Origin of the sequence: Mesorhizobium sp. M0751 (assembly GCF_040320265.1) — a bacterium.
In the GTDB taxonomy this organism is placed as follows: domain Bacteria; phylum Pseudomonadota; class Alphaproteobacteria; order Rhizobiales; family Rhizobiaceae; genus Mesorhizobium.
Map to the genome: position 1 here is coordinate 343,717 of NZ_JAMYPH010000001.1, position 57,671 is coordinate 401,387.

Sequence of the window (57,671 nt, forward strand, 5' to 3'; positions counted from 1 at the left end):
TCCATCCGGTCGCTGCCGCACACCTGCGACGACGCATGGGGCGGCGACATTATCGCAGCCGCGTGCGTACATCTTGCTTCTACGGTTGAGCCACGTCGCTTTGAAGGCACCTGGATCGCGCAAGAATATATCGATGGGCACTACGACAATACGAACCCCGTTGTCATAGAAAATGGTCATATTGCCGTGCCGCAGGGAGCGGGCCTCGGAGTGAAGCCCGAAGCCGGCGCCTTTGGCGCCCCGGTAGCGAGCTATGGTTGATGATGAATGCTCCGGCCCGCGTCCCCGAAGTCAGCAGCCCCGTCCGCCTTGAAGCTGCGTTTCAGGTGCCGGGCAAGGCGCATGACATTGCCGTGCTCGTGCTGCCAGGATTTTCGCATCTGGCGCTTCACGCCTATATCGAGCCCTTGCGTATAGCCAACGCAGTTTCCCGGCTTCCACTGTTCCGCTGGCGGATTGCGGGGACCGACGGCCAAGCGGTCGTGGGCGCCAATGGACTTTCGATTCCAGTGGACGTGACAGTCGAGGAATTGGCCGCGGACGGGTCCTACGATTGCAGGCTGAACCAGTTCGTCGTCGTAGCGGGCGAACCTGTTGAAAAGCAGATGACGCCTCACCTGAACGCGTTCCTGCGGCTACTGGCGAGGCGCGGGATACCGATATCGGCGGTGGGCACGGCGACGTGGCTTCTCGCCCAGACGGGCCTTCTCGCGGAGAGCCGTTGCACTATCCATTGGTCACGGCTCGCGGCTTTCTCCGAGGTTTTTCACAAGCCGCGCATCCGTGATTCCCTGTTCGTCAGGGATGGCCAATATTCAACCTGCGCCGGTGAATTGGCGGCGTTCGATCTCGCGGTGGATCTTGTTGCGGGTCACGCGGGCGCCTACGTCGCTCAGGAAGTCTGTCGTCATGCCACGGTAGAGGGCCAACGCTCCGGTTCGAACCGCCAGACGGGTCCATCAGGTCTGGCGTTTGCGGGTGTCAGCGACAAGCTGGCGATGGCCATGCGCATTATGGAAGAGAATGTGGAGACTGCGCTGTCGATGGGTGACGTTGCGGGCCGGGTTGGGATCTCCCGCCGGCAGCTTGAACGCCTGTTCGCGATCCACATAGGTCAGCCGCCGGCCCGTCACTACCTCAGGGTCAGGGTCGACCAAGCCAAGCGCCTGCTCGAAGGCACGCGTATGCCCATCATAGATATTGCTGTAGCCTGCGGGTTTATCTCAGCATCGCATTTTGCCAAATGCTTTCGTATCATCAACGGTCTTTCGCCACAGCAGTGCCGGACAATGGTGCCGGCATGGGTCGGCCCAGGCTTGGGATAGTTCAGTCTAGACCCTGATGGTTGAACTCATCGGCGTGGAGCTCTAGCAAAGAAGACGGCGGCGCCCCTGTTTACGCAGAGCCACACTTAAGCCAGCGCGCGAGGCTGCTGATCAACCTAATCGCCCCAAGTCATAATAGGCTCGCCGAGAACAGCGTGATCCACTTCGATTCCGAGCCCGGGGAGATCCGGCGGGATGACCCCTCCGTCGCCAAAGTGAGCGTTGAACTTGGCTGTTTTTGCCGTGACCATATCGTCGCTTTTCAACACGCAGCGCAAGAGTCGCGTGGGTACGGTTGCGCCAAGGTGAACGATTGCAGCAAAGGCGATGGTAGAGCCAGCGGTTTCCTGAACACTCATGGTGAGGCCTGCGGCACGACAGATGTCGCGATGGCGCCGGCCGTGAGTCAGGCCACCGGCTTTCGAGATCTTTAGTCCGATGCCATCGGCCAAATCGTTGGCTATGATGAAGGCAATATCTTCATCGAGCTGAGCGAGTTCGTCGAGCACGATGGGGTAGGGGCAGCGCTTACGCAGCGACATGGTTTCACGGATGGTCGCGCACGGAGCCTCCAGGACGAAGTCCATACCTTGCGGGAGCAGCTGCAGCATCCTCAGGGCAGTTTCTGGAAGGAGACCGCCATTGGCATCAACAATGAAAAACTCGCCTGGTTTCTTGTCGGCCAGGCATGCTGCGATACGTTCGGCATCAAGCGCCGGTCCTCCCTCGCTGTCCAAGGCTCCGATCTTGACAGAGTGTCCAAGGTATCCCCTCGCACGGTGGTCCGCCGTGCGGCGACGCATCTCTTCGGGATCGCCGGCATAGATCGATGAAATCATCGGTAGGGGCTTTCCTGTTCCCCCTCCTAGGAGTTCGCAAACTGGCAGCCCGACCGATTTGCCAAAAATATCCCAGCACGCGACGTCGAGTGCCGTTTTGGCATGGTTGTGGCCTATCAAAGCGAAATCCATCGCGTCATTGATACGGTCGACCTGACGAGGATCGCGGCCCAGCAATGAAGGCGCGATCTCGGCGATTCCTGCTCGGGTGCCAAGAGCATGGGATGCAATATAGGTTGCACCGAACGGGGTGCTTTCGCCCCATCCCTCTATCCCGGGGTTCGTGATCACACGGACGATCGTCGCATCGAAGGTACGGTACTCTCGACCACCCGAAAGGAGGTAGACGCCGCCAGAATAAGGGAGGTCGACTTGGAAGACGTCGATTTTCTGAATCTTGAGGTCGTGCATTTTCGCCGCTTTCACTCGGGTATGACGAGGACCAGCTTGCCGCTGATTGTCTTGGACAGGAAATCCTCCTGCGCCTGGACGATCTCTTCCAAGGAATAGGTCTTGCCGATGTGCGGCTTTATTTCGCCGCCCTCGATGTAAGACACGAGGTTTTCGAAGACGATGTCCTCCTGGAACGTACAGCCAAAGAAGCTCAGATCCTTGAGATAGAGCGTGCGCACATCAAGCTCGACAATCGGTCCGGCAATGGCACCGGCAACGGCATATCGTCCGCCACGTCGCAATGCGTCCAGCAGCTGCGGAAATTGCGGACCTGCCGCGACGTCGATGACAACATCGATCGAGTCCTTTCCTATGGCGTCGACGAGGCTCTCTTCACGCGACACCACGCGATCAGCACGCAATTGGCGTACCGTGGCGGCCTTTCTCTGGCCTGCAACCGCGATGACGATGGCCCCTCGCCGTTTTGCCAATTGGACGGCAGCGGACCCGACGCCGCCGGATGCACCGGTGATAAGCACAGTCTCGCCGGCCTTCACGTCTGCCCGATGCAACATGCCTTCGGCGGTCGAATAGGCACAGGGCACAGTAGCCAATTCGACCTCGCTCCAGCCGCAGTCGACCTTGAACGTCTCACGCGATGGCGCTTTCGCGAATTGCGCGAATGCGCCGTCGCATTCGGATCCAAATGTCCAGCATTCCCAAGGTCGGTAGTCCACATAGGTGCGAAGCAAATTCCGCACGATGACGCGTTCGCCGATCCGCCCTTCATCGACACCCGCTCCAACAGATACGATGTGGCCACAGCAATCAGCGCCCTGTATGCGCGGGAAGGACAATGCCATCCCCGTCCAACTCGCGTCGTCATCCTCCGACGACTCAAATCCGGAGGAGCCGCCTTCGGAAGTGCCGCTCCTCACTCCCTTGGAATACCAGCCGATCCGGGTATTGATGTCGGTGTTGTTGATCGCAGCCGCAGCCACCTTTATGAGAACCTCGCCCGTTCCCGGTTGTGGAACCGGGAGGTCGGTTTTGAATTGCAGCTTGTCGAAGCCGCCATGTCCGGTCAGCACCACGCCGGACATGGTTATTGGAATGCGGGTTGAAGGGGACATTTCGCGGCCTCTCTGTTCATGCCTGTTGTCGTTAAGCGGTTAAAATCCTGCAGAGGGCGGCGGGCGCGAGTTCGGGCCGGGTGACTGTCTATTGTGGTAGACTAAGCTTCGCCATTCGACCGCCGTCGATGGTCCAGACCTGACCAGTCACGAACGACGATTCGTCCGATGCCAACCAAGCCACCAGACTGGCGACCTCTTCGGGCTTACCGGTGCGTCCCACTGGATGAATTTTGCCGATATCGCGGCGGAACCCTGCCGGATCGGGCATGCTTTCGATGAACTCAACGTTCAGATCGGTGTCGATCCACCCTGGTGCAACGGCATTGCATCGCACACCTTCGGCACTGTGGTCGATCGCAACCGCGCGGGTCAGACCGTGAATTCCAGCCTTGGAAGCGCAATAGGCAGCGTGTCTCGGGTTGGAGCCGAGCCCCTCGATCGAGCCGATGTTGACGATCGTCCCGCCAACCGCTCGCAGATGCGGAAGTGCTGCCTTGATCATCGCAAATGGTGTTGTCAGATTTACAGTTATCGACCGCTGCCAGTCCTCGAGGCTCATGTCCTCCACGAGTGCTTCCTGCATCATGCCCGCGTTGTTTATCAGGATGTCGAGCCGTCCGGCATTGCCGGCAACTGACTGCACAGCGCCGGACGCGGCAAATGGGTCTGTGAAATCAACGGCTATCCCTTCGAACTCCCGGTCCTCGCTACGTTGTGCCGTGAATACGCGCGCGCCCTCGTCTCGCAACCTACGTGCAATGGCCAGACCGATGCCGGTGCGACCGCCCGTGACGAGGGCGACTTTGCCTGCGAACCTGTTCATCCCACCGGCTTTCCACCATTGACCTCAACCAGCGAGCCGCACATGTAGCGGGCGGAGTCAGAGGCAAGAAACAGGACTACCGCGGCGATATCCTCCGGCTCCGCAATCCGGCCAATCGGAACGGTCTTTCCCAATTCGGCAACCGCCGTGTCCGGATCGAAGCCGCGTTTGATAAAGCCAGTTCGAAGCATAGGCGTGTTGACCTCGTTGGGGCACACGGCATTGACCCGAATGTTCTGATGCGCGTGGTCCATGCCCATGCACTGGGTCAAAGAGGCAATGGCAGCCTTCGTCATGCAGTATACGGCGTGGTTCGGACCCGGCCGAACGCCCCAGCATGACGACACGTTGACGATCGCGCCGCCACCCCGATCCGCCATGATAGGAATGGCGCCCCGGCACACACGAAACGGGGCCTCTACATTCACGCCGAGCGACAGGGCCCAGTCGGCGTCCGTTGTGTTGGCTACCGAGCCCCGCGTGATCACGCCCGCGTTGTTGACCAAAATGTCCAGGCCGCCCAGCGCCGCAAATGCGGCCGCGGCCAAACTGTCCGCATAGCTTGCATCAAGCAGGTCGCCCGGCAGATGTGCCTCAGCGTCCACGCCCGCCACGTCGCGATCTGCGACGGCGACCCTGGCGCCTTCAGCTCGCAGCTGTTTGACGATCGCCGCTCCGATGCCGCCGGCGGCACCTGTCACCAGGGCGGTCTTTCCCCTGAAACAACTCATCGGTTCATTCCTGCTCAGTTTCAATTGGGTTAGTCTTGGCCGCCGGGCGTGTTGCCGAAATGCTCTCGATAAGGGCCTTTGAACAATGCGATGTCCCGCATGCCGGAGTGACCTATTGGTCCTGCAAGCCCGATAATCGCTCCAACCGCCTGGAAGACATTCCAGGCCGGTGAACGTGCGCCGGATCGCAACCCCGCGCTCGATGTGCCCTTCCATGACGTGGCGGCGTCGAGCGGCTGTTGCGTTGCTGCGGCGAGATCGTGCCCATGGCCGCAGGCGAAGGGGCAGAAAATGGGTTGCGGGGCGCTGCCTGGAGCGCCCCGCAGTGGATAATCATTTCACCGTTTCGCGGGCCGCTTTGAGCCAGCCGTCGTAGGCATCGCGGTGGGCCGCGATCCAGGTGTCGACATGCTTGTCGATGTCGGCGGAATTCTTTTCGCCGTCGGCGATCAATTTGTTCTCAGCCGAGATGTCTTTGATGTCGATCTTGGCGAGTTCAAACAGCTTAGCCGCCGCCGGGTTGGCCTTGAGGAAATCGTTGCGAGCAACAATCCGCAGGCTGTCCACCGCGAAGCCGAGATTCTTGCCATCGAACTCGGTGTTCGCTTTGGCACCATCCGGCAGGGAGGTGTAAGGCACGCTAAGCCATTCCACGTCCTTGCCTGGAACCAGCGCGCCCGAGACCCAGTAGGGTGTCCAGGTGTAGTAGAGGACGGGCTTGCCATTCTTGGCACGTGCGATCGTATCAGCGATGATCGCGTTGTATTCGCCCTGGTTGTGCGTGACCGTGTCACGCAGCTTGTACTCGGTCAATTGATGCTCGATCACGCGTTCGCATCCCCAGCCGGGCACGCAGCCGGCGAGATCGGCCTTGCCATCGCCATCCTCGTCGAACATCGCAGCGATCTTGGGGTCTTTGAGGTCGCCCAGGTTCTTGACCCCGGCGTCGTAGCTCTTCTTGTCGACCAGATAGCCTTGGAGGGCGCCTTCGACCAAGGTGCCCACTTTGCTTATCTTCTCCGGTCCACCCGCTTCTTTGAAGAACGCTTCATGCAGCTGATCCCAACTATCGGTGAAGAAATCGGCGTCACCCGTGCCAACCGCCAGATGCGCGGTCTGGGCGATGACCTCCTGCGGTTCGGCAACGGTGTAGCCGAGGTCCTGGAGCGCACGGAAGACGATCCGAGCTTGGAACATTTCCTCGATCGCGGGCTGTATCACAGGTCGTACGGTAACGCCTTCGCCTGGCTTGTCCTTGGCAAAGAGCGGACTTGCGGTAAGCGATAGGACGATCGCTGTAGTCACAGATACGAGTTTCATGCGCTTTCTCCCTTGTTGCATGTGAAATTGGTTCTCGTCAGGCATGCTTGTGGAACAGGTTGGCGATCAGCCCGACAGGCCCGCTCTGCCACCAGTGGCGATGGCCTCTCTCGCGCCTCGACTGATTCAGACCCTGGGTTATGCGGTCGAGGACTATCGCCAGGATCACGATCCCAAGCCCGCCGACGATGGCTTTTCCGGCATCGAGTCGTCCCATGGCGCGCAGCACTTCGTTGCCAAGGCCGCGGACCGAGATCATCGACGCGATGACCACCATCGACAGCGACAGCATGATGGTCTGATTGAGGCCCGCGAAAATGGTCGGCGTGGCCATCGGCAGCTCGACCTTGAACATGATCTGTGACGGTGAGGCACCGAACGCGCGGGCGGCTTCGACGACGCTTGGATTGACCGTGCGGATGCCGAGCGAAGTGAGCCTTATCAACGGAGCGAGCGCGAATATGACCGTGACCAGGACGCCCGAGACATTGCCAATTCCGATAAGCATGACGACGGGAACCAGGTAGACGAACGCTGGAATGGTCTGCATCGTGTCCAGGAGAGGCCGAAGGACAGCTTCGAAACGATTGCTCTTGCCGGCAAGGATTCCCAGAGGAAGCCCGATGATCACGCAGAGGATCACCGCACCCATCACAATGGCCAGCGTCGTCATCGCCAGTGACCATGCTTCGGGCGAGAGAAACCCCAGGACAGTCAGGGCGACCGCGACGTAGATGGCGGTCCGGCGGCCCGCGGCCTGCCAGGCGATCAACACGATGATAGCGAGCATGACGAGCGGCGGGACCGCCAGAAAAGCTCGTTCGATGCTTTGAATCACGCCATCGAGGAAGATTTTGAAGGGCTGTATTGCTTCGCGGTTGTCGATCGCCCACTGCTTTATGCCGTCGGAGTGATCAGCGATTTTCAGATCGACGCTCTCGAACGGATTTAGCCAGTTGAAGGTCTTTTCGTCGGCCATCAATTGATCTCCCGTTTAGCCGGGCCGGAGTGGTCCCGGCCTTGAATGCCCCGCAACAAAGCGTCCTTGGTCACGACGCCGGCAACGACGTCGCCGTCTCTCACCAGGATGGGATGGGCAGTTCCGATAGACAGATTTACCAACGTATTGAGCTTGTCGTCGGGCCGGGCGACTGGCCAGTTCGTGGTATCGGCCGAGCCGTTCGTGTGTCGGTACTGCTCAAGTGGCAGCATCACCTTGGCGGCGGTGACAAGATCGAGTTTGGAGATGCCGCCGACGAATTGCGCGACGTATTCGTCCACCGGGTTTGTGACGATTTCCTCCGGCGTTCCTATCTGCACCAGAACGCCGTCCTTCATGATGGCGATGCGGTCGCCGATGCGGATCGCCTCGGCCAGATCATGCGTGATAAACACGGTGGTCTTATGGAGGTCGGCGGAGAGCTCCATGAAGGTGCCCTGCAACTGGTGGCGGATAAGCGGATCGAGCGCGGAAAACGGTTCGTCCATCAGCAGGATCGACGGGTTGGCCGCTATGGCGCGCGCCAAGCCCACGCGCTGCTGCATGCCGCCAGAGAGCTCGTCAGGGTATTTGAGGTCCCATCCGGTGAGCTCCACCGCCTCGATAGCCTGCCGGGCAACCTGACGGCGCTTGTCTTCAGCGATGCCTCTCACCTCCAAAGCGAACGCTACGTTGTCCCGGACGTTGCGGTGGGGCATCAAGGCCATGTTCTGGAAAACCATGCCGATGGTTTCGGCGCGGATCTGACGCAGTTCCTTCGCGCTCATGGCACTGACGTTTCGGCCCTCGATATAAATCGCACCGTCGGTAGGCTCAATCAGTCGGTTGATGTGTCGGATCAGAGTCGACTTCCCTGACCCCGACAGCCCCATGATGCAGAATATTTCACCGCGGCCGACGCTGAAGGTGGCGTCACTGACCCCAACGACGCAGTCGAGCTTGTCGCGGATTTGAGCTTTGTTCAGCTCTCCAGCCTTCACGGCGCGGATCGCCTCCTTGGCCTTGGAACCGAATACCTTCCAGACGCCATCGCATCGAATGACGGGCTCTTCACCCTGGGTACCCATTCGCTGTTCCCTTATGTCGTTTTTTTTCTTACAACACAAATTTTCTGAATAGACAATATGTATTATGACGCGCTACAAAGATTGTGATGCTAGATCGCAGGACGAAACCCCTTGTGAGGATCATCCATGTCCGGTGAGGCTAAACGAAACAAAAGCAATTGCTTGGAGGACTTGCGCCGCCGGATTCTGACGGAGAATCTGGAGCCAGGGAGCTATCTCGACGAGACCGAGATCGCCGAGTCGTATGGCATGTCTCGTCCTCCGGTGCGCGAAATGCTCCGGCAACTTGCCGGAGAAGGCTACGTTGTTCTCCACGAGAATCGCGGCGCCCAGGTCGTCCCGATGACTCACAAGACGCTACGGAACTTTTTCATCGCGGCGCCGATGGTCTATGCGGCAATCGGCCGGCTGGCTGCCCAAAATGCGACCCAGCCACAGATCATGCGGCTGAAGGACACGCAGCTTCTGTTTCGCGCCGCCATCCGGGATGGTGACACCGAGCAACGCGCGCTGACCAATGAGCGCTTCCACTCGATCATGGGTGAGATGGCGGACAACGAGTTTCTGATGCCCAGCCTGAAGCGATTGCTAATCGATCATACGCGCATCGGGATGACCTTCTACAGCCCGCGAAACGCCGACCTGGCCGCCCAACGGGCGACCGCCGCTCAGCAGCACGATCAGTTCATTGAGCTTATCGACGCGGGAGATGCAGAAGGCTGCGCCGAGCTATCGATAGCGCATTGGGAGTTGTCCCGCGCTCAGATCGAAAGCTTCGTTTCGCCGGCAAGTTTTTTCGTTCCGCTGGGACGGGTGCCTGACAGTATAGGTTAAGGAGAATTTGATGAAATTCGAAGGGATATACACTCCCGTCATCACGCCACATCGTGCCGACGGTTCAATCGATCGCGAGGCGTTCGTCAAAATTGTCGAGCACCTGATAGCGTCAGGTGTGCACGGCATCATCATCGGCGGGTCGACGGGCGAATACTATGCGCAGTCGATGGACGAACGCGTCGAAATGACGAAGTTCGCCAAAGAAGTCATTGGCGATCGCGTGTCTCTCACCATAGGCACAGTCGCTATCCGTCTGCCGGACTCGATCCTGATGGCCGAGACGGCGGCCAAGATCGGCGCTTCGGCCATTCTCGTCGGATCGCCGCCCTATTCTGTGCCCACGGAGCGCGAAAACGCCCTGAATGCCTTGGCGATCGACCGGGCGGCGGACCTCCCGATCATGCTCTACAACTACCCGGGCCGCATGGGGATCAACATGGGCGAGGATTTCCTCAACCGCGTCGCCCGTAGCCGCAATTTCTGCGCCATCAAGGAGAGTTCCGGCGACATCAACCGGGTGCATCTGCTCGCCCGCGATTACCCGCACATCCAGATGTCCTGCGGAATGGACGACCAGGCCCTGGAGTTCTTTGCATGGGGAGCGCGCAGCTGGGTTTGCGGAGGCTCAAACTTCCTGCCGAAGGAACATCTCGCGCTTTACCGCGCATGCGCGGTCGAGGGCAATTTCACCAAGGGGCGTCGTATCATGTCTGCCCTGATGCCTTTGATGCGCGTGCTGGAGCAGGGGGGGAAATTCATTCAATGCATCAAGCACGGCTGCGAAATGGGCGGGTTCCATGCCGGCCCCCCACGGCCACCGCTTAAGGGATTGAACAAGGACGATATGCGCCAACTGGAACAGGTTGTGCGGGTTCTGAAGTGCACGATTGCGGACATTGAAGCGGAGGCATGAGCATGGGCAATCTTCTGACACACGAGGAATATGTGGCGATTGCCGCCAAGTTGGAGTTTCCGACACAGGCCTTCATCGACGGGAGCTTCAGACCGGCAATCTCGGGCAAAACGTTCGAAACGACCAATCCGGCCACGGGCAAGGTGCTGGCAAAGGTTGCCTCCTGTGGTCCAGGCGACGTCGACTTTGCCGTACAAAAGGCGCGTGACGCATTCGAGGACGGTCGGTGGTCGCGCCTTCATCCGTCGGCGCGTAAGGACGTGCTTATTCGTCTCACCAGGCTCATGAAGCGCAACGCTCACGAACTGGCGGTTCTGGAAAGCCTCGACAGCGGCAAGACAATCTATGACTGCGAGAACGTCGACGTTCCTGAAACCATCCACTGCCTCGCCTGGCATGCGGAACTGATCGACAAGGTCTACGATCAGGTGGCGCCTGCCTCCGACAACCACATTGCAATGATCGTGCGCGAACCGGTCGGTGTCGTGGGCTTGGTCCTGCCCTGGAATTTCCCGCTGCTGATGCTGGCCTGGAAGATCGGACCGGCACTCGCCGCGGGCAACTCGATCATCGTCAAGCCGGCCAAGGAAACGACCTTGACCGCGCTGCGTGTCGCCGAGCTGGCTATGGAGGCGGGCATCCCCTCCGGCGTCTTCAACGTGCTGCCGGGCGGTGGCTCCGAAGTCGGGGAGCCGCTTGGGCGACACATGGACGTGGATATGGTGTCGTTCACGGGGTCGACGGAGACTGGAAGGCGCTTTCCGCGCTACTCAGCGGATTCGAACCTCAAGGAAGTGACGCTGGAGATGGGCGGGAAGAACCCGGCCGTCGTGCTGGACGACGCGGAGAATATCGACCGCGTTGCCGCCCACATCGTCAACGGCGCGTTCTGGAATATGGGGCAAAACTGCTCTGCCTCGTCGCGGCTCATCGTTCAACGCGGCATCAAGGACGAACTCCTCAAGCGGGTGATCGCGCATGCCCGGGAGTGGCCGATGGGCGATCCGCTCAATCCCGAGAACCGGGTGGGTGCGCTGGTTTCCAAGGCGCACTTCGAAAAAGTCTGCTCCTATCTCGAGAAGGGACAGAAGGTGCTTCTCGGCGGAAAGGCCAAGGGTGGGTTCGTGGAACCCACGATCCTAGACGTCAGCGACCGCGACGCGAAGGTCGTGCGGGAAGAAATCTTCGGACCGATCCTGACGGTGCTGACTGTCGAGAGCTTCGATGAAGCCATTACGCTCGCGAACGACACAGAGTACGGACTGTGTGCGTCGATCTACACAGCGAACGCGAAACGAGCCATAAGGGGAGCAAGAGCGATCCGGGCGGGTACCGTGACAGTCAACAGCTTCGGCGAGGGAGACATCACAACGCCTTTCGGAGGCTTCAAGTCTTCCGGCTTCGGCGGCCGCGACAACGGCATCCACGCCCACGACCAGTACACCAGAATCAAGACCATCTGGCTTGATCTCACCGATGACGCAGACGAGGCTGTCGCGTGACTATCCACAAGGCTGAAAGGCTGCCGGTCCAACAGGGGCCGGCAGCCTGGAACGCCATCCTCCCGGCCCAACCCTGTTCCGCGCCCCTTGAAGGCGCTCTCCGTGTCGATGTCGCCATAGTGGGCGGCGGCTTTGCTGGTCTTTCAGCCGCCAAACGCCTGCGCCAGCAAGACCCGAGCCTTCGTATCGCAGTTCTTGAGGCCAGCGGCCTCGCGGAAGGCGCTTCCGGCCGCAACTCAGGCTTCATGATCGACCTGCCTCACGACTTGCAGTCCGATGATTATGCCGGAAAGGGTGTCGAGGAGGACAAAAAAATGATCGCGCTGAATCGCGCGGCCATTTCTTTCGCCAAGGAGCGCGTCGAAGAATACGGAATCGACCCCGCCTATTTCGACCCAGCGGGCAAGATCAACGGAGCAGCTAGCGAGACCGCACGCAACCTCAACGCAAGCTACGCCCAACACCTCACCAACTTGGGCGAAGTCAGCGAGACGCTGGACGCCAAGGCGATGCAAGAGGTAACGGGAAGTCGCCACTACACGTCTGGCCTGTACACGCCCGGAACAGTGATGATCCAGCCGGCGGGCTATATCCGGTCGCTTGGTACAGGCCTTCGACGCGACGGCGTGTTCGTGTTCGAGAGATCGCCAGTCTCGAAGCTCGCGAGAGTGAACCAAGATTGGATACTTACAACGCCCAATGGCCATGTCACCGCGGCGAAGGTCATTCTTGCCAATAATGGGCATCTTGAGAGCTTCGGCTTCGCCCGCAAGCGCCTCATGCACGTTTTTCTCTACGCCTCAATGACTGCCGAACTCGACGCTGAGGTCCTTTCCAGGTTGGGAGGGCAGCCTCGGTGGGGCGTTACTCCTTCCGATCCGATGGGTACGACGATGAGGCGCATCGACGCCGCACAGGGCGGAAACCGTATCGTCACCCGGACCTGCGCCAGCTATCTGCCTGGGATGGTGCCAACAAAGTCAGCGGTCGCCCGAGCGGCAAAAGTCCATCGGCGAAAATTCGCCGACCGCTTTCCTGCCATCGCCGATGTTCCGATGGAATACAGTTGGGCCGGGCACCTGTGCCTGACTTGGAACGGCGTCTCTGTGATGCGCGAACTGGAGCCGGGTCTCTTCTCGGCCTGCTGCGACAACGGCCTGGGAACGGTGCGCAGTACGCTAACCGGGATCGCCGCCGCCGACTTGTTGTTCAACCGGTCCTCGGAAATCGCCGCGCATTTCATGGCCGAACCAGAACCACCGAAGCTCGTGCCGTCGCCTTTCGCCGAGATCGGCGCGAACCTCTATTTCCGCTGGAAAGAGTGGAGAGCTCGTGAGGAATAGTGATACCGCAATCACTGACCTTGCTCGGCTGATCGCCTAACTCGACGTTCGCACGCTTGGCCTCGCGAAAAACATGCCCTGTGGGTTGGAACGAACATGAAAATCAAGGAAGTCCACGTCTTTGCGCATGATCTGCCAGTCAAGAACGGCCCCTACACAATGGGCGGCAGCAAGGTATACGCGCTTGATACGACGATCGTCAGGATTGTGACCGACAATGGCCTTATCGGTTGGGGCGAAACCTGCCCCGTAGGCCCAACCTATCAGCCGCATCATGCAAAAGGTGCACGCGCTGCACTGGATGAGATGGCCCAAGGACTGATTGGAGCAGACCCTCTCCAGCCAGTAGTCCTAAGGCGCAGGATGGACAGCCTCCTTAACGGACACCGATACGCGAAGGCCGCCGTGGATATGGCGGCATACGACATTTTGGGTAAGCAGTTCGGCATGCGCGTCGCCGACCTTCTTGGCGGCGCCGTGACCGAACGGGTTCCTTCGTATTACGCGTTGGGCATAGGCGAGCCCGATGAGCTTGCGCGTATTGCGGCGGAGCGTGTTGCGGAAGGATACCCGCGCCTCCAGATCAAGATCGGTGGCCGACCGGTCGAGATCGACATTGCCGTGGTGCGCAAGATCTGGGAGCGCGTCGGGGGAAGCGTCCGACTTGCGGCCGACGCCAACCGGTCCCTGACGACGCGCGACACGCTGCGGCTCAGTCGCGAATGCCTCGATGTTCCGTTCGTCCTGGAACAGCCTTGCAATACGTTCGAAGAGATCAAGGCCATCCGCAATCAACTACACCACGCTGTGTATCTCGACGAAAATTGGGGGTCTGCATGCAATGGCGACGGTACGTGATATTTGCGAGGCACGATCAATGCCGCACACCTGCGACGATGCGTGGGGCGGTGACATCCTCGCCGCCGCCTGTGTTCAAATCGGTGCGACCGTCAGTCCGCGCCTGAACGAGGGCGTCTGGATCGCGGCACCATACATCGAAGGCCATTATGACGAGAAGAACGGTGTGTCCGTCGAAGATGGACATATCAGGCTTCCGAACGGGCCAGGCCTGGGAGTTGTTCCGGAGGAATCATGTTTTGGCTCTCCGATGGCATCCTATGGTTGATCGGAAGAGACTGCGGAGCCTCCCGGTTCAGTGTCGGGCAGACCTTGCCTGCAAGAAAGATGCCTTCGCTTCGAATGGCGCGATGGCGCTGTTAGCCAACGATACATAGGCAGCCGGTCATGAAATCAGCACCAGAAGCGCTTGGGGTCGGCCGATTGAAGATTGGCTTTGTACTGGCTCGTTCCTTTACTCTTTCTGCGTTCGCGCTGTTCGTCGACACGCTCAGATTGGCCAGCGATGAGGCCGACAAATCCGGTAGGATTTTCGCGGATTGGCAGCTTCTAGCGAGCACCCGTAATCTGATCACCTCCAGTTGCGGTGTCCTGGTCGCACCGACATCGGATTTGGTGGACCCGACCGAGTTCAACTATATCGTGGTCGTGGGCGGGCTGCTGAACAGTGAATTTCCAGTCGATAGCGAGACGGTCAGCTACCTCAAAAGAGCCGCCGCCGCCAAAGTTCCACTGATCGGGGTCTGTACGGGGACGTTCATCCTGGCCGAGGCCGGCTTAATGAAGTTCCACCGAACCTGTGTAAGCTGGCTCCACTATCACGCTTTCCGCGAACGCTTCCCGGATCACGAGGTCAGGTCGGACCGTCTTTTCAATCTTGATCGCGCCAGGGGATCATGTGCCGGGGGCAGCAGCGCAGCGGACATGGCGGCGTCAATCGTTAGACGTCATATCGGTAGAGAGGCAGAGAGAAACGCCCTCGAAGTGTTGCAGATCGAGAGGGCGCGCGCGCCGTCCGACATCCAGCCGCACAGCCCGACCTTCATTGAATGCCAGGGTCCTCGGCTCAAGGCGGCGCTCATCATCATGGAGAACCATATCGAGAATACGATCTCCATTCCCAAGGTGGCTGCCTTGGTTGGACTGTCCCGAAGGCAACTCGAGCGCCTCTTCATGGAGAAGACAAAGAGTTCTCCGGCTGTTGTTTACACAAGGGTGCGTCTGGAGCGGGCGAAGCACCTCCTGATGCAGACCCGTGCTCCAATGATCGAGATCGCCGTCGAGGTCGGTTTTGAGAACGCATCGCATTTCTCGCGGCTCTTCCGTGAGACCTATGGCCAGCCGCCTACCAAATTCAGGTCAGCGATTTCAAGTTAGGTCACCACCTTTGTCCCGTTGTGACCTTCTCTGCTCGAACGAATTCTAAATGAGGTGGTCGGCGGCCACGATGTGTGAATGGGAAGTTTTGACCCGATTTCGCCACGATCCCGAGCCTAGAAAGCCGCATTAACCGCCTCCGGCCTCCCCGGCTCATGGCCGCAGCTCAACTCATCAACGCAGCGTCGAAAGGACACTTCGTAAGCTTCTCATAGCCGTCTTCTGTTATCAGGACCTGCTCTTCAAGTTTTACCCCTTCACGGCCTCCAACGGCACCAACGTAAGCCTCGACACACAAAGTCATGCCAGGCTCAAGAGCATAGTCAAACGCTCCTGGAATAAAGTCTTCAGGGTAGTAGATTGCAGGATATTCGTCGCACAGCCCGATGCCATGGATCATTATGCCGTATCGCTGATCAACGAATTCTTTCGGCAATTTATGGCCCCGCTGGGTGAGTTCAGTGAATGAGATGCCCGGCTGCAAGAGTTCCATGTTGGTCGTAATGTGCTCGAGAGCGATGGCGTGGAGTCTGCGTTGTTCATCGCTCGGGCGCCCATCACCGCAAAACCAGGTTCGCGAAAAGTCCGCGCACATACCGTATGGTCCCACCATATCGGTATCGAAGGCCACCAGATCTCCTGCTGCTATCCTTCGCGGTCCTGCTTCCTGCATCCAGGGATTTGTCCTCGGGCCAGAAGTGAGTATTCGTGTCTCGATCCATTCACCTCCGCGCGCAATGTTTTCAGCATGGAGAACTGACCACAATTCAGTTTCTGCAATACCTGGTCGCAAAAGCTGGCGCATTTTCGCAACCGCAATTTCGCACGTTGCCAGGGAGCAGCGCATGGCATTGATCTCGTCGATACCCTTTACAGCCCTTGCATGCTCCATGAGTTGCATACCGTTGCAGATTTCGATGCCGGCGGCGTCCAGCGCGCGCAAGCCGGGGATCTCGATCTTGTCGACCGCAAGTCGGCGGTTCTTGCCTCCATGGGTTCGTAACAGCTCATCAATTTGCCCTGCAAAATCCTTGGCAACGGCTTCCTCTTGATCGCCAGACACGAAATAGTAAAAGCCCGCACCGCCCGCGCGAATCTCGTTCACCAATGGCAGATGCTCCGAAAGGTGCCCGCAACGATGGAAGTCCCAAAGAACAACGTATCCATCGGCTGAAACAAAAACAGCACGTGATGGATTGTGCATGATCCAAAGATGCATGTTCGAGGAGTCAGTTGCATATCGGATGTTCAGTGGATCGAAGCACAGCACGCCGGCGTAATCCCGTTGGCGCAGTTGCTGCACGATACGGTCTAGACGGGTTTTCCTCATCCGTTCCAGGTTTGGAGGAGTGAGGCCTAGCGCTGCCCACTCGGCGAAAGCGACATCTGTCGGTCCGATCTCCACCCGATCGTTTTCGTCTATGGTTCCATCCGGCTTCAGCGCCGTCGCCCGGCGCGTCGGATCAATTTTGTTCTTCGCGACCGAAAACGAGGACATTCTTGATGATTCCTACTGCTGAAGATGTGTCGGTGTACTGCCGAGTTGACGGATTTCGCTCGGGACTCCGCGCTGCTGAAGGCGGAAAATATTGCCCGGCATACGGTCCATTCATCCTGGACTTGTACGCTATCAGCCTCGACAAGCACTTGGATTGAGGCCGAAGGCCTGGCGGAAGCATTTCGAAAAATGCGAGGCCGACGCGAAACCGCATGCGATTGCGATCTCGACAACGGGCAACTCTGTCTGTTCAATGAGACGCTTGGCGCGGCTAAGTCTCAAATGCAGATAGAATCGCATGGGAGACCACGTCGTTGACTGCTGGAAAAGCCGTTCGATCTGACGCTGGGAGCGGCCGACGCATTTTGCGATGTAGCGGAGCGGCAGTGGATCCTCAATATGCTCCTCCATGATTTGAATGACGTCTGCAAGCGACTTGCAGATGCCGGTTTCACCAGCATTGACGGTCGATTGTCTATCTGAAGCGGGACGCCAATGGCCGGCAGTCGTATGTCGGCAGACAGCCAACGCGATGTCTCTGCCAAGGCGCTCGCTGATCACCTCCATAACGAGGTCGAAGGACGCGAATTCTCCTGCGCAAGTCAGGAGGTGAGGATCGCGAACGAACAGTTGGTCGGTAACCTGGAGGCGGCCGAACTTTTCCGAGAGGGCGGCCCTCTGGTTCCAATGGATTGTGCAAGCGGTATCGTCGAGTAATCCGCTTTCCGCCAGCAGCCATGTGGCGGTACCCAACGCCGCGATTGGAACCCCTTGCCGCTTGCAAAGCCGAAGAATCTTCGTGAGGGAAGTCGACATCTGCTTTTGGACCGGCTCGCCCGCGCAGACGATGACCATGCTTAGTCCCCTGCCGGATTGAATGCATTCTCCAGTGCCGGCAAAATTACCGCCGACCGAAAGGATGAACCCGCTGGCGCATTCGACTGGCTGGCCATCCGGGCTCGCAATCGTCCACTCGAAGGCGGATCGTCCGGAGATCGAATTGGCAAGGCGAAGCGGATCCACGAAGGAAGAAAGGCCGAGCTGAGAAAATCCCGGAAGTGCAAGAATGACCAGTCGGTACACGTCGTGGGTGTCGATCACCTGCCGGCTGGGATCCCACCCCACGATCCTCGAACTGTCTCCTGCTGAAAATGGCGCATTCATAAGGTCATACATCCTCGTTGACGGTCATCAACATCGAGCGGGCGTTGGCACCAGCGTCTTGCAGGATGGATACCGCCGCCATCAGCCGCGGACGTTGTGCTTGCGCTTCATGAAGTCCTTGGCGGTTTCGACTGCCACGGCCGCATCGCGGCAATAGGCATCGGCGCCGACGGCCTTGCCGAATTCCTCGTTGAGCGGCGCGCCGCCAACCAGCACGACATAGTCGTCGCGAATGCCCTTTTCCTTCATCGTGTCGATGACGACCTTCATGTAGGGCATGGTCGTGGTCAGCAGTGCCGACATGCCGATGATGTCGGGCTGGTGCTCTTCAATCGCTGCCATGTATTTCTCGACCGCATTGTTGATGCCGAGGTCGATGACGTCAAAGCCGGCGCCTTCCATCATCATGCCGACCAGGTTCTTGCCGATGTCGTGGATGTCGCCCTTGACGGTGCCGATCACCATCTTGCCCTGCTTGGGCGCGCCGGTGGCGGCGAGCAGCGGACGCAGGATGAACATGCCGGCCTTCATGGCGTTGGCCGACAGCAGCACCTCGGGAACGAACAAGATGCCGTCGCGAAAATCCTCGCCGACGATACGCATGCCTTCGACCAGCGCCTCGGTCAGCACATTGTACGGCACCCAGCCACGCTTGATCAGGATGTTGGTGCCTTCCTCGATCTCTTCCTTCAACCCGTCATAGAGGTCGTCGTGCATCTGCTGCACCAACTCGTCGTCGGAAAGCTCGGAAAGGATGATCTCGTCGTCGGCCATGTCGGGTCGCCTCACGCATAGTTCAAAGGAGGTCGGTACCCCATGCTCGATGGGGCACCGACCAGGCTTCCGGTTGGAGCCTCGGGAGTCTGCTAGGCTGCCAGCCAGACTTTCTGCAAATCCATCTGGAAAGTCTGGTGGATTGCATAGTTCTGAACTTTTTTGTTCATGTGACCAAAGAGGCTTTGCCAGAACGGCTGTATGATGACCCCAGAATCCTGAAGCACATCTTCGATGTCCTTCATCAGTTCCTTCCGCTTGGCGGCGTCGCTGACCGAGAACGCCTTTTTGAGCTTGGCATCGAAGTCGGCGTTTGCGTAAGCAGTCTCATTCCAAGCCTCGCCAGTGCGATAAGCCAGCGCCAGGACCTGAACCCCGAGCGGCCGCATGTACCAGACGGTCAGCGAATAGGGATACTTCGCCCAGTCGTTCCAGAAAGTCGAACCCGGAAGCACCGTGCGCTTGACCTTGATGCCGGCCTCTCGAAGCTGCGCCGCAATGGCGTCACCGGTATTCTTCTGCCAGTCTTCGTCGATCGAAATCAGTTCATGCTCGAACTCGGCATGACCGGATTCAGCAATGAGTTTCTTCGCGCCATCGACGTCCCGGCTCTTCTTAGGCAATGCAAAATATTCCGGATGGATCGGGGCGACGTGGTGGTTTTCGCCGACCGTTCCGCGCCCTGCATAGCCGAGTTGAAGGATGGTTTTGTTGTCTACCGCCATCTGCAGCGCATTGCGGACCTTCTTGTCGTCATAGGGTTTGTTGGCCGTGTTGGTGCGGCACACCAGTGTCGTTGCGGTGGCGACCTCCGATTTGACCACGTCCATCTTGTCCAGGATGTCGATGAAGTCCGCCGGTGTCTCCATGTTCACATCGATCTCACCGGAGTCGAAGGCAGCCACCGTTGCCTGGAAGTCGGTGCCATAATCGATGAATTGCACTCCATCCAGCAGAGCTTCGCCGCCCCACCATTTGCCATTCTCCCGGCGTTTGACTTCAGCCTTGCTGCCGACCGCGTAGGATACCAGTTCGAAGGCGCCCGTTCCGATCGGCTTTGCGACCGGATCAGCGCCGCCGGCATCGAAACTGCGATGGACGATCAGTCCAGGGTAGTCGGTGAAATTCGCGATGATAGCGATGTCCGGGTCGCTCAGCTTGAGCTTGACGGTATGGTCATCGACCTTGACGATCGCTCCATCTCTCGCCTTGCCGGTCTTGGTATCGATCAGTCCCCCGACGCGCGCGGCCATCGAATTGCCGGAGACGCCCTTCTCGCACCAGCGGGTGATGTTGAGGACTACGTCATCGGCGTCGAAAGCGTCGCCATTGTTCCAGGTCACGCCCTTCCGGACATGGAAGACATATTCGGTGGCATCCTCATTGACCTCCCAGCTTTCCAGCAGGACAGGTTCAAATGTGAATTCATGTGTGTAGCGAACCAGCGGTTCGAGCCAGCACCGAGAAATGTTGGCAAGCTCAACCCAGTCATAGGTACGTGGGTCTTTCTGCGCCTTGACGGGCATGGACACGCGCAGAGTCCCGCCCTTCTTCGGCTCGGCCGCGCGTGCGGGCTGCGGCAATGCCACGCCAATCAAGCCGTAGGCCATCGCAGCCGAGGCGCCGAACGTGCTTGCAAGCGCGAGAAACTCGCGTCGGTCCATTTGTCCGGCTTTGACGTCGCTCGCCATTTTTTCGATGGCAGCCGGAACGTGATTCCCATTGCTTCTGAACAGTCCCATTTTCTTCTCCCTTGCTAGTGGTTCCCGGATATTGATCGCGTGGGTTATTGGGCGGATGCCTAGGCGAGGCTTGGCGAGATTTCCTCCTGGCGATGCGCCACGAATGCATCGAGTTCCTCGCGCACGGCTGGATCCATCTGCGGCTGCTCGTAGCTCGCGACGATCGATTTCGCCTTCTCACGGCAGCGCTGCGCCATGTCCTTTGAGCCTTTGACCTTCCACTGCTCATAGCTGAGGTAATCGAGGATCTCCGGCGCGAAGAATGCGTCCTTGAAGCGCTTGAGCGTGAAGGAATCTCCGAGATAGTGGCCGCCGGGACCGATGCGCCGCACTGCCTCGAGAGCGTCGTCGAAATGCTCGAACGAAATCCCCCGCGCGTATTTTTCGATCAGTAGGTTCTGTTCGGCATCGGCGACAAACTTCGCCATGCAGCATACGAGGCCGGCCTCATCCCAGCCGCCCGCGTGCATCATCAGGTTCGCGCCTGCGCTCGCCCCCGACATGTAAGCGATCGCCGACTCGTATCCGGACTGAGCATCAAAGGTCTTGGCGGACGACTGGGATGCAGTCGTGCGCCACGGCAAACCATACCGCCTTGCCATCTGGCCGATGACGGCGTTGATCAACGTGACTTCGGGCATGCCGGACATCGGGGCGCCGCTCCGCATCGACACCGAGACTGAATATTGCCCATAGATCATTTTGGCGCCGGGCCTGACCAACTGGGTGTAGGCGAGGGCTGCGAGTGCCTCGGCGTTCAACTGGGCGATTGTGGCCGGGATGTCAGCAGGGGTGTTTGCGGCGCCGAGCACAAAAGGCGACAGCAGGACGACTTGGTTTGCCTCGACGAAAGCGCGGAGCCCTTCCAGCATGGTCGAATCCCAGACCAGCGGCGAGTTTCCCGATACGTGACCGAGCATCACCGCATTCTGATCCATAAAGGCCTTGCCGTGGACGATCTGCCCCATGGCGATCGAGTCCTCGGCTCGCTGTTTCCCGGTCGTCAGACCGAAGAAGGGCATGTTCGTTTCCACAAGGCTCGAATGGTTGATGTGCAGATGGCGCCATGGAACAGCGATGTCGGTCGGCTCACAGGTGAACCCGCCGGCGATATGGAACCCCGGCAGCATCTGGGTCAGCCGGTTCATGTCCCGTAGATCCTCGATCGTGGATGCGCGTCGCACACCCTGAAGGTCCCGGACGTTTGGCGCGCCTTGCATGGCGCCGAAGGTCATTGTGTCTGGCGCGATCTCGAAACGCTGTGACGGATCGCGAGATGTCATCTCAAAACGGGATGGCGCCTTGGAGATGAGATGCATCAGCATCTCGCCATCGAGGCGCACACGTTGGCCTTGGACGTCGGCGCCCGCCTCTTTCCATTGCCGGATCGCTGTCTCATCGCGGAATTCGATTCCGATCTCGCGCAAGATCGCCAACGAAGCCTGGTGAAGGCGCTCAAGCTGCTCAGCAGTGACGGCCTCCACGGGTCGAATGCCGTACTTGATCGTCGAGACGCGAGGCCTCTTCTCTGCTTCCCGGGCGGCTACGACCGACGCGCGTCCTCCGCGGCGTCGGATTACGGGAGTATCAGTGTCCATCATCGCGTTTTCCCAGAGGGGCGCTAAGGTCCCCGTCAACAGAGCTTTCCTCGGTCCGCTTACGGAACGCGGCCCTGCTCATTGACGTTGACAATAGGGTTCTGTGAGCGCCCTGAGGACTCGTAAAAGGTTTCGCTGGCGTTAAACTCAGTTTATACCTGGATCGACTGCGCAGGCACTCGTTGCCTGGTTAGGACACCCGAAAGGCGAGGCGGCTGGGGTGGGTACGGGAACCTGGGCAGCGGTGCCGGTAGCCGTCTAAGGGCGCAATTCCTGCGACTGCGCGAGGAACCAGTCTACAAGTACCTTGCACCTCTTGTTTTTGCCTGCATCGCCATTAGACAACAGGAAGAAGGCGCGGTCGGTCTTGATCTCGGTCGCGATGGGCCGAACCAGCAGGCGGTTTTTGAGCAGGTGTTGGGCGGTCAGGGACCATCCCAGCGAGATTCCTTCGCCGGCAAGAGCTGCTTGAAGCGTCAGCTGATAGTCATTGAATACAATGTTCGGTTTCGTCTCGCTGGGATCTCCGCCTGCAAGCGCGACCCATTCGGGCCAGCTCATGCGCCGGCGAAAGGCATCGGACGAATGAATAAGCTGATGTCGAACCAGCTCATCGACGCTCTGGGGGGCGGGATGCGCCAGAAGATATGCGGGGGAGCAGACGGGAAAAATGATCTCGTCGCATACGAACCAACTGTTGGTTCTGTCAAAATCCCGTGGCCGCACCCATACGGTGACGTCCACTTCGTGATCGGGCTCGATATCCCGATCGGTGGCGACAACCTTGATCTTAACGTCGGGATGCTCTTCCTGGAAATGATAGAGCTGAGGCGCAAGCCAATGTGCTGCCAGAGAAGTCGACGCAGCAAAAGTGATGTACTTCGTTCCGCGATCTGAGATGGTCTCAAGTCGCTGTTCCAGACGGCGGAAACTCGTGCGCACCTCATCGTAGAGTTGCCTGCCTGCCTCCGTCAGCTCTACCCCTCGATTATCACGGGCAAAGAGCGCGGTCCCGCAATGCTTTTCGAACGACTTGATCGAGTGCGAGACGCTCGGTTGCGTCACGTTGAGCTCGCTGGCTGCGCTTTTGAAACTTAGGGTGCGGGCAGCCGCTTCGAAGACAAAAAGCGAATGCGTCGAGGGCACCATGCTACGAAGCTTTGACATGAAGCAGGTCTATATCAGACGCTATCTTTTCCGTCTACGAGACGCCAGCCAACTGATCTATTTGAACAGGAAACAACGCGACCGCGGATTGTTGCCAAGCCTTCGTCATCGGTCGCCTTAACTCAGCGAGTTGGCAGTGAATTCGTTCAACCAAACCATGACGAAAGAGCGCAAAGTCGTTCAGCCACCCCATCCCGAACCGACTGTGTCCGGCTGGTACACTGCTGCCGGACCGGAGTTGGCGCTGCTTCCACAGGAAGGCGATGTTGCTTGTGATTGCCTCGTGATTGGCGGCGGCTGGATGGGGCTGCACGCGGCCCGCCGATTTGCCGAACTCAACCCGCAGTCTTCGGTTGTCCTGGTAGACGCCGGCCGTATTGGGAACAATGCATCCGGACGGTGCATGGGTTTCGTCATCGATCTCGCGCACAATCCTCGGAAGCGCGATTTCGTCGAAGACATCAAGGGGAACAAGGAAGAGCTGTTCGTTAACCTGGACGGGATCGCCTATATCCGAAGCGCTGTCGAAGAGCATGGGGTCGATTGCGACTGGGACGCGCAGGGAAAATACCACAGTGCGGCCACCGCTCATGGTGTGGAGGATCTGCACCGCTTTTCGCAGGCACTGGATAAGCTTGGGCAGAACTACAGCTGGGTCGAGACCCCCGAAATCCAGGCGATCACAGGAAGCAAGCACTACATCAAAGCCCTGCATCATCCCGGCACCGTCTTGGTCCAGCCTGCGAAGTATCTCCAGAATGCGACAAGGCGCCTGCCCGCGAACGTCACCGTTCACGAAAACACCCCCATCGTGGCGGTGCAGTTCGGGGCGCCGAAGCACATCTGCGAGACGCCCGCCGGAACAATCAGGGCTTCGAAGGTCATCATCTGCGCGTCAGGCTATCTGACGAAGTTCGGTTTCTTCGACAACCGCGCCATACCGCTGTACACATTTGCGAGCATGACACGACAGCTCACCGAGAGCGAGCTTTCGCAGGTGGGGAACAAGAGAGCCTACGGACTAATCCCAGCCAACAGCTTCGGCACGACGGTTCGTCGCACGATCGACAACCGGCTGTTCCTTCGCAACGTCTATTCCTATGCGACGGACTTCAAGACCACCACGCAGGACGTGATGAAGGCTCGGGTGCAGCAGCAGATCGCGTTCGATCGGCGGTGGCCGGAGCTCTCCTCGATCGGCTTCGAGGCCAGTTGGGGTGGCCTTCTTACTCTCGCGCAAAATGGCGGAATGGTCTTCGGCGAGTTGGCGGAGAAGGTCTATGGCGCCGCATTCTGCAACGGTACAGGCGTCGCGCGAGGAGCTGCCTTCGGCAAGGCCATAGCCGACCTGGCGTCAGGGCGACCGTCGCCGGTAGTCGACATCCTCAAGACGCGCGCTAGTCCCAGCAAGCCCTATCCCAGACCCGTCACAGCGATGGGCGTTCGAATCGTAACCGCGGTCCGTTTCCGACAGGCCGGCGCTGAAGTCTAGATACAACGAGAGAGATCATGGCGGACCTGAAGGGCATAAATCTGGCAATGCAAACACCGTTCGATGAGAATGGTGCGATCAACTATTCGATTTTCGAGGATCTGATCGACAAGTACGTCGCCGCAGGTGTTCACGGGCTGGTGCTTGGCGCAGGGACCGGGCAACATCCCTATCTTACCGAGGCCGAGTGCAACCGCCTCTACGAAGTAGGCGCAAAGCGAATAGCTGGTCGCTGCAACGTCATTTGCCAGACCTCCGCTTTGAATATGGACGAAGTCATCAGAAGGTCGCGTCACGCGGAGTCCGTCGGCGCCGACGCATTGATGGTGCTGCCACCCTACCTGGAGGGCCCGAGTGATGAGCAGGGAATCTTCGACTTCTACAAAGCAATCGATGCTGAACTAGGTATCGACCTGGTCGGCTACAACATCCCACAGGCCACCGGCATTTCGGTTTCACCACAGCTGTTTGAGCGCCTGACCCAGTTGAAGAACTTCAACTACATCAAGGACAGTGCAGGGGACTTCACTGTCCATCAGGAATACCTGCAGACAAGCGGGACGGTCCTCAATGGCTGCGACACCACCACACTCTACGCGTTGATGGCCGGGGCACGCGGCGTCATATGGGGCGGTGCCAATTACATGCCTTCTGAAGCGGTCGACCTATATAGATTGGTGGACCGTAAGGAATATGAACAGGCGCTAGCGCTCTGGCAACGCATGTTGCCCTCGTTGCTCTTTATCTGGAGGTCGCCCTATACGCCGTCAGTACTTCGAGCGGCGCAACTGCGCGGCTACGGAACAGGTAATGTTCGCAGCCCATTGAGAAAGCTCTCCGCAGATCAGGAAACGCAGCTTCGCCGTTCGCTTGAACCGTTGGGCGTGTAAGGCGCAGAGAGGCGGGGCTTCGTGAGAATCGTTCATGTTGGTGCGAGCGGCGTGATCGGCAAGGCCGTGTCGGCCGAACTCGCCAGGCGCCATGATCTGATCGCTGTTGGCCGAAGCGCCGGCGATTTCCAGGTCGATATCGACAATCCCTCGTCCATAAGCCGAATGTTCAGTCAGATCGGCGAGTTCGATGCCCTGATATGCACAGCCGGCACCGTTCATTTCGCCCCGCTCGCGGAGTTCACCATCGAGCAATATGCGATCGGCTTGCAAAGCAAACTCATGGGGCAGGTGAACCTTGTCAGACTTGGACTTGGATTCCTTCGTGAGGAAGGATCGTTCACGTTGACTTCCGGTCCAACGAACGACGATCCGATATCGCTCGGGACATCGTCCGCGATGGTCAATGGCGCGCTCGAAGGATTTATCCGAAGTGCTGCAATTGAGCTTCGCCAAGATCGTCGGATCAATCTGGTGAGTCCGACTATGCTCGAGGAGTCCTCTCCGCTGTACAGTCCTTACTTCCGGGGTTCGAAGGCTGTCGCGACGAACGACGTGGTGCTTGGTTACGTTAAAAGTGTCGAGGGCAAGCAAACTGGATGCGTTTACAGGATTGGATGGTCACGAGATCGCTGACCTGACTGCATCGGTCGCCGCTTGGTTGGCCGCACTGGCATCAGCTTATCCGGCATGGATTGGTCTAGTAACGGGAGTAAGACCGCTTGATTATTCCGTCCAAAGCTCGCGCCGTGATCATAGGTGGCGGCGTCTCGGGCTGTTCGGTCGCCTATCACTTGGCCAAGCTCGGCTGGACCGACATTGTGCTGCTCGAACGCAAGCAGCTGACGTCGGGAACGACATGGCACGCCGCCGGCCTGATCGGCCAGCTGCGCGGCTCGCAGAACATGACACGACTGGCAAAATATTCGGCCGACCTCTACGTCAAGCTGGAAGCCGAGACCGAAATCGGCACCGGCATGCGCCAAGTCGGCTCGATCACCGTGGCGCTGACCGAAGAGCGCAAACACGAAATCTATAGACAGGCGTCGCTCGCCCGCGCTTTCGATGTCGATGTGCGCGAGATTTCGCCCAACGAAGTTAGTGAGATGTACCCGCATCTCAACATTTCGGATGTGGTCGGCGCCGTCCATTTGCCGCTCGACGGCCAGTGCGACCCCGCCAACATCGCTATGGCGCTGGCCAAGGGCGCGCGCCAGCGCGGCGCCACCATCGTCGAGAACGTCAAGGTCACCAAGGTCCACACCAGGGACGGCCGCGTCACCGGCGTGTCGTGGGCGCAAGGCGGCGAACAAGGCACGATCGAGGCCGACCTCGTCGTCAACTGCGCCGGCATGTGGGCCCGTGAGCTTGGGGCCCAAAACGGCGTCACCATCCCGCTGCACGCCTGCGAGCATTTTTACCTCGTCACCGAGCCGATCCCCGGCCTCACCCGCCTGCCGGTGCTGCGCGTCCCCGACGAATGTGCCTACTACAAGGAAGACGCCGGCAAGATGATGCTCGGCGCTTTCGAGCCGGTGGCAAAGCCCTGGGGCATGGATGGCATCCGCGAGGATTTCTGCTTCGACCAGTTGCCCGAGGACATGGAGCATTTCGAGCCGATCCTCGAAATGGGCGTCAACCGCATGCCGATGCTGGCCACTGCCGGCATCCATACCTTCTTCAACGGCCCCGAGAGTTTCACGCCCGACGACCGCTATTATCTCGGCGAGGCGCCGGAGCTGTCAGGATACTGGATGGCGACCGGCTACAATTCGATCGGCATCGTCTCCTCCGGCGGCGCCGGCATGGCACTGGCGCAGTGGATCAATGATGGCGAAGCGCCCTTCGACCTGTGGGAAGTCGACATCCGCCGCGCCCAGCCGTTCCAGAAGAACCGCCGTTATCTTAAGGAGCGCGTCTCCGAAACGCTCGGCCTGCTCTACGCCGACCATTTTCCCTATCGCCAAATGGCGACATCACGAAATGTCAGGCGCTCGCCCCTGCACGAGCATTTGAAGGCGCGCGGCGCCGTGTTCGGCGAGGTCGCCGGCTGGGAGCGCGCCAACTGGTTCGCGCGCGAGGGCCAGGAACGCGAATACCGCTATTCCTGGAAACGGCAGAACTGGTTCGACAACCAGCGCGAGGAACACTTGGCGGTCCGCAACAAGGTCGGCCTGTTCGACATGACCTCGTTCGGCAAGATCCGCGTCGAGGGCCGCGACGCCTGCGTCTTCCTGCAAAGGCTGTGCGCCAACGACATGGACGTGGCGCCGGGCAAGATTGTCTACACGCAGATGCTCAACCGGCGCGGCGGCATCGAGAGCGACCTCACCGTGTCGCGCCTGTCGGACACCGCCTACTTCCTCGTCGTCCCCGGTGCGACGCTGCAGCGCGACCTCGCCTGGCTGCGCCGGCATGTCGGCGATGAATTCGTCGTCATCACCGATGTCACGGCTGCTGAGGCCGTGCTCTGCCTGATGGGTCCCGACGCACGAAAGCTGATCCAGAAGGTCAGCCCCAACGATTTCTCCAATGAGAATAATCCGTTCGGGACGTTTCAGGAGATAGAAATCGGCATGGGTCTCGCCCGTGCCCACCGCGTCACCTATGTCGGCGAACTCGGCTGGGAGCTTTATATCTCGACCGACCAGGCCGCTCATGTCTTCGAGGCGATCGACGAAGCGGGCGCCGATGTCGGCCTGAAGCTCTGCGGCCTGCACACGCTGGACAGCTGCCGCATCGAAAAGGCTTTTCGGCATTTCGGCCACGACATCACCGACGAGGACAATGTGCTGGAGGCCGGCCTCGGCTTTGCGGTGAAGACGGCCAAGGGCGATTTTCTCGGTCGCGATGCCGTGCTGAAGAAGAAGGAGACCGGGTTGAACCGGCGGCTGGTCCAGTTCCGGCTGAAGGACCCCGAGCCCTTGCTCTTCCATAATGAGGCGATCCTGCGCGACGGCAAGATCGTCGGCCCGATCACCTCAGGCAATTACGGCCATCACCTCGGCGGCGCCATCGGGCTGGGCTATGTGCCATGCCAGGGCGAGAGCGAGGCGGATGTGCTGGCTTCTTCTTACGAGATCGAGATCGCAGGCGAGCGCTTTGCCGCCGAAGCATCGCTGAAGTCGATGTACGATCCGAAGTCGGATCGGGTGAAGATGTAGCGCGGTCCACTGCTCGACGTTAAATAGCCGAACGGGAGACCCGTCGGTATGGGCGTGCTTTTCTTTAATACGGCTCGTCTTCGCAAGTCGAGCTCGAAAGTCGATATAGATTCATATCTTGTTTGAAAGAGTGGACTGGATGACGCGATCTGAGTTCAACACACAGGCGTTTTTGAAGGAGCTGGATCGAAAGAAGTCAGATAGAAAACTGAACTGGAAGCAAGTCGCGGACCTTTCGGGAGTCAGCGCTTCAACACTGATCCTCATGGCGCAGGGACAGAGGCCAGATGTCGAGAACCTGGCTCGGCTTTTCCACTGGTCGGGTTTGAGTGCCGACACATTTATGGGCGCTGGACAGGGACACCGTCTTTTTACTGAGCCATTCAGCCAAATCGCCATGGTCATCTGTTCGGACAACTATCGTGCCGACAATAACCGCAGCACGGTGGTTGGCACCATCACTGGTATTTGTGGGCGTCTCCGAGACAAACTCCACCACGGCTAGCGGGAAATGATGGCTCTGGTACCCGTTTTGACGAGCGCAGGCCTCGTCGAGCGCCAGCGGGGTGTTCCCGTTCCCCAGGATGGCCGGCCCCCGTCGTGAGAAGACGGCCTTGGGGGTCTGGTTCATTGGCGTCGCAAACTTGCAGGCCTTCGCCCCCGAGTTTTGGCTCGGTCGATCAGTCAGTCCGCGAATCCGTTGGATGGCCTCCAAAAGATTGAAAGCGGAATGGCCGCTTTCAATGACCTCGTCCTGTGAGTTGTCAGGCCGCTTGCGGCCCCAAATGCGCCTGTCGGCTACGCGTGGACAAGCCTGTCATAAAGAGGTCTCTCGCAGCTCTGGAGTGTCCCCCGCTTTCATGAACTCGTCAAACGCTGCAATCGCATTGTCATCCGGGATTTCGGAGCGGTCAACGAAAGCTCGGATCCCATCCGCAATCTGATGGCGGTTCAGCGTGCCGAGAATGACTTGGCCGCTTTCGAGTTGGTAATCGAGCGAACCCGTCCACGTGTTCACTCGGCCGTAACCCGGCGAGAACGCAACGGATTTGGCTTTGCCACTGACTTCATGTTTGGCCATCGAAACCCGCAGAAACTCAATCTGCCCGAACAGAATATGAGTTAGGCGGAGATCTTCACGCACGCGGTCGACGACGGCGGGATTCTTCAGCACCCTCTCAAGCTGATCGGCGCGCGACAGCTTGTTGGTGTGGATGAAGCCCTTTTCCAGTCTCAATGCGTCAATCCTAAGTTTCAGTCCCCCGTTTTCATGGAGCTTGATCGCTTCCTTCACTCGCGCGCGCCACGTCCGAAGAAGTTCGTAAACGCTGAAAATCCACATCTGGGTTTGCGCATTCAAAAACATCAGACGACCGTAGTCTCGACCTTCGATATCCTCCTCTAGAACCTCTTGCTCTATTCCGGAAATAAATTGGTCGACCATTGCCAGGTTGTTCGCTTGCATTGTCAGGAACATGTCATCGAATAGCCCAAGGGAGCCTAACGCATGCCGAAAGGCGCTCCAATCGATGTCATCGAATGCTGGGTATTCGGGGCGTTCGTCGGGTTCATTGTCGAACTCCTCGTCGTGCTCGTTGGCCATCTTGCTTATCCTCTCGCCGGATCGAAGTCTCTGTAGAATACGCTCGGTAGTTCGGCAGGCTGGAGATAGCCATGACGCTCAAGCATTCGCTCGGCAAAGTCCTCCCTATCGGCCGCAAGATGGCACGAGCGACAGCCGTCTCGCTCACCAATCGTAGCGGCCACGCCCATAAGTGCCTTGCAGAGCCTTTGACACTACCTTTAATGTCTTGATCATGGCGGTCCACCTGTTGAGTTCGAGGTAAAAGGCCAGCTAAACAGGTCATCTTAGTTGTGTTGTTTGCAGGGAGCGGCGATGGTGTGGGCAGATCGCCGCGAGGCATGGTTACAACGATCATTCGACGCGCGCACGCCAGGCGATGTCGATTATGCGCGCGTCATTCATTCAGCTTCATTTCGGCGCCTCCAAGGCAAAACTCAGATCTTGAACCTAGGCGACAGTGACTTTTACAGAACACGTCTCACGCACTCGCTCGAGGTTGCGCAGATAGCTGTCGGGCTGACGATCCAACTTCGGCACAACCTGCCCAGCCACAAAGCAATTCATTATCTGCCCGAGCGAAGCATGATGCAGGCTATCGCCTGCACTCACGATCTCGGACACCCGCCGTTCGGTCATGGCGGCGAGGTCGCGCTAAACTACTGCATGCGCGATGCCGGCGGCTTTGAGGGTAACGGGCAAACGCTTCGCATCCTCTCGAAGCTTGAGAAGATGTCGAAAGCGGCTGGCTCGAACCTGACGCGCGAAACGATGCTCGGCGTGCTCAAATACCCTGTGGCGTACAAACAAGCTGCAAACACAAGCAAGAGGCCGAAGCTCCTGGAAAATACTAGTGGTACGCCAATCCTCGATCGAAAGGCGTCGAAACCACCGAAATGCTACCTCGATTGCGAACAGGGCGTTGCCGACTGGCTTCTCGAGCCACTCGCGCCATCCGATCGAGATGAGTTTCAAGCGTTCAACGAGGTGCCGGGTAAGCATCATGAAGCTCGGCATAAATCGTTCGCTTGCAGTCTCATGGATCTGGCAGACGACATCAGCTTCGGTATTCACGATCTCGAAGATGTACTGGCGATGCACCTTATTTCGCGGGCGAATTTCGAGAAGCACGTAAGGCCTCAGCAGTGCGCCGCGCTATTGGACTACCTAAATTCGGAGTACCCGGGCCAATACGGCAATGACGTCTATGCAGGGTTTGCTGACCGGCTCTTTGGCGACGGGAACGAGAGGAAACATCAGATCAATCGCGTTCTGAATATGGTGATCCCTTCCGTCGATATTCATGAGAAAGCGGAGTTCGACGAACCGCGGATAAAGTATCAGGCCGTCCTGCCGGCGCCGGTGATGGCATTTGTGGTGGCGATCAAGGACCTCGTACGGGAGGAGGTTATCTACAGCCCGAGCGTTCAACACCTCGAGTTCAAAGGCCAGATGATGGTCATCGCTGTCTTTGAGGTGATGCGTTCAGATCCGGCGAAATTTCTGCCAGCCGACGTGTTTGAACGATATGAGGAGGCTTCCGATCCCTTGCGCCACATCTGCGACTATGTCGCCGGCATGACGGATGGGTATTTGCTGAGGACCTATGACCGACTATTCAGCCCTAGGACGGGCTCCGTATTCGATAGACTATGAGCGATGTGTCGTTGTGTTGTTACGTAGGAATACGCCGCCGAGCAATTTATAGTATTCACGAAGTGTGCAACAATCCTTGGTCATTACCTCTGGCGTTCAATCAGCTCGTGTCGCCCGGTCTGCATAAGGAGGTTCCGAGCAGTAACCTGCCGTTCCGGTTCCGGCCCCAAAGCTGTCGGGCGGCACTGCGCCTCATATCGGCCGTTCGTACCCAACTTCTGATCTTCCAAAAGCCGAAGTTCTGTCTCATCTGAGATTTCGTCACATTCGGGTTGGAAACAGACGACCTGCCATTGGCAAGCTGGTATTAAAACAGACCACAGGATCTGTGACGCTAGGCGTTAAGAACGTGCTGGGCTAGTGCAGATTCAATGGACGCGAAGACCAGGCGCCATATATCGTCCCGCTGTAGCTGACGACGATTCGCAGAGTAACGACTGACTTCGAATTGGCGCAGCGGGGGACCATGATTCAGTCAGAGCTCATTTCTTCGGTCGCCGAACGTCCGGCGCAGTTCGCGTGGTTCTTAGGCGCGGGCGCATCCCGCACTGCAGGTCTGCCTACAGCCGGGGATATTATCTGGGACATGAAGCGCCGTTATTACATCCGCGAAGAGAACCGCGAGGTCTCGCCTCAGGACGTCCAGAACGATGCCGTCAGATCGACTATTCAGTCCTTCATGGACTCCCGCGGTTTTCCCGCTTTGTGGTCGGACGAGGAATACTCGACATATTTCCAGAAGATATTCGGTGACGATCATGAGCGTCAGCGCCGCTATCTAAGGGGCATTCTGTCCGAAGAAAAGGTGACTCTGTCGGTCGGCAACCGGGTGCTCGGCGGCCTGCTGGCTGCCGGCATGTGTCGGGCCGTCTTCACAACCAACTTTGATAGCGTCGTGGAGCGGGCGGTGGCCGAGGTCGGCAGCGACCCCCTGCAAGCCTATTCCCTAGAAGGGACAGTGTCGGCCGCCAACGCATTCCTCAACGAGGAGTACCCGTTCTACTGCAAACTGCACGGCGACTTCAGGTTCGAAAGCCTTAAGAATCTCAGCGCTGATCTGGCAATGCAGAACGACGACCTGTCGAGGGCTTTCGTTGCCTCCGGCACGCGCTTCGGCCTGGTCGTGTGCGGCTATAGCGGGCGGGATGCCAGCGTCATGAAACTCATGAGCGACGTGCTCAATGCGCCGAACCCGTTCCCACACGGCCTGTACTGGACCGGGCTCAAAGGCTCGCCCGTAAATCCGGGGGTGGCAGCCCTGCTCGAAAGAGCCGTGAATGCCGGTGTGAAGGCGTCCTATGTCGAGATCGAAACATTCGATGCTTTCATGTCGCGCCTGTGGCGCAGCATCGACAGCAAGCCAGCCGTTGTTGATGCGAAGGTGCGCAAAGCACAGTTGACCAGCATCCAGATACCGCTGCCGTCTGTCGGCAGCGCCAAGCCGTTGGTTCGCCTGAACGGATTACCGGTGCAAGTGGCTTCGCGCTGCCTTGAACTGACGTTCAAGGGGCCCCAAGAATGGGCAGACCTGCGTGGGGCGGTGCGCGAGTGGCGCCAGTCGATCGTCGTGACCAAAGGGGCGAGCGTCTGGTGCTGGGGGGCAAGGCGGGACATCGAGGAATGTTTTGGCGACAAGCTTTCAGGCATCAGCGAAGCCGCGCTGCCATCAGACTATCAGGCGCCTGAAAATCTGCACTTCAAGGCCTTTATCGAAGAGGCCTTGATATTGGCGCTTACGAGGGGGCGTCCTTTGCTGCCCCGAATGAAGCCATCTTCCGGGTTCATAATTGCCGACCCCCATGCGGCGGATGTGGGGGGCTTGAGCCCCTTGCAGCAGATCGTCGGCAAGACCTCCGATATTATCCCGGGGTTGTTCAGTCCGATTACGGAGTTTCACCCGGAGCCGGACAAGGTCCGATGGGCGGAGTCCTTGCGCGTGTCGCTCGACCGCAAGGAAGGGCGTGACTGGCTATTGCTCGAGCCGGACATCTGGATCTGGCCGCCGCATGCACGCGCGGTCGCAACCGACTTCCTCGATGAGCGCAAGGGCAGGCGTTACAACGGCAAGCATAACGAACTGCTGCAGGCATGGACGGGGATCATCCTCGACAGCGACCAGCGCAATGCCGATCTTACCTTCCGCCCGTTCGAGGACGGCGACGATGCCGAGAACCCGACCTTCCAGGTCGGCACCCGCACGGCATTCTCCAGAAGGCTCACTGCATGAGGGCTCTTACTTCCGAAGTTGCCGGGTATGCTGCCGTGCCCGAACCCGACCTCCGCTTCGCAGGCGACAAGCTGGGCAAGCATCCATTGATGGGGCTGATCGCGCACGGCCCGTACGGGCTGCGCTACGCATCTCCCGGCAGCCTTCGCTTGGCGCTGCTCGCGCCAGCGCGGGAAATGCGTAAGCTCCGCGGCCTCGTCGCAGAGCTGCAGCGCCCTGCCAAGCCACGGGAGGCCACCAACTACTATCCGGACTATCCCGGCTTCTCCCAGCTCTTTCGCATTCCCATCGCAGCCGAGGACGAGCGTCTGGTGCTATCGTTTCCGGACGCACTTGATGAGTATGCGCGCGATGGAGCCAAGGAACGCCTTGCGGCTGAGCTGTTCCAGTGCATTGCCCGGCTCAAGACCCTGCGCAGTTCTTTCGACGTCGCGCTGATTTATCTGCCGCCCAGTTGGGCCGCCTGCTTTGAAGGCGAGGACTTCAACTTCCACGACTACCTGAAAGCATACTGCGCGCCGTCCGACATCCCGATCCAGATCGTGCGGCAGACCAGCTTCGACCGGACATGCCGCGCCAACGTTATGTGGGGCCTGAGTGTCGCGGCCTACGCCAAGGCCGGTGGCGTGCCGTGGAAGTTGGCAGGTCTTAATCCCGACGAGGCGTTTATCGGTATCAGCTATGCCATGAAATCAGATGGCGCGGGCAGCCATTACACTACCTGCTGCAGCCAGGTGTTCGATCCCGATGGGACGGGTTTTCGCTTTGTGGCCTTCGATACGCGCGCGAGTTGGCTCGACAAGCGCAAGAATCCGTACCTTTCATATCTGGACATGCAGGCCGTACTGTCTCGCAGTTTGGAGATCTATCAGCGCGCTCATTTCGGCAAGTCCCCGAGCAGGATCACGGTCCACAAGAATACCGAGTTCAAGGAAGAGGAAATCCTCGGCGCCATAGATAGCTTCCGGGACGGAACCGACGTCGAACTGGTGCAGGTTGTGCGCAACGTGCCGTGGCAGGGCATACGCTACAACATGTACGACAAGCCTGATGGCTATCCCGTCACGCGCGGCACCTACATCCCGGTCAGCTCCAACGAGGCGCTGCTCTGGACGCAAGGCAGCGTCAAGGGCGTGCATACGCAGGGGCCGACGAAGGATGTCTACAAGGAGGGAGCGCTCAAACCCACCCCCTCACCGGTTTTGGTGCGCCGTTTCTCCGGCGAGGGCGGCTGGCACGCGACATGCGCCGGCATCCTCGGCCTCACGAAGATGGATTGGAACAACAACACGCTCTACAAGAAACTGCCCGTGACCTTGGGCTACTCGAAGGCGTTCGCCGACATCATCCAGCAGAATCCATTGATGGTCGACGAGATCTACGACTTCAGAACTTCATGTAAGGCGCATCCATCTGGACGTCGCCTCTTGGTCACCGTAGTGGCTTGGCCATACTGAACGACAAAAAAGATTGTCTGCGGGTTTGCGTCCGCTTGAACCGCCTTAGGTGGCATCAATAAAAGCGAGTGCGTGCGCAAGGCAATGTCGGTTCACGACAGCCTGACCCGCCTATGGGCGGGACGCCACAGGAACATGCGTTCCTTATTCGGAACGAAGCAGCAACTTTGTATTCCCTGCATTACGCTTGGTGCCTATATTATAGCCAGCAAACCAGCACCGAGGCAGCCTCATGGCCAAAGACCCTTTCGACCCTTACGGCGGTATCACCTCCCGGCTATTCGCTCTACGGACGCCACCAAAAATGCCAAAGTGCGCTAGACGCGTCGCTGTGAGTTGTAGTGTAGCTTACAGCCTATCCTGCACTTCTCGGATAAAACTTGAAGGTGCCATCGCAGAATAAACCATGTGAACTTCGCTCTTAGCGCGGGTCAAACCGACGTAAAATAGCCGCCGCGCTTCCAGCAGCTGCTTTTGCGTTTGATTGAACCGCGGCATCTCGCCTGCGTCCATTCCAAACAAAACGACGATCGAAAACTCTCTGCCTTTCGCGCTATGCAAGGTGGAAAGCACAAGTCGGTTGGTTCCTTCTCCGACGCCTGCGAAGAGCCCCAACGTCATTTCCGACGTGTCGCCGTCGTCCGCTATGCGGGCCAGGAACGACTCGACGATCGCTTGCTCGTCGGTGAGCATGCGGCATTTGCCGAACAGCTCGTCCAGGAGTTCTTCCCGGCATCCGCTGAGCCATTCGTGCAGCTTCATGTCTGGATTGCGCCGCGACCAGAGCATGGAGACGAGGCGCTGCTGAAACTCCGCCGCACGGTCGCTACCGGAAATCGCCTCGCCGAACAGACGCAAACCCTCTGCGGACAACAGAGAAAACCGTGGCGTGCCTCTCTGCCAACCACCTGCGCACCAGAGCGCGCATTGCTCCAACCAACGCATAACACGACTGCTGCGGGGGTAGACGGCGTTCGTGTCGGCCCTGATGACACTTAGTCCGCGCGCGCGGGCTGCATCAGCGACCGCGTTGCCGATCTTTGCTGTCGGATAAAGAATTGCGATATCGCCTAATCGAAGGCTTGGGTTTCTAGCCTGTATCGCCGGAAAGATAGAATCGAACAAATGGTCAGCGCGGGTCGACTGTGCGCCCTGCAATGGGTGAAAATAGACCTTCCCCTCGGGCGCTCCGTCTCGCGCCTGATATCCACGGCCCGCACCCAACGCTAACTCCGACGCTGCGACGATTTTCGAGCCACATCGATAGTTCATTTGGAGTGGGATCGTTTCGACGTCCGCTCGCTTGCTGAGTTGCTCTAGGAGCTCCGGATACGCACCGTTGAAACCGTAGATGGATTGATCGACATCTCCAACCGCGAACAACCGCATCCCCGTGCTGAAGCAAAGTCCGAGCACCATGCGATGCAGTGCGCGCCCTAAGTCCTGGTACTCATCGACTGCCAGGATCGGAAACTTCGCCAATAGGGCACGCTGAATCCACTCGTGATCCCGCAGCGCGCGCATCGCCAGCAAAGGCATATCTTCAAAGTCGATTAGCCCCCGCTCTCGTAGTCCTGCCTCATACGCTTCGGCGAGTTTCGCCAACCTCTCGTTGATGCCATACCACTCCTTGGACTCGCGATTCAGGATGGAGCGACGATAGGTGTTCATGTCGAACTTGAAAGAAGCGGGATTTCCGCGGCCATAGACCTTGGAGAAAGCCCTACCGAGAACCTGCTCTTGCTGCTGTTGATTTGCGACCGCGAAATTGTCCGGTAGCCCGAGATTTGCGGTCTTCGCGTAGGGTACGACGATCTGTGTGAGGGAGAAGGAGTGAACCGTGCCTATGAAGACGCGGCGTTCTTGCTGCACTCCAAGCGCATCGAGCCGAGTTTCTAATTCCCTTGCACATTCATTGTTGTAAGTGATGCAGGCCAGCCCTCGCGGCTCATCAACATCTTCGGCGAGCATCCGCGCGAGTTTGATTGTGAGCGTCTTCGTCTTGCCGCTGCCGGGCCCAGCCAGAACTACGCAGTTGCCCTTTGAATTGTAGGCATCCCACTGCCCCTTGTTGTCGCGCAGCTCCTCGGCAGCACGCAGGTACAGCTTGCGGTCAAACACGGTCCGCCACGTGCTTTAGCGCTCGCTTGATGTAACCAGGCGGAGAAATTCCGACGATCTTGTTGGCGAGCCGCTGCGCGAACCTCCCCTTACCGATGTCCTCGATCAGTCCGAGGTATTTGGCCGTGTCCAACGTGTCGTGGTCCGCTTTCCATCCAGCAATGAGCGCCTTCTTCTCGTCGCTGAAAGGTGCCTCTTCCAGAACCTCGATAATAGGCTCCGCGAAGTCGTCTTCGAACAGGTCTATTTCGAGCGTGTGGTCGTTTGAAAAAATGCCGTAGGCTTCGCAGCGGTCACAGAGCGCCCCGAGTTTCTCAATCGCTCGCAGCTCTTTCATCAATGCGACCGGCGCGTTCCCGGTGCGCACTGTCTCGATCGTCCGGACGAGATTGAGAGTTCGGTTGTAGCCCAGCGCAGTTCCCTTGGGCATTGGGTCCCAATCGGTCACGACGGCGAACGGTATCTGCAATGCGCTAAGGAGTTTGACGTACGGCGTGAAATTCGTGCCGGATACCGAACACACGCTAATTCCTAACTCGTCGAGTGAAAGCTTCGCCTCCTGGGCGAACTCCGGGACAAGGAACCGTTCAGCGTCCCCTTCCACCAAAATCACACCCCGCGCAAACAATATTTCGGCACGGGTGACGTCAAGATACCGCTCCAGATCATCGAATTCCGCCTCGGTCAGCGAGAGGGTCGCGGTCGACCGGCCAATCGTACCTTGGTCTTTTGTGTCTTTTAACAGCAGTATCGACCGGAGGGGTGCGACACTCGCGATATTCGGCGAGTGGGTGGTTAGCAGAACCGATAGCTTCCTGTTGGCGTCTCTGTCAGCACTCTCGAACAGATGACGATAAACCGAGCGCTGCAGGTGTGGATGGAGATGCGCTTCCGGCTCCTCGATCGCAAGCAGCGTGTGATCGCGCTTGTTCTCGCCGATCAATTTTCTGATTTCCAGTGCTTTGAGTGTCAGAAACACGATGTTTGCAGAGCCAAGACTGGCCTCGCCTATGCCGCGCATTCCATCGTCGATGAGCAGGCGGATGCTGCGATAAAGGCGGTTCGTATCAAGGGGCGCCAGGCCAAGGGTCGGCTTAATGTCTTGCCGCGGCCCGCTCATGGATTTGAACAGGGACTTTATTCCCGTCTGAAGATCTTTGACTTCTTTGAACTCTGTGAGCTTGTCGGTCGCCTCTTCGATGGCCTCGGTGACATCGGATAGGTCGTTGTGATCGATGCGGCTGAAAGCGTCTTCGATCAGCGGCCTCAAAGGCGAACGGCGCCAGTTTGCAAGATCACCTTCCGCGTCACGAAGTGCGGGCATCAAATCCATGATGATCCGACGGCGGAGAGCATGGCCGAAACGCTTGCTCTCATGGTTTCCGCCGTAGCAGACAAATTCCAGATCATTATCGCTCGCCGGGTCTCCGGCGATGTCCGGTTTTGAGCGACACATATAATTCAAACGGACGGTATCGGGGTCGTCATCCAGTCGAAACTCGGTGAGGATCGCGAGCACATTGAGGTCACCCGCAAAACCCCGAATGTCCACACAGACCATGATTGTGTCGTCAACGCTGGGACCGCCCAACCCGTCCCAGAAATCTGAGAGCTGCAACTCGCGGTCGGAGTCCGGCATCGTTGGATCGAAAATCAGGCGAAGGGCATCGATTAAGTTGCTCTTGCCGACGCGATTTTCGCCGACGATCACGACATCGCCCGAAAGCTTGACGTCCAGAGATTTGAAGTTGCGAAAATTGCGGATGATGATCCGTGAAAGTTGCATCGTTCCCCCCAGATGCAACTATGTCGGACGCAGAACTGAAATTCAACGAAAGAGTGTGTTCCAAGCATTACGCAAAATAATTGGCCGCGTTAATTTGGGAGTCCGAGGCTGCTGATCGGCCTTGGATTGGACGTTTAACGGGACGCCAGTCTGGAGCCCGACCCAGTGGAACTGGCCGCTACTTTCTCGGCCTTGGTTTCGTTGTTGGCTCCGGCCCGCAGCTAAGCGAACCAATGGATATGGGGATCGATGCGTCCCACATCATCCCCAGCCGGCAGCTCTAGAAACGCACCAAGTTGGTAGTGCAGCTGCTCGCGGTAGGCTTCGAGTTTGATAAGGTCGCAGCGCCGCCATTGCTTGTTGGTAGTCTTTTTGATTTCGACGACCAAGATGTTCTCTTCATTGTCGCCGCGATGATGCACGACGATATCGGGGTAGACGGGCGTGTTTTCCCCACCGCATTTCAGTGGCAAGTTTAGCCGCTTCGGGCTGCCGTCAAGACCGACACGATTGTACTCGGCATCGACCTTGTGATCGGGAAAGAGCTCGCGCACGAAAAGATGGGCGAGCGTCGCCCCTAATGCCCGCTCGTTCACATCGAGTTCGAGCAGCTGCTTCTGGTCGTCCATGAATAACGTGACGGCCTTCTCCAGGCGGGATTTGATTTCCTCGGTTTCCATAAGAGAATTCTGCCACAGAGCGCGGCGCAACCGAAACGCAAAACCCGTCCGGTGTATGTTGGATGGTTTTTTCGTAGATCCCTGCCACTAGGCAGTGAAACACTCGGTGTAGCTCGTGGCGAGGAATAAAGAGCGGCGTCCGCATTGCTGCCAAACTTGTACGTTCCCGACAGGTTCGAAATCCTTGGCTGCTGGTGCAAGGCGGGCGGAGCTACGCCTTTCGGGTGCTTCGCGCCGCCCGCTACTTGCGCGAGACACCGCTTCGTTTACCGGGCCTTCGGCTCACCATGCCGTTCCGCATCGAACGCCTGCCTTCCCTTCGCGGCCCATAAGTTCCGCGCATCCTCGCTTTCGTGGCTCTGCAGCTTGGCGGCGATCCAGAGCATCGCTCCGTAGATGGTGGCGCGATCGTCATTGGTAAGTTCAACGATGCCTGTCTTGAGGACGAGACCGCCGAGTTCGATCAAATGCCGCGTGCGCTTACGACGCTCGACCTGCCAGGTGCGCATGTCATTGCGAGCCCGTGCTGCCTGCCGGCGATTGTGGGCTGCCCGATTGTGCTGGAGTGCTGCGAGGGTTGCGCTGAGATGCCGGAACAGGTCGCCGGGGCCGGCTCTCGAAAAACATCGCCCCACGCTTGGCCCATGCCTCACGCTTCGCGGCATCCTTGGTTTCAGCGATTGCGACCAATGCGCCGGCCAGTTCGTCGGTGCTGAGTTGATCGGCGCCGGTGGCGATCACCAGCTCACCAAGTTGCTTTACTTTTCGCGTTTTGAGCTCTCTCGCCTTTTCTTCCAGGGTGTGAAGTTCTGCGTCGAAGTCCCGTGGTTTGCGCATGACTGTCTCCATCGATTGTCGATGTGGCGATGATAGGCGAGTGCTTGCCGGAAGGCTTCAGGGTTGCCGAGACAGCCCGGGACGGGCTGGTCCATCCCGAGAATTTTTCGAGGGAGGGCGCGCTTATACGTCGTGCCGACGTGCGCTTTGACGTGCAAATGATCTGGTTGCGATGGCGATCTATCATCTTCACGTCAAGGTCATTGGCCGCAAGGCTGGCTCGAGCGCTGTGGCGTCGGCCGCCTACCGCTCAGCGTCGCGGCTGCGCGACGAGCGCATCGAACGCAGCCACGACTTTTCCAGCAAGCGCGGTGTCGTCCATTCCGAGGTGATGTTGCCGGAGGATGCGCCGGACGCCTGGAGCGACCGCGAGAGGCTGTGGAACGCTGTCGAGGCGTTCGAGGTACGCAAGGATGCCCAGCTCGCCCGCGAGGTGGAGTTTGCTCTTCCACGCGAACTAAGCCAAGGGCAAGGCGTCGAACTGGCGCGCGACTTTGTTCAGGCGGAGTTTGTCAGCAAGGGCATGGTCGCCGATCTCAATGTGCACTGGGACAGGGCGGAGGATGGCAGTCCAAAACCGCACGCCCACGTCATGCTGACCATGCGGTCCGTGGACGAGAATGGTTTTGGGTCAAAGGTTCGCGACTGGAACGCTACCCAGCTGGTCGAGCGCTGGCGCGAGCGATGGGCGGAACTGGCCAATGAACGCCTGGCCGAACTCGACATCGATGCACGCATCGATCATCGCAGTCTGGAAGCGCAGGGCATTTCACTGGAGCCGCAGACCCAGATCGGTGCACCGGCGCAACGCATCGAGGGCAGCGGCCTTGCTGCTGGCGACAGTGAAGCAGATCGCGCCGAACTGCACCGCGAGATCGCGCGCAACAACGGCGTGCGGATCATTGCCGATCCATCCGTGGCGGTCGATGCCATCACGCATCAGCAGTCGACCTTCACCCGAAAAGACATTGCGAAGTTTGCGCATCGGCACAGCGATGGAGTGGAGCAGTTCAACAAGGTGATTGCAGCCATCGCCAAGGCACCCGATCTGGTCGAACTCGGCAAGGACGGACGCGGCGAAGACCGTTTCACCACCAAGCAGATGATCGAGACCGAACAGCGCCTTCACCGCGCGGCTGAGCGTATCGATTTGGACGAACGACACGCGGTGAGTGACGCACATCGCGAGGCAGCTCTGGCGCGGGCGGCGCAACGCGGGCTTGTCCTTTCGGGCGAGCAGACCGATGCGCTTGCGCATATCACTGATGGTCGTGGTCTTGGTGTCGTTGTCGGCTTTGCCGGAACGGGCAAGAGCGCCATGCTGGGCGTTGCGCGCCAGGCATGGGCAGCGGCGGGCTACGAGGTTCGAGGCGCGGCACTCTCCGGCATTGCCGCCGAGAATCTCGAAAGCGGTTCAGGCATCCCGTCACGCACCATCGCCAGTATGGAGCATAGCTGGGGACAGGGCCGCGATCTGCTCACTACGCGCGATGTTCTGATGATCGATGAGGCCGGCATGGTCGGCACGCGCCAGTTGGAGCGCGTGCTTTCCCATGCGGCGGACGTTGGCGCGAAAGTCGTCCTCGTCGGCGATCCGCAGCAGTTGCAGGCGATCGAAGCGGGCGCTGCATTCCGCTCCATTCACGAACGACATGGCGGCGTCGAAATCGGTCAGGTGCGTCGGCAGAGCGAGGACTGGCAGCGCGATGCCACGCGCGATCTGGCAACCGGCAGGATCGCCGTCGCGATCAGCGCCTACGACGCGCAAGGCATGGTGCATCTGGCTGCAACGCGCGACGAAGCGCGGAATGAACTCGTCGAGCGCTGGGATCGCGACAGGCAGGCGCATCCAGAGGCAAGCCGGATCATTCTTACCCACACAAACGACGAAGTACGCGCCCTGAACCAGGCAGCGCGCGAGCGCATGCGCGCTGCCGGCGATCTCGGCGACGAAGTGCAAGTGACTGTCGAACGCGGCCCAAGAAACTTCGCAAGTTGCGATCGGGTCATGTTCCTGCGCAACGAGCGCGGGCTTGGCGTCAAGAACGGCACGCTTGGTGTGATCGACGAGGTCAGCACGCAGAGCATGACCGTGCGCACTGACGACCACAGGTCAGTTCGCTTCGACCTGAAAGACTACGCCCACATCGACCACGGCTATGCCGCGACCATTCACAAGGCGCAGGGCATGACCGTCGAGCGGACCCATGTGCTCGCCACGCCGGGCATGGATGCGCATGGCAGCTACGTCGCACTGTCGCGGCATCGCGACAGCATGGACCTGCATTACGGCGGCGACGACTTCAGTACGCGCGACCGGCTCATCCGGACGCTGTCGCGCGACCGCGCCAAAGACATGGCTTCCGACTATGAGCAAGCCGATCCAGTTCAGAGCTATGCCGAGCGGCGCGGCATCACGTTCCGCGAGCGCGTGGTCGAGATCGTTCGCCGGATCGTTCCGGAAAAGCTGCGCGAGAGGATAGGCGGGCTGCTCGACGGGTTACGCTTGCCCGGAGACACCGAGCCCGGCGAGGAACGTGGACCTGGGCCGGGAAAGGAGAGTGTTGGGGTGCGGCTCGGAGATGCAGGCCGAACGCCGGAAAGAGATCTTTCTGCCAGGGAAGTGCCGCGCGAGACGAACGTGCCGGTGGACGCGGAAGCGGCGTTGCGCAGCGCTCGCACGAAGGCGCTTGTTCGTCACGCGCGCGCTCTCGAGGCGATCCCCAGTACTGGAAATGCGGACGGGCATGGCAGTCCCGACAAGATGCGCGAATTGAGGGATGCGCGCAGCGCTTTCGAGAAGGTGCGGCCTCATGGCTGGCGCGATGCCGAAGCGGCCTATGTGAAGAATCCCGAACTTGTCCGCGAAGCGGCGGCCGGCCGCGTCAGCCGCATCGTGCTTGCTCTCCAGCTTGAAACGGAAATCCGCACCGGGATGGACATCGATCCCGGCCGCCGTGCCGACCGGTTCGTGGAACGTTGGCAAAAGCTCGACCGTACCGGACGGGAGCAATATCAGGCCGGCGACATGTCGGGCTACAAGTCAACGCGCTCCGCCATGTCCGATATGGCCAAGAGCCTTGAACGCGATCCTCAACTTGAATCACTACTGGCAAACCGCAAACGCGAGCTTGGCATAAGCGTGGATTTGGGTCGTCGCCTGGGCGCGGAACTCGCCTTCAGTCATGGCATCGGTATGGGTCGCGGAATCGGTATCTGAACCCCTCCGATATGCCGCCGTTTCCACGCTACAGGCGGATGAAGCGAAAAATCGGATTGCCTCCGGCATGGGTTCGTCCTGTCTGTCCCAACAGAAATCAGCAACAACCATTCAGGTGGAGGCAAGCTATGTCCGAGCCGGATCGTATCGTTCGTCTCAAAACAGTCCTCGCCAGGACCGGCCTGTCCCGCTCGACAATCTATCGCAAGATCGCCGACGGCACGTTCCCGGCTCAACTGAGGATCAGCACCAATGGCGCCGGGTGGCATGAATCTGAGATCAACCGCTGGGTTGAGGATCCCATTCGATGGAGGTCGAAGGATGAGGTGAAGAGGTCCGATTGAACGGGTAGGTGCAACAACCTGGGGGCTTCCTTGCCGGTTCTGCAAATTGTCAATTTGCACTAGCGCGGTCACACGCTCCCATCGCTCAACCTGTTACTTCCGATAGCTTCTTGATGGCTGACGGAGCGCTAAAACCGAGAATCTCGGCGAGGTTTATAAACTCCACGACATCAACACGTCTCTGTCCGCTTTCTAGTCGAGCTACGAACGATTGGTATTGGCCGAGCCTGGTTGCCAACTCAACTTGCGTAAGGCCTGCCGCTTCACGTTTTTTGATCAGCAGCGCGATCAAAGCTTTGTGCCGATTCGTACCGAGTGTATCGACCACTTATCACCTCATCTGAACTCAGATGGGGGCTTCCTTTATATCTGATTTTCAGTTATCTTAAATTCAGATATTTAGCTGAGGCCGCCAAAGCGTTTGGCTGTATCACCAACCAAGCAAAGCTGTTTGGAGCTCGGGTCATGGATGATTCCGACGATAGCATAAATTTGTTTTTCATCACCCGGCGGCGCTTGCTGACGGGAACGGCCACGGGCGCGGCGGCATGGCCCTTCCAGGCAAAATCGCTGGCTAGCGAACTGACGGACGGCAGCGCGGCCGATCCTGCTCTTCGTCTGTGTGGGAGCTGGCAAAGAATCCATGATGAGACACTGGCGCTGTGCCGCGAACAGCAGCGGTTGGAGACACACCTCGCCAGGATAGTTGGCTTTCCCTGCGCCAAGGTGCGGCTTGCCGACGGTACGGACGTGACGCTCCATTCCATCGAGAGCCTGAACGATGCCCACTCTCCTGAAAATGAAGTCGAATGGGGCAGGGCGCTTGCTGATTTCGTGGCACACCGCGCGCGCTGGGACGCTGCTGATGCTGAGATCGGCTATTCGAGAACAGACGAACTGATCCGGCAATCGGAAACAGTCGAAGGGGCACTTCTCGATGATCTACCGCAGACAGCGGCCACGTCCATCGAAGGCATTTTGGCCAAGCTCAAGGTCGTCCTGCGTGACGGTGAGCACTGGGAACATCCAGACGATTTCCCCTGGCCGCACATCCGCTCGGTACTGAATGACCTCATCCGCCTTCATGGCTTAAGCGCTGAGACGAACCCAAGCTCAGAAAAGCAGCAAAACTCACAGAGCAGGTGAAGCCTTGATGAAAATCTTGGATCGTTTTCAAAGCGGTGTGGCACCTAACGATGAGGTCGGTCCCCATCCGGCCGACCGTCACGTCGGCAGGCAGATCGCGACTCTGCGAGTCCAGTCGGACGTCTCGCAGGCGCAACTGGCCCGTGCGATCCGCATCAGCTTTCAACAGCTCCAGAAATACGAAAGCGCGCGCAACCGCGTCAGCGCTTCCACGCTTTACGAAATCGCCCGCGCTCTGGATGTTCCTGTCAGCCGCTTCTTCGATGGTCTGCCGGGCAATGGCGAGGCAACCGCTCCGCTCCTGCCCGTCGACGAACGCCTGGAATTCATCGCCAGCGCGGAAGGCAGACGCTTGATCGAAAGGCTGTTGCGACTTCCCCTGCGTGTGCGCAACCACGTGTCGTCCCTGCTCTTTGAATTGGGAAAGGAAATCGATCCTGTGCAATGCCAGGACGAGGATTAGAACGAGGTTGAGCAGGCCGTGAGGGCCCGCGCCTTTTGCAACCTGGGAAAGACGGCGGTGGGCGTAGTCAGGCGATCCCGCCAGAATGCCTAAGAGCTTCTCCAGAGCCGCCCGGAATAGCTTGCGGCTTGAGGGTGGACTTGCGGATTTCCGAAAAGCACGCCTTGCTATCCAATTCTGCGACCGACCAATTTGACGGCTTTTCTCATCTCCTGCATGTGCACATCTGGGAGACATGGACCAAGATCATGATCTCGGCAGGATTGAACCGAGCCGCGCATTCTGCGCACTGCTATTTTCAGCAGAAGCCCAGCCGATCCGTAGCGAGCGCTACTCGCAATGGTTGTGAGATCTCAAAAAAGGGCCTTGTTCCGAGCGCCTGATAGAGCGATTCTGCGCCTTGCAAAAGCACTTGCGCGCCAAGCGGCTCGCGAAGATCACGAGCGTGAACAGGCCGAGAAAACTCATCATGAATCGAACCGCGATCTATGCACGCTTCTCAACCGACCTCCAAAATGAGCGATCAATCGACGATCAGCTCGCTTTGTGCCGAGCATATGCAGATCGTGCGGGATTGAATGTTGTAGCGACGTTCGATGACAGAGCCCGCTCCGGCGGCTCCGTCCTGGGCCGTGACGGTTTGCTTCAGCTTATGGATAAAGCGCGTGAGCACGAATTCGACGTGCTCGTGGTGGAGGCACTGGATCGGCTCTCGCGCGACATGGAAGATCTTGCGGGCATTCACAAGCGCCTATCATTTCTCGGCATCGAAATTCGTGCGGTTCACGAAGGCGTGGTGAACACGGTATTGGTCGGCCTACGCGGTCTTGTCGGCCAACTCTATCGAGAGGACATCGCTCACAAAGTCCGCAGGGGTCAAGCTGGCCGAGTTAACAAGGGGCTTCATGCCGGGGGATTGACCTATGGATATTCGTACGTGCTGGGAGACCCCGGGAAGCGGATGATCGCAGAGGACCAAGCGGACATCGTGCGTCGTGTCTTTCGAGAGTATGTCGGAGGGCAGACCCCGCGTGATATCGCTCACAATCTAAACAGAGACCGCATACCGCCGCCTCGGGGTCGAGCCTGGAATGCCTCTACTATCAATGGAAATGTGCAGAGAGGGACGGGGCTGCTTCACAATGAGCTTTATGCTGGCCGTCTGATCTGGAACAGGGTCAGAATGATCAAGGACCCTGATACGGGGAAACGTGTATCGCGTCCAAATCCCAAGGGTGAATGGCGAGTAGTCGCAGTACCGGACCTCGCCATTGTTTCATCCGACCTGTTCGAAGCAGCACAAGCACGCAAGAGGGCGCGCGCAACGACCCATCCAAGCCATCAACGCCGACCACGGCATATGCTGACTGGGCTGCTGAGGTGCGGTGCCTGTGGTGCGGGGATGTCGTCAAAAGGCATCGACAAGTCCAGGCGCATTCGCATCCGCTGTTCGGCCGCGACAGAAAGCGGAATTTGCGCTGATCCGAAGACCTTCTATTTGGATACGGTCGAAACTGCAGTTTTGAATGGGCTTACTGCCGAGTTGCGCCATCCCGAAGTGATTGCCCAGTACGTCCAGACCTACCACGAAGAACGGAAGCGCTTGGCAGCGGATACCGATGCCAGGCGCACCCGTTTGGAGCGACGGCTTGGAGAATTATCTCGGGAGATCGAGCGGCTGGTCAACGCCATTGCCAAAGGCCATTGCGACCCAGCCGTACTTGGACCGCAATCAACAACGCTGAACGAGGAGCGCAAGTGCATTCTGGCTGAGTTGGATCAGGTGCCGGCCGCGACAGGAGTGATCGCGCTGCACCCTGCGGTGCTGGCCCGCTACGAGGAACAACTGAATCAACTTCAGACCGGGCTCGCCAACGGTATTGCTTCCGGCGATTCCGAATGTGCAGAGGCAATGCGCGACTTGGTCGAAACAGTCACGGTGTTTCGAGATCCGTCGAGAACCGGCGGGGTTGAAGTCGAAATCGCTGGTCGGTTGACGGCACTCTTGGGCGAGCGTGCCTTCCCCCACGGCGTCAAAGGAGTGGGGGGAATGGTGGTAGCGGGAGAGGGACTTGAACCCCCGACCCCAGGATTATGATTCCCGTGCTCTAACCAACTGAGCTACCCCGCCAGGGCGGCGAAGGCCCGAAATCCAGCTTAAATCGGCAGGCATATCGGCGCGTTCGCCAAGGTCGCGCGGATATAAGGTTGCGAGGCCAAGCCTGTCAAGCATCGAAGTGGCTGCCGCGCCGGCATATTGCTGGCGCCTAAAGCTTTGCCGGGCAGACATTTGGGCGCACAGGCCGGGGTTGAGTTCAGCGAGGCACGTCGCTATGTCTCGGCCACGAAAGCCATGGTCAAGAATTGATGAAACCGCGCATTGCAGTCCTCGGTTGCGGATACTGGGGCAGCAACCACATCCGCACCCTCAAGGCGCTCGGCGCGCTGCATGCGGTTTCGGACGTCAATCCGGCGCGTGCGGAGGGTTTTGCCAGCGAGCAGGATTGCCTGGCAATCGAGCCAGAGGCGCTGTTTGCCCGCGACGATGTCGACGCTATTGTCATGGCGCTGCCGCCGCAGTTCCATGCCGACATGGCGGTGCGCGCCGTGCTCGGCGGCAAGGACGTGCTGGTGGAGAAGCCGATCGCGCTGACGGTGGCCGATGCCGAGCGCTCGGTGCAGACGGCCGCCGACAATGGTCGTGTCTTCATGGTCGGCCACGTGCTGCGCTTTCATCCCGCCTTCGAGACGCTGAAGGCGCTGATCGACAATGGCGAGCTAGGCGAGGTCCGCTACATCCACTCGCATCGGCTCGGCCTCGGCAAGTTCCACACCGAAAACGACGCGTTGTGGGATCTGGCGCCGCATGATCTGTCGATGATCCTGGCCATCACCGGCACCGAGCCGGTCGAGGTGCGTGGCGAAGGCGCTGCTCTTCTCGACAATCTCAGCGATTTTGCGCATCTGCACATGCGCTTTCCCAACGGCCTGCGCGGCCATCTGTTTGCCTCGCGGCTCAACCCTTACCGCGAACGGCGGCTGACCGTTGTCGGCACCAAGGCGATGGCGGTGTTTGACGACGTCGAGCCGTGGGAGCGCAAGCTTGCCGTCTACCGCCACGCGGTCTGGCAGGACAGCGGCCAATGGGCGTTCACCGCCAACGAGCCGTCCTATGTCGCGGTCGGCGAGGGCATGCCGCTGACGCGCGAGCTGGAGCATTTCATCCACTGCATCGAGACACGGGCCGAACCGCGCACCAGCGGCGAGGAAGCCATCAGGGTGCTGCGCATCCTGACCGCCGGCACCGTCGCCCATACAAGGTCCTAAGCGAAACGCCGCCTATTCGGCGGGAACCCGCGCCGGCTGGACGGCCAGCCGCGTCAGCATCGCCTCGGCTTCGGCGCCGCGCTCGGAGCGCTCGATGAAGCCGCCGCCGAACACACGCGCCTCGTTGCCATCGTCGGAATAGAGCACGCAAGCCTGACCGGGCGCGATGCCGGATTCGCCGTCGACCAGCTCCACCGAAGTGACGCCGGCGCGGTGATGCAGCACGGCTGGGCGCGGCGGCCGCGTCGAGCGCACCTTGGCAAAAAGCTCAAGCCCGGTCGCCGGGATAGCTGTCAGCGGGCCATCGCCCAGCCAGTTCATGTTGCGCAAGAAGATCTTGTGGGTCTCCAGCGCCTCGCGCGGGCCGACCACGACACGGGCCCGGTCGGCGTCGAGATGAACGACGTAGAGCGGCTCGCCCGAGGCGATGCCGATGCCGCGGCGCTGACCGACGGTGTAGCGCAAAATGCCCTCGTGGCGGCCAAGCACGCGCCCGTCTATATGGACGATGTCGCCCGGATTGGCGGCAGCCGGCTTCAGCTTGGCGATGATGTCGGAATATTTGCCCTGCGGCACGAAGCAGATATCCTGGCTGTCCTGCTTGGCGGCGACTGTCAGTCCCATCTCCTCGGCGATGGCGCGAACCTCAGGCTTCGACAGGCCGCCGAGCGGAAAGCGCAGATAGTCGATCTGCGCCTGGGTGGTGGCGAACAGGAAGTAGCTCTGGTCGCGGTCGGCGTCGACCGGCCGGTAAAGCGCGCGGTGGGCGCCATTGGCGCCGGAACGGATGTAGTGGCCGGTGGCCAGCGCGTCGGCGCCGAGTTCCTTGGCGGTCGCAAGCAGGTCGGCGAACTTCACCGTCTGATTGCAGGAAACGCAAGGGATCGGTGTTTCGCCGGCGACATAGCTCTCGGCGAACGGGTCGATCACCGCCTTGCGGAAGCGCTCCTCGTAATCGAGGACATAGTGCGGGATGCCGAGCGTCTCGGAGACGCGACGGGCATCGTCGATGTCCTGGCCGGCGCAGCATGAGCCGGCCCGATGCGTTGCCGCGCCGTGGTCATAAAGCTGCAGCGTAACGCCGACGACGTCGTAGCCCTCGCGCTTCAGGAGACCGGCAACGACCGACGAATCGACACCGCCCGACATGGCGACGACGACGCGGGTGTTTTCGGGGCGTCCGGGAAGGTCGAGGCTGTTCATGGTTCTTTCGTTCTGCGCGGCGCTTCAATGCCAATGGCCGGAATATAGGTCAAGCGTCCCGGCTGCGCCAGCTTTGCCGGGGCGGCTCATTTTTCCTGCCGGGTTCAACGCGCTTGCCGGCAGATGTTTCAAATGCCGATGAAAAGGCTAACGCCGCGTTCATGATCCTTACCTAACCATTAGGGTCTGCTTAGGCAAATTTTAAAGCTGTGGCGGTAATGTGGTGGGGATTGGGTCTTTGAGTTTTTTGTAGAGAGTACGATGACCGATCTAATTAGACCGCGAGTCAAATATGTTATCGGGCCAGACGGCAGCCCACTTACCATCGCCGATCTGCCGCCGACAAACACACGTCGCTGGGTTATCCGGCGCAAGGCGGAAGTTGTGGCGGCGGTGCGTGGCGGGCTTTTGAGCCTCGAAGAGGCGTGCCAGCGCTACAAGCTCACCACCGAGGAATTCCTGTCCTGGCAGGCGTCGATCGACGAATATGGCCTTGCCGGCCTGCGCACCACGCGCATTCAGCAATACCGGCATTAGATCGGTCCAAGCAGTGATAGAGGGCGCGGTCGGCGCCCTTTTGTTTGTCGGGGCGAGAACGTTCGGCTCATATTGTGCCGGAGCGAGAACGTTCGGCTCATATTGTGCCGGAGCGAGAACGTTCGGCTGTTTTGTCGAAGCAGGGACCTTCGGTTCAGTCCGTCAGCAGCTTTGCCGATCGTATCGTGGCGAAAAGGACGTGGGCAGGGCGGTGGCCTGTGTCGGAGCCGGCGCTGCAAACGGCGAGCCCGCGCGTAAGTCCGTGGCATCACTCCGAAAATCCATGACGCAAACGCACCTTTGAGGCGTGGCAGTGTTCCAAATCTGTGGCGGCTCGGAACCTTGTTTTCAGCCGATCATGGCGCTGCGGCCGCCGGCTTCCGTGTCACGCGCCTTGGTGTCGCGCGATTCGAGCATCTCGGCCTTGGAAAGTTCGGCTTCGGCTTCGCTCAGCAGTGATTCGGCGACATTTCGCTGCTGGGCGAGGTCGCTTTGCGAATTTCTAAGATTGTCGCGGCGCAGGCGTGCCGCCTTGGCGAAGGTCGGATAAGCAAAGTGATTGATGTCGGTGATGCCGGCCTTCTTCTCCTCCGCGGCGATCTGAAGTTCCAGCTCGACGGCCATGCGCTCGAATTCGGCGATCATCATGTCGAGCTGCAGCAACTGCCGCCGCTTCTCGCTCACCTGAAATTGCTTCAGCCGAACGAGGTTTTCACGTGACTTCATGATTCGGTACTCCCGGAAACGCACACCTGCACATATCGTCCAATTCACCCGGCAAGGCCCAGGCATCACCCGTTTCCACCGGCTTTCCCGGAACTATGGGAAACAAACTCCTAAAGTTTTTTGCCGGCGGTAACCATTCGTTTACGGGCATTGTTAATCATACGGCTCAGGACTTAAGGGCGGGTAAAAATTCTGCTTCTCGTCGCGAAACCCGGCCAATGAGTCCGAAGAGTCACTTAGTCTGGCTTATTAATGTGCCGCATTAACGGTTTGGGTCTGTGATTCGTTATTGGATTCAACAAGGTGTAGAAAGGGGTTAAAAAATCTGATACCGTCACGGACGGGGAATTAGGTTTTATTAACCATTCGATGGCAGCCTCTGCTCAGGCAATCACTGCTCCGGTCCTGGACGGGTCGTGAAATGGTCCGGCAGCAGAAAAGGGGAATGAAATGCGCGTTCTGCTGATAGAAGACGACAGTGCAACCGCACAAAGCATCGAGCTGATGCTGAAATCGGAAAGTTTCAATGTCTATACGACCGACCTTGGTGAAGAGGGTGTCGATCTAGGCAAGCTTTACGATTACGACATCATTCTCCTCGACCTCAATCTCCCCGACATGTCGGGCTATGAAGTTTTGAGAACACTTCGCCTTTCCAAGGTGAAGACGCCGATCCTCATCCTCTCCGGCATGGCCGGTATCGAGGACAAGGTGCGCGGCCTCGGCTTCGGCGCCGACGACTACATGACCAAGCCCTTCCACAAGGACGAACTGGTCGCCCGCATCCATGCCATCGTGCGGCGTTCCAAGGGCCATGCCCAGTCGGTCATCACCACCGGCGACCTGGTGGTCAATCTCGATGCCAAGACCGTTGAAGTCGGTGGCCAGCGCGTGCATCTGACCGGCAAGGAATATCAGATGCTGGAACTGCTCTCGCTGCGCAAAGGCACCACGCTGACCAAGGAAATGTTCCTCAACCATCTCTATGGCGGCATGGATGAGCCGGAGCTGAAGATCATCGACGTCTTCATCTGCAAGCTGCGCAAGAAGCTCGACGCAGCGTCGGGCGGGCAGAATTACATCGAGACCGTCTGGGGCCGCGGCTATGTGCTGCGTGAGCCTGAAGATATCCGGGTCAGCGCCTGAACCAGGGGTGTGATCTCAAAAGTGGGCGCCCGGTTTTCGGAAAGAACCTGGCAAAACAACAAGATAGAGCTCATCCGATTTTCATCGGAATGCAACAGGCTCTGATCAGGCGGCAATCTTCAAGGCGCGGAAGCACTCGAGCAATTGCGGCCGGTTGAACGGCTTCAGCAGATAGCCCTGGGCGCCGGCGCGCTTTGCCCGCATGATCGCCCCGACGTCGACCTCGACCAGCGAAATCAAGACTTGCGGCAACACCGGGCTTTCCATGGCGCGCACGCGGCGGATGAGGTCCTGCGCCTGCATGTCCGGCAAGGCGCCGTCGACGACGATGATATCAGGCATGTCGACCGCGCACATCTCGATCGCCTCATGGCCGCTGGCGGCTTCGATCACCATCATGCCGGAACCGCCCAGGATACGCCTTGCAACCTTCCTGATGACGCTCGAATTGTCGACGAACATGCAGCGCTTCATTCCCGGACCCTCTTTGCCGTTTGGCGAACCGGCAGCGTCGTGGCATTTGCCGTGACGATAGGCCGATCTGGTAAAGAAGCCGAAAAGCCGTTAGGTAAAATTTTCCTGAAGTTTTTTTAGCGGGATCTTCTTTCGCAATGCTTCATGCGATCAAACTGCAAACCCATCTCACAGGCATTGAGACAGCGCCGCAAATATGACTTGTATAAAATACTTTCTCCGCTCTTCCGGAGAACTTCAGGCTGCAGAAAGGACGATCTCGTCGGCGGTTGCATGGATCGATATCGTCATGTTGGCTTCCCGGGCCAGGAGCAGGGTGTAATAGGGCTGCACCGAATGCGCGTCGATCGGCTCGTCCGGCCTGTGGCCGGAATGCAATTCCAGGAATTTGGGCGGCACGCGCAGCATCGGGCCGCTCGCCGCGAGCGAAAAGCGTGGCTCGGTCTCGAGGTTCTCCAGCGTGACCACCAGCCTGCCGCCGCGCGGAATGGCGGCGTTGGCGACGAGGATGAGATTGAGCAGCAACTTGACCTTGTTCTTGGGCAACAGCGCGCGGGTCCCGTTCCAGATCAGTTCCGGCTTCTCGTTCTTCAGGAAGGCGAAGGCCACGGCCTCGGCGTCCCCGGTGTCGATCAGCATGCCGGCGGAACCGGCAGCGCCGAAGGCGATGCGGGCGAATTGCAGGCGGGCGGAGGCGTTCTTGGCGCTTTGGCGGATCAGCTTCATGGCGTCTTCGTCGGCGCCGCCTTCGTCGAGCAGCTCAAGCCCGTTGTTTATGGCGCCGACCGGCGAAATGATATCGTGGCAGACCCGGCTGCACAGCAGCGCTGCCAGGTCGGGTGCGGAAAGGGTGAAAAGCTCGGCCATCGGCAAAAATCCCTGCAAATTTCACAACACAATGACCGGGCGATCATGATCACGCCTGTCCACACGAATCACGCTCTCTCCCAAGCATTCTGAATACACAGCGCTTGTGCGTGCAGCAACAAATCCAAAATCATGATTGTCGAAAATGGCGTGTTCACGCAGCCGGGTGCTGCGCGGGCGATGCGAAAACAGCCTTCGAACCGCCATCTTCATGTGAGAGTTTAATGGTTGAAAAAGGATTACGGCATAGTTTGCCCCTAACAGTCATCCTTAACGGCCGCCAAAGAGCCGTACGGGTGCGAGGCGTCGGCGAAAGTGCTCCCTGACGGAGATTGGAAGCATGGTTTCCCGATTCTACGACCGGACTTTTTTCCGTGTCATCTCAATAACGATCGCGCTCATCGGCCTTGTCGCCTTTTCGGCATCGGCCGCGCGGGCGCAGGAATACACCGCCCAGGAGATCGTTGATTCCGGTCATAAATTCTTCGGCGCGACATCGGGCGGGCTCGCCACCGTCGTCGAGAAGATTTTCGCCACCTATGGCCTGCCGAACGGCTATCTGCTCGGCGAAGAGGGGTCCGGGGCGCTGATCGGTGGCCTGACCTATGGCGAAGGCACGCTCTACACCAAGAATGCCGGCGATCACAAAGTGTTCTGGCAAGGCCCGTCACTCGGCTGGGATTTCGGCGGCGAGGGCTCGCGCGTCATGATGCTGGTCTACAATCTCGACGATGTGAGCAGCCTCTATAATCGTTTTGGCGGCGTCGCCGGCTCCGCTTATGTCATTGCCGGCGTCGGCTTCAACGTGCTGAAGAACAACAATGTGCTGCTCGTGCCGATCCGTACCGGCGTCGGCGCCCGTCTCGGCGTCAATCTCGGTTACCTCAAGCTCACCCAGCGCGCGACCTGGAATCCATTCTGACCGGCATGATGGCGCCACTGCGATTGGACCTGTGATCCCACGGCCTGAGCTTTGCCGCGGCATACTCTTGCCGTGGCGCCGGATTTCCGTCATGCGAAGATGGCAAAGTCGACCTTTGGCGGTTGCCATGCACAACGGATAGTCATCTTGGTCCAGTCGATCCTGTTCTTTGTCCTCGGCTTTCTCTGCGCGGGCTTCCTGGCGCTGATGATTGCCCCGGCCGTGTGGCGGCGGGCGGTGGCGCTGACGCGCAAGCGCGTCGAGGGCTCGATGCCCTTGACGCTGGCCGAGATCCAGGCGGACAAGGATCGCATTCGCGCCGAGTTCGCGGTTTCGGTGCGCCGGCTTGAAATGACCGTCAAATCATTGCGCGAGAAGGCCGCCGAACAGCTGGTCGAGATCGGCCGCGACCGCGAAGCCCTGAAGGAATTGGCGGCCGAGCGGCAGGACAAGAACCGGGTCGTCGCCGACCTTACAACCAGGGGCGAGGAGCTTCGCAAGCGCGATGAGCAGCTGCAGCAGCTGTCGGAGCGGCTTGCGGAGACCGAGCGTGCGCTCGAAAAGCGCGGGCTCGAACTGCGAAAACTGGAGCACATGTATGACGACGCCAGTTTTTCATCCAGCAGCCGGCAGATCGAGCTGGTGGCGCGCGAATCCGAGCTGCAGAAGCTGGCAAGCGACATTTCGCTGCTGCGCGGCCAGCGCAAGGAGGCGGACAGGCGCAGCCAGGAATTGGCAGCCGAAAGCAAGGCTTTGCGGGACACGCTGAAGGCCGAGAAGAAAAGAACCGGCGACCTGGAAAAGAAGGTCGAACGCCTGCTCGCCACGCTGGCCGATCGCGAGGACAGGCTGGAGCGCCGCGAGAAGGAACTGGTGCGCCTTCGCGAAAAGCCGAAAAGCGCTGAAAAGGCGCCTGCGGTGGGCCTTGCCGGCGTGCCAGGCAGCCCGGTCAATGTGGCCGCCAACGGCGACATCGAAAAGACAACCGCCAAGCTCGATGCCGACCGCGAGCGGCTGGAGGCCAGGCTGACATCGCTGGCACGCGAGAACAGGCGGCTGAAGACGGATCTTGCTGCCGTCGAAACATCGAAATCGCAGACCGGAGACCATACCGGCAGCGCCAGCGCCGCATTGCGCGAAGAGATGAACGATCTGGCGGCGCAAGTCGTGGCCTTGACGGCAAAGCTCGACGGACCGGATTCGCCGATCGCCCGGGCGCTTGCAGCGCCTGAGGATACGCGGCCGGGGAGCGGCGGACGCAGCCTTGCCGATCGGGTGCGGGCGCTGCAGAAGGCCGCTTCGACCGACTGAGATTCCGCAGATCCAAGAGCAGGGCCCCGACGGCTCTAAATTTAGGCTCCGGAAAAGTGATGCAGCGCGATGGCTGACGCGGCGGCGACGTTCAGGCTGTCGAAACCTTGCGCCATACCGATCCGCAGCGTCTGCAGGCGGGCAAGCAGGCTTTCCGGCAGGCCTTCGCCCTCGGTGCCGAGATAGAGCGCCAGCCGCTCGTTTCTCTTGGCATCGCGAATGTCGATCTGCCCGCGCGGAGACAAGGCGAATTGGCTGAAGCCTTGCCGGTCGAGCATTGCGGTGCAGCCGGCTGCGTCGGCAAAGCAGGCGAAGGGGACTTTCAAGGCCGCGCCCACCGAGACGCGGATTGCCTTGCGGTACAGCGGATCGCAGCAGGTCGGATCGAGAAGCACGGCATCCGCGCCAAAGGCAGCGGCATTGCGGAAAATCGAGCCCATATTGTCATGATTGGCGATGCCGACCAGCGCCACGATCAGCGCGCGGGCGGGCAGTGTGCCAAGCAAGGCCTCGGCGGGGATGGCCGCGCCCTTGCGGCCGATCGCCAATATGCCGCGATGCATGTGGAATCCGGCGATCCTGTCGATGATTTCGCCGGATGCGACATAGATCGGAAGCCCGGCAGGCGCCTTGCGCAGGACGTCATCGAGGCCGGCCAGCCGGTTTTCGAGCACCAGCACCGATTC

50 protein-coding genes, 1 tRNA gene and 1 pseudogene (2 of these 52 only partly in view) are annotated in these 57,671 nt (G+C 59.2%); 26 read left to right on the top strand and 26 right to left on the bottom strand.

The features are described from left to right. Together NKI19_RS01570 and NKI19_RS01575 are read left to right on the top strand one after the other, a co-directional pair. A protein-coding gene (locus tag NKI19_RS01570) for a mandelate racemase/muconate lactonizing enzyme family protein (RefSeq protein WP_352565107.1) crosses the window boundary here: on the top strand, positions 1–261 show its 3' portion. Its footprint begins 846 nt before the window's first position; the window shows 261 of its 1,107 coding nt (coding positions 847–1,107); the start codon falls outside the window, past its left edge; its stop codon occupies positions 259–261. Then, positions 261–1,325: a GlxA family transcriptional regulator gene (locus NKI19_RS01575; protein ID WP_352565109.1), complete on the top strand. Its 1,065-nt coding sequence runs from the start codon at positions 261–263 to the stop codon at positions 1,323–1,325. The genes NKI19_RS01570 and NKI19_RS01575 overlap by 1 nt, the downstream gene beginning before the upstream one ends. 116 nt (positions 1,326–1,441) lie before the next feature. Here NKI19_RS01575 and NKI19_RS01580 read toward each other — a convergent pair whose 3' ends face one another. The 7 genes from NKI19_RS01580 to NKI19_RS01610 form a co-directional block, all read right to left on the bottom strand. Then, on the bottom strand, positions 1,442–2,575 hold the full coding sequence (locus NKI19_RS01580; RefSeq protein WP_352565111.1) for a mandelate racemase/muconate lactonizing enzyme family protein: 1,134 nt from the start codon (positions 2,573–2,575) through the stop codon (positions 1,442–1,444). Between the two features lie 11 nt (positions 2,576–2,586). Beyond that, a complete protein-coding gene (locus tag NKI19_RS01585; RefSeq protein ID WP_352951072.1) occupies positions 2,587–3,660 on the bottom strand; it encodes an alcohol dehydrogenase family protein in 1,074 nt (357 codons plus the stop codon). 118 nt (positions 3,661–3,778) lie between these two features. Beyond that, positions 3,779–4,516, bottom strand: a complete 738-nt coding sequence (locus tag NKI19_RS01590) for an SDR family NAD(P)-dependent oxidoreductase (RefSeq protein ID WP_352565114.1) — start codon at positions 4,514–4,516, stop codon at positions 3,779–3,781. Then, positions 4,513–5,247 (bottom strand): SDR family NAD(P)-dependent oxidoreductase, encoded by a 735-nt coding sequence (locus NKI19_RS01595; RefSeq protein ID WP_352565116.1) that lies wholly within the window; start codon positions 5,245–5,247, stop codon positions 4,513–4,515. The genes NKI19_RS01590 and NKI19_RS01595 overlap by 4 nt, the downstream gene beginning before the upstream one ends. A 333-nt stretch (positions 5,248–5,580) precedes the next feature. After that, on the bottom strand, positions 5,581–6,567 hold the full coding sequence (gene proX, locus NKI19_RS01600; protein WP_352565118.1) for a glycine betaine/L-proline ABC transporter substrate-binding protein ProX: 987 nt from the start codon (positions 6,565–6,567) through the stop codon (positions 5,581–5,583). Positions 6,568–6,604: 37 nt separating this feature from the next. Continuing rightward, a complete protein-coding gene (locus NKI19_RS01605; RefSeq protein WP_352565120.1) occupies positions 6,605–7,546 on the bottom strand; it encodes an ABC transporter permease in 942 nt (313 codons plus the stop codon). Beyond that, complete coding sequence (locus NKI19_RS01610) at positions 7,546–8,634, bottom strand: quaternary amine ABC transporter ATP-binding protein (protein WP_352565121.1); 1,089 nt, start codon at positions 8,632–8,634, stop codon at positions 7,546–7,548. The genes NKI19_RS01605 and NKI19_RS01610 overlap by 1 nt, the downstream gene beginning before the upstream one ends. 126 nt (positions 8,635–8,760) lie before the next feature. Between NKI19_RS01610 and NKI19_RS01615 the strand changes: the two genes are divergently transcribed. The 6 genes and pseudogenes from NKI19_RS01615 to NKI19_RS01640 all read left to right on the top strand — a co-directional run bounded on the left by NKI19_RS01615 (position 8,761) and on the right by NKI19_RS01640 (position 15,464). Further along, positions 8,761–9,468 carry a GntR family transcriptional regulator gene (locus NKI19_RS01615; RefSeq protein WP_352565123.1) on the top strand — a complete coding sequence of 236 codons (708 nt, stop codon included), beginning with the start codon at positions 8,761–8,763 and terminating at the stop codon, positions 9,466–9,468. 10 nt (positions 9,469–9,478) lie between these two features. Further along, the gene (locus NKI19_RS01620; protein WP_352565125.1) at positions 9,479–10,384 is read left to right on the top strand and encodes a dihydrodipicolinate synthase family protein; all 906 of its coding nucleotides are present in this window, start codon (positions 9,479–9,481) and stop codon (positions 10,382–10,384) included. A gap of 2 nt (positions 10,385–10,386) precedes the next feature. Further along, positions 10,387–11,886: an aldehyde dehydrogenase gene (locus tag NKI19_RS01625; RefSeq protein ID WP_352565127.1), complete on the top strand. Its 1,500-nt coding sequence runs from the start codon at positions 10,387–10,389 to the stop codon at positions 11,884–11,886. After that, entirely contained in the window at positions 11,883–13,229 is a 1,347-nt protein-coding gene (locus NKI19_RS01630) for an NAD(P)/FAD-dependent oxidoreductase (RefSeq protein ID WP_352565128.1), read from the top strand. The genes NKI19_RS01625 and NKI19_RS01630 overlap by 4 nt, the downstream gene beginning before the upstream one ends. A gap of 96 nt (positions 13,230–13,325) precedes the next feature. Next, positions 13,326–14,355, top strand: a pseudogene (locus NKI19_RS01635) (mandelate racemase/muconate lactonizing enzyme family protein). A 119-nt stretch (positions 14,356–14,474) separates the two neighbouring features. Further along, complete coding sequence (locus tag NKI19_RS01640; RefSeq protein ID WP_352565130.1) at positions 14,475–15,464, top strand: GlxA family transcriptional regulator; 990 nt, start codon at positions 14,475–14,477, stop codon at positions 15,462–15,464. Positions 15,465–15,630: 166 nt separating this feature from the next. Here NKI19_RS01640 and dddP read toward each other — a convergent pair whose 3' ends face one another. The 6 genes from dddP to NKI19_RS01670 form a co-directional block, all read right to left on the bottom strand. Next, positions 15,631–16,962: a dimethylsulfonioproprionate lyase DddP gene (dddP, locus tag NKI19_RS01645; RefSeq protein WP_352565132.1), complete on the bottom strand. Its 1,332-nt coding sequence runs from the start codon at positions 16,960–16,962 to the stop codon at positions 15,631–15,633. A gap of 132 nt (positions 16,963–17,094) precedes the next feature. Then, complete coding sequence (locus NKI19_RS01650; RefSeq protein ID WP_352565134.1) at positions 17,095–18,063, bottom strand: GlxA family transcriptional regulator; 969 nt, start codon at positions 18,061–18,063, stop codon at positions 17,095–17,097. Between the two features lie 144 nt (positions 18,064–18,207). After that, positions 18,208–18,900: a cobalamin B12-binding domain-containing protein gene (locus NKI19_RS01655; RefSeq protein WP_352565136.1), complete on the bottom strand. Its 693-nt coding sequence runs from the start codon at positions 18,898–18,900 to the stop codon at positions 18,208–18,210. 92 nt (positions 18,901–18,992) lie between these two features. Continuing rightward, positions 18,993–20,642: an ABC transporter substrate-binding protein gene (locus NKI19_RS01660; protein WP_352565138.1), complete on the bottom strand. Its 1,650-nt coding sequence runs from the start codon at positions 20,640–20,642 to the stop codon at positions 18,993–18,995. Positions 20,643–20,701: 59 nt separating this feature from the next. After that, positions 20,702–22,243, bottom strand: a complete 1,542-nt coding sequence (locus NKI19_RS01665) for a trimethylamine methyltransferase family protein (protein WP_352565139.1) — start codon at positions 22,241–22,243, stop codon at positions 20,702–20,704. Positions 22,244–22,498: 255 nt separating this feature from the next. Continuing rightward, entirely contained in the window at positions 22,499–23,407 is a 909-nt protein-coding gene (locus NKI19_RS01670; RefSeq protein WP_352565141.1) for a LysR substrate-binding domain-containing protein, read from the bottom strand. A gap of 136 nt (positions 23,408–23,543) precedes the next feature. Between NKI19_RS01670 and NKI19_RS01675 the strand changes: the two genes are divergently transcribed. The 5 genes from NKI19_RS01675 to NKI19_RS01695 all read left to right on the top strand — a co-directional run bounded on the left by NKI19_RS01675 (position 23,544) and on the right by NKI19_RS01695 (position 29,458). Then, positions 23,544–24,899 (top strand): NAD(P)/FAD-dependent oxidoreductase, encoded by a 1,356-nt coding sequence (locus tag NKI19_RS01675; protein ID WP_352565142.1) that lies wholly within the window; start codon positions 23,544–23,546, stop codon positions 24,897–24,899. A gap of 17 nt (positions 24,900–24,916) precedes the next feature. Then, positions 24,917–25,789, top strand: coding sequence for a dihydrodipicolinate synthase family protein (locus NKI19_RS01680; protein ID WP_352565144.1), 873 nt, complete (start codon positions 24,917–24,919; stop codon positions 25,787–25,789). A gap of 21 nt (positions 25,790–25,810) precedes the next feature. Continuing rightward, complete coding sequence (locus NKI19_RS01685) at positions 25,811–26,425, top strand: short chain dehydrogenase (protein ID WP_352565145.1); 615 nt, start codon at positions 25,811–25,813, stop codon at positions 26,423–26,425. A gap of 86 nt (positions 26,426–26,511) precedes the next feature. After that, positions 26,512–28,953 carry a GcvT family protein gene (locus NKI19_RS01690; RefSeq protein ID WP_352565147.1) on the top strand — a complete coding sequence of 814 codons (2,442 nt, stop codon included), beginning with the start codon at positions 26,512–26,514 and terminating at the stop codon, positions 28,951–28,953. 139 nt (positions 28,954–29,092) lie between these two features. Continuing rightward, positions 29,093–29,458, top strand: coding sequence for a helix-turn-helix domain-containing protein (locus NKI19_RS01695; RefSeq protein ID WP_352565149.1), 366 nt, complete (start codon positions 29,093–29,095; stop codon positions 29,456–29,458). 312 nt (positions 29,459–29,770) lie between these two features. Here the strand turns inward: NKI19_RS01695 and NKI19_RS01700 are convergent, their stop codons facing one another. Continuing rightward, on the bottom strand, positions 29,771–30,556 hold the full coding sequence (locus NKI19_RS01700; RefSeq protein WP_352565151.1) for a hypothetical protein: 786 nt from the start codon (positions 30,554–30,556) through the stop codon (positions 29,771–29,773). Between the two features lie 294 nt (positions 30,557–30,850). Between NKI19_RS01700 and NKI19_RS01705 the strand changes: the two genes are divergently transcribed. The 3 genes from NKI19_RS01705 (at position 30,851) to NKI19_RS01715 (ending at position 35,875) form a co-directional block, all read left to right on the top strand. Continuing rightward, the gene (locus NKI19_RS01705; protein WP_352565152.1) at positions 30,851–32,191 is read left to right on the top strand and encodes an anti-phage deoxyguanosine triphosphatase; all 1,341 of its coding nucleotides are present in this window, start codon (positions 30,851–30,853) and stop codon (positions 32,189–32,191) included. 466 nt (positions 32,192–32,657) lie between these two features. After that, positions 32,658–34,418, top strand: a complete 1,761-nt coding sequence (locus NKI19_RS01710; RefSeq protein WP_352565154.1) for an SIR2 family protein — start codon at positions 32,658–32,660, stop codon at positions 34,416–34,418. Continuing rightward, the gene (locus tag NKI19_RS01715; protein ID WP_352565156.1) at positions 34,415–35,875 is read left to right on the top strand and encodes an argonaute/piwi family protein; all 1,461 of its coding nucleotides are present in this window, start codon (positions 34,415–34,417) and stop codon (positions 35,873–35,875) included. The genes NKI19_RS01710 and NKI19_RS01715 overlap by 4 nt, the downstream gene beginning before the upstream one ends. A 348-nt stretch (positions 35,876–36,223) precedes the next feature. On the opposite strand, the gene NKI19_RS32810 is transcribed toward NKI19_RS01715, so the two are convergent. From NKI19_RS32810 to NKI19_RS01750, 5 genes are all read right to left on the bottom strand, one after another. Further along, positions 36,224–37,996, bottom strand: coding sequence for an ATP-dependent helicase (locus tag NKI19_RS32810; protein WP_502899219.1), 1,773 nt, complete (start codon positions 37,994–37,996; stop codon positions 36,224–36,226). Beyond that, on the bottom strand, positions 37,989–39,782 hold the full coding sequence (locus NKI19_RS01735) for an ATP-dependent nuclease (RefSeq protein WP_352565747.1): 1,794 nt from the start codon (positions 39,780–39,782) through the stop codon (positions 37,989–37,991). Before NKI19_RS01735 ends, NKI19_RS32810 begins: the two co-directional genes overlap by 8 nt. A gap of 221 nt (positions 39,783–40,003) precedes the next feature. Next, positions 40,004–40,462 carry a hypothetical protein gene (locus tag NKI19_RS01740; RefSeq protein WP_352565748.1) on the bottom strand — a complete coding sequence of 153 codons (459 nt, stop codon included), beginning with the start codon at positions 40,460–40,462 and terminating at the stop codon, positions 40,004–40,006. Between the two features lie 266 nt (positions 40,463–40,728). After that, the gene (locus NKI19_RS01745) at positions 40,729–40,971 is read right to left on the bottom strand and encodes a conjugal transfer protein TraD (RefSeq protein WP_352565750.1); all 243 of its coding nucleotides are present in this window, start codon (positions 40,969–40,971) and stop codon (positions 40,729–40,731) included. A 1-nt stretch (position 40,972) separates the two neighbouring features. Further along, positions 40,973–41,299 carry a conjugal transfer protein TraD gene (locus tag NKI19_RS01750; RefSeq protein WP_352565751.1) on the bottom strand — a complete coding sequence of 109 codons (327 nt, stop codon included), beginning with the start codon at positions 41,297–41,299 and terminating at the stop codon, positions 40,973–40,975. A 172-nt stretch (positions 41,300–41,471) separates the two neighbouring features. On the opposite strand from NKI19_RS01750, the gene traA reads away from it, so the two are divergent. Both traA and NKI19_RS01760 read left to right on the top strand, forming a co-directional pair. Further along, positions 41,472–44,519, top strand: a complete 3,048-nt coding sequence (traA, locus tag NKI19_RS01755) for a Ti-type conjugative transfer relaxase TraA (RefSeq protein ID WP_352565753.1) — start codon at positions 41,472–41,474, stop codon at positions 44,517–44,519. Between the two features lie 128 nt (positions 44,520–44,647). Further along, positions 44,648–44,863 (top strand): helix-turn-helix transcriptional regulator, encoded by a 216-nt coding sequence (locus NKI19_RS01760; protein ID WP_352565755.1) that lies wholly within the window; start codon positions 44,648–44,650, stop codon positions 44,861–44,863. An 85-nt stretch (positions 44,864–44,948) separates the two neighbouring features. Here NKI19_RS01760 and NKI19_RS01765 read toward each other — a convergent pair whose 3' ends face one another. Then, complete coding sequence (locus NKI19_RS01765) at positions 44,949–45,191, bottom strand: helix-turn-helix domain-containing protein (protein WP_352565757.1); 243 nt, start codon at positions 45,189–45,191, stop codon at positions 44,949–44,951. Positions 45,192–45,328: 137 nt separating this feature from the next. On the opposite strand from NKI19_RS01765, the gene NKI19_RS01770 reads away from it, so the two are divergent. From NKI19_RS01770 to NKI19_RS01780, 3 genes are all read left to right on the top strand, one after another. Next, positions 45,329–46,009 (top strand): hypothetical protein, encoded by a 681-nt coding sequence (locus NKI19_RS01770; protein WP_352565759.1) that lies wholly within the window; start codon positions 45,329–45,331, stop codon positions 46,007–46,009. Between the two features lie 7 nt (positions 46,010–46,016). Further along, complete coding sequence (locus NKI19_RS01775) at positions 46,017–46,472, top strand: helix-turn-helix domain-containing protein (RefSeq protein ID WP_352565760.1); 456 nt, start codon at positions 46,017–46,019, stop codon at positions 46,470–46,472. 469 nt (positions 46,473–46,941) lie between these two features. Continuing rightward, entirely contained in the window at positions 46,942–48,570 is a 1,629-nt protein-coding gene (locus NKI19_RS01780) for a recombinase family protein (protein ID WP_352565814.1), read from the top strand. Here the strand turns inward: NKI19_RS01780 and NKI19_RS01785 are convergent. Then, positions 48,527–48,603: transfer RNA gene (locus NKI19_RS01785), tRNA-Met, on the bottom strand. The two genes, NKI19_RS01780 and NKI19_RS01785, sit on opposite strands and share 44 nt — an antisense overlap. A gap of 236 nt (positions 48,604–48,839) precedes the next feature. Between NKI19_RS01785 and NKI19_RS01790 the strand changes: the two genes are divergently transcribed. Then, positions 48,840–49,799 (top strand): Gfo/Idh/MocA family protein, encoded by a 960-nt coding sequence (locus tag NKI19_RS01790; protein WP_352488920.1) that lies wholly within the window; start codon positions 48,840–48,842, stop codon positions 49,797–49,799. 12 nt (positions 49,800–49,811) lie between these two features. Here the strand turns inward: NKI19_RS01790 and mnmA are convergent, their stop codons facing one another. After that, on the bottom strand, positions 49,812–51,002 hold the full coding sequence (gene mnmA, locus NKI19_RS01795; RefSeq protein ID WP_352488921.1) for a tRNA 2-thiouridine(34) synthase MnmA: 1,191 nt from the start codon (positions 51,000–51,002) through the stop codon (positions 49,812–49,814). A gap of 261 nt (positions 51,003–51,263) precedes the next feature. Between mnmA and sciP the strand changes: the two genes are divergently transcribed. Next, on the top strand, positions 51,264–51,539 hold the full coding sequence (sciP, locus tag NKI19_RS01800; RefSeq protein WP_023679563.1) for a CtrA inhibitor SciP: 276 nt from the start codon (positions 51,264–51,266) through the stop codon (positions 51,537–51,539). Between the two features lie 348 nt (positions 51,540–51,887). On the opposite strand, the gene NKI19_RS01805 is transcribed toward sciP, so the two are convergent. After that, positions 51,888–52,265 carry a flagellar export protein FliJ gene (locus NKI19_RS01805; protein ID WP_023719275.1) on the bottom strand — a complete coding sequence of 126 codons (378 nt, stop codon included), beginning with the start codon at positions 52,263–52,265 and terminating at the stop codon, positions 51,888–51,890. Positions 52,266–52,715: 450 nt separating this feature from the next. Between NKI19_RS01805 and ctrA the strand changes: the two genes are divergently transcribed. After that, a complete protein-coding gene (ctrA, locus tag NKI19_RS01810; protein WP_006203583.1) occupies positions 52,716–53,411 on the top strand; it encodes a response regulator transcription factor CtrA in 696 nt (231 codons plus the stop codon). A gap of 105 nt (positions 53,412–53,516) precedes the next feature. Here ctrA and NKI19_RS01815 read toward each other — a convergent pair whose 3' ends face one another. Then, entirely contained in the window at positions 53,517–53,885 is a 369-nt protein-coding gene (locus NKI19_RS01815) for a response regulator (protein WP_292659972.1), read from the bottom strand. A 237-nt stretch (positions 53,886–54,122) separates the two neighbouring features. Beyond that, complete coding sequence (gene chpT / locus NKI19_RS01820) at positions 54,123–54,752, bottom strand: histidine phosphotransferase ChpT (protein WP_352488922.1); 630 nt, start codon at positions 54,750–54,752, stop codon at positions 54,123–54,125. Positions 54,753–55,092: 340 nt separating this feature from the next. Between chpT and NKI19_RS01825 the strand changes: the two genes are divergently transcribed. After that, positions 55,093–55,674, top strand: a complete 582-nt coding sequence (locus NKI19_RS01825) for a DUF1134 domain-containing protein (RefSeq protein ID WP_352488923.1) — start codon at positions 55,093–55,095, stop codon at positions 55,672–55,674. Positions 55,675–55,821: 147 nt separating this feature from the next. Then, a complete protein-coding gene (locus NKI19_RS01830) occupies positions 55,822–56,985 on the top strand; it encodes a coiled-coil domain-containing protein (RefSeq protein ID WP_352488925.1) in 1,164 nt (387 codons plus the stop codon). Between the two features lie 41 nt (positions 56,986–57,026). Here the strand turns inward: NKI19_RS01830 and NKI19_RS01835 are convergent, their stop codons facing one another. Beyond that, on the bottom strand, positions 57,027–57,671 hold the 3' portion of the coding sequence (locus NKI19_RS01835) for a TrmH family RNA methyltransferase (protein WP_352488926.1). Its footprint extends 153 nt past the window's final position; 645 of the gene's 798 nt are visible here — the last part of the coding sequence; its start codon lies beyond the right edge, outside the window; it ends in the stop codon at positions 57,027–57,029.

Bases quoted from the DNA above. Each gene is read 5' to 3' on its own strand.
- NKI19_RS01760 (WP_352565755.1), top strand. From the start codon at position 44,648: ATGTCCGAGCCGGATCGTATCGTTCGTCTCAAAACAGTCCTCGCCAGG.
- NKI19_RS01665 (WP_352565139.1), bottom strand. From the start codon at position 22,243: ATGATGGACACTGATACTCCCGTAATCCGACGCCGCGGAGGACGCGCG.
- NKI19_RS01770 (WP_352565759.1), top strand. From the start codon at position 45,329: ATGGATGATTCCGACGATAGCATAAATTTGTTTTTCATCACCCGGCGG.
- ctrA (WP_006203583.1), top strand. From the start codon at position 52,716: ATGCGCGTTCTGCTGATAGAAGACGACAGTGCAACCGCACAAAGCATC.
- NKI19_RS01780 (WP_352565814.1), top strand. From the start codon at position 46,942: ATGAATCGAACCGCGATCTATGCACGCTTCTCAACCGACCTCCAAAAT.
- sciP (WP_023679563.1), top strand. From the start codon at position 51,264: ATGACCGATCTAATTAGACCGCGAGTCAAATATGTTATCGGGCCAGAC.
- proX (WP_352565118.1), bottom strand. From the start codon at position 6,567: ATGAAACTCGTATCTGTGACTACAGCGATCGTCCTATCGCTTACCGCA.
- NKI19_RS01585 (WP_352951072.1), bottom strand. From the start codon at position 3,660: ATGTCCGGCGTGGTGCTGACCGGACATGGCGGCTTCGACAAGCTGCAA.
- NKI19_RS01735 (WP_352565747.1), bottom strand. From the start codon at position 39,782: ATGCAACTTTCACGGATCATCATCCGCAATTTTCGCAACTTCAAATCT.
- NKI19_RS01655 (WP_352565136.1), bottom strand. From the start codon at position 18,900: ATGGCCGACGACGAGATCATCCTTTCCGAGCTTTCCGACGACGAGTTG.
- NKI19_RS01825 (WP_352488923.1), top strand. From the start codon at position 55,093: ATGGTTTCCCGATTCTACGACCGGACTTTTTTCCGTGTCATCTCAATA.
- traA (WP_352565753.1), top strand. From the start codon at position 41,472: ATGGCGATCTATCATCTTCACGTCAAGGTCATTGGCCGCAAGGCTGGC.
- NKI19_RS01695 (WP_352565149.1), top strand. From the start codon at position 29,093: ATGACGCGATCTGAGTTCAACACACAGGCGTTTTTGAAGGAGCTGGAT.
- NKI19_RS01750 (WP_352565751.1), bottom strand. From the start codon at position 41,299: ATGCGCAAACCACGGGACTTCGACGCAGAACTTCACACCCTGGAAGAA.
- dddP (WP_352565132.1), bottom strand. From the start codon at position 16,962: ATGTCCTCGTTTTCGGTCGCGAAGAACAAAATTGATCCGACGCGCCGG.
- NKI19_RS01660 (WP_352565138.1), bottom strand. From the start codon at position 20,642: ATGGGACTGTTCAGAAGCAATGGGAATCACGTTCCGGCTGCCATCGAA.
- NKI19_RS01740 (WP_352565748.1), bottom strand. From the start codon at position 40,462: ATGGAAACCGAGGAAATCAAATCCCGCCTGGAGAAGGCCGTCACGTTA.
- NKI19_RS01790 (WP_352488920.1), top strand. From the start codon at position 48,840: ATGAAACCGCGCATTGCAGTCCTCGGTTGCGGATACTGGGGCAGCAAC.
- NKI19_RS01640 (WP_352565130.1), top strand. From the start codon at position 14,475: ATGAAATCAGCACCAGAAGCGCTTGGGGTCGGCCGATTGAAGATTGGC.
- NKI19_RS01680 (WP_352565144.1), top strand. From the start codon at position 24,917: ATGGCGGACCTGAAGGGCATAAATCTGGCAATGCAAACACCGTTCGAT.
- NKI19_RS01575 (WP_352565109.1), top strand. From the start codon at position 261: ATGATGAATGCTCCGGCCCGCGTCCCCGAAGTCAGCAGCCCCGTCCGC.
- NKI19_RS01715 (WP_352565156.1), top strand. From the start codon at position 34,415: ATGAGGGCTCTTACTTCCGAAGTTGCCGGGTATGCTGCCGTGCCCGAA.
- NKI19_RS01745 (WP_352565750.1), bottom strand. From the start codon at position 40,971: ATGCGCACCTGGCAGGTCGAGCGTCGTAAGCGCACGCGGCATTTGATC.
- NKI19_RS01595 (WP_352565116.1), bottom strand. From the start codon at position 5,247: ATGAGTTGTTTCAGGGGAAAGACCGCCCTGGTGACAGGTGCCGCCGGC.
- NKI19_RS01620 (WP_352565125.1), top strand. From the start codon at position 9,479: ATGAAATTCGAAGGGATATACACTCCCGTCATCACGCCACATCGTGCC.
- NKI19_RS01815 (WP_292659972.1), bottom strand. From the start codon at position 53,885: ATGAAGCGCTGCATGTTCGTCGACAATTCGAGCGTCATCAGGAAGGTT.
- NKI19_RS01610 (WP_352565121.1), bottom strand. From the start codon at position 8,634: ATGGGTACCCAGGGTGAAGAGCCCGTCATTCGATGCGATGGCGTCTGG.
- chpT (WP_352488922.1), bottom strand. From the start codon at position 54,752: ATGGCCGAGCTTTTCACCCTTTCCGCACCCGACCTGGCAGCGCTGCTG.
- NKI19_RS01605 (WP_352565120.1), bottom strand. From the start codon at position 7,546: ATGGCCGACGAAAAGACCTTCAACTGGCTAAATCCGTTCGAGAGCGTC.
- NKI19_RS01700 (WP_352565151.1), bottom strand. From the start codon at position 30,556: ATGGCCAACGAGCACGACGAGGAGTTCGACAATGAACCCGACGAACGC.
- NKI19_RS01625 (WP_352565127.1), top strand. From the start codon at position 10,387: ATGGGCAATCTTCTGACACACGAGGAATATGTGGCGATTGCCGCCAAG.
- NKI19_RS01775 (WP_352565760.1), top strand. From the start codon at position 46,017: ATGAAAATCTTGGATCGTTTTCAAAGCGGTGTGGCACCTAACGATGAG.
- NKI19_RS01710 (WP_352565154.1), top strand. From the start codon at position 32,658: ATGATTCAGTCAGAGCTCATTTCTTCGGTCGCCGAACGTCCGGCGCAG.
- NKI19_RS01590 (WP_352565114.1), bottom strand. From the start codon at position 4,516: ATGAACAGGTTCGCAGGCAAAGTCGCCCTCGTCACGGGCGGTCGCACC.
- NKI19_RS01580 (WP_352565111.1), bottom strand. From the start codon at position 2,575: ATGCACGACCTCAAGATTCAGAAAATCGACGTCTTCCAAGTCGACCTC.
- NKI19_RS01615 (WP_352565123.1), top strand. From the start codon at position 8,761: ATGTCCGGTGAGGCTAAACGAAACAAAAGCAATTGCTTGGAGGACTTG.
- NKI19_RS01670 (WP_352565141.1), bottom strand. From the start codon at position 23,407: ATGTCAAAGCTTCGTAGCATGGTGCCCTCGACGCATTCGCTTTTTGTC.
- NKI19_RS01705 (WP_352565152.1), top strand. From the start codon at position 30,851: ATGGTGTGGGCAGATCGCCGCGAGGCATGGTTACAACGATCATTCGAC.
- NKI19_RS01805 (WP_023719275.1), bottom strand. From the start codon at position 52,265: ATGAAGTCACGTGAAAACCTCGTTCGGCTGAAGCAATTTCAGGTGAGC.
- mnmA (WP_352488921.1), bottom strand. From the start codon at position 51,002: ATGAACAGCCTCGACCTTCCCGGACGCCCCGAAAACACCCGCGTCGTC.